Origin of the sequence: Flavobacterium sp. SH_e (assembly GCF_025717045.1) — a bacterium.
Lineage (GTDB): Bacteria > Bacteroidota > Bacteroidia > Flavobacteriales > Flavobacteriaceae > Flavobacterium.
On record NZ_JAOVZN010000003.1, the window covers coordinates 57672 to 115342 of the forward strand.

The window sequence follows — 57671 nt, forward strand, 5'->3', positions numbered from 1 at the left end:
AGTTCTGCTGTTACCTTTCTGTGCCTTATCTTCGCTTCCATTAGCATTAGCATTAGCATTAGTATCTGTCTTATCGCCGCTTCGCTTGGCAAAAGCAAGAAAGCTCATTTTATCGACATGAAAGTCAATGCTCCCTATCGGATTCCCATCGCTGTTGATGTACACATGCATGCCCAGCCTTCCGTTCAACAGCACCACAGCTCCCTTCTTAACCCACTGCCCTGCCCTCATGCTTATCCAATACGAACAGTTGATAAAGGTCACAACTTCTTTAAACTCACTGCTCCCCGCTGGCTTATAGCGGTCATTAACCGCTATGCTGAAGCTCAAAACCTCTTTCTCTCCCACTTTGCGCACTATCGCATCTGCTGCAACTCTACCCGTAATTTCCATAACCTTAAAATTTAATAGTGAATAAATAATTGCCAGCTGGCCGATAGCTAATGAATTCTTAATGAAACGCTTACCCAATAGCTGCCGATCCAGCCGCTTCCCTTACTCCCGCTCCGCCCCTTCAAAAAATTGTTTTCAAAAGAAAAAACGGAAAAAAAGAAAGCAAGAGCCAAGCGCAGGCTCAAGGATGCGGAGTGCTATAAGTCCCGAAGGGCTGGCGAAGTGAAACGGAGCCAGTTATGCGCATGCAGCATACGGCTGGCGCTATCTTGGCTGCCCTTTTTAGCCGTTTCGAATGAAAACACCATTTTTCCGTTCTCTTCTTTATGGAAAAACTAAAAAGTAGCTGCACTTTAAATTCGAACTCTGCTTCTCAATCCGATAAAGAGGCAGACTGGAAACCATGGGCAAAAATTACCGACTCGCAGTTTTTCCTCAACAGCTGTTATACCGGCCTCTAAAATTTTAATGTAAATATTGAACGCTGCCCCGCATGGCGTCACCTCAAAGATTTTTTACATTCTTATCAAGAAAACATCGGCCCAGCTGATCAGCGAGGAACCTGCTTCAGAATAATTTCAATCATTCCGTAAATTCCTAATAAAGGAAAAATGCACCAGTTTGGGTGCTTTTTTTATGCCCTGAAAAATAAGGCTTTTTAAAATTTGTTATTATCTATAACATAAATATTTTTAAAATTGTTCTTATCTGTACTAATTTTGATCCGTATAAAAATGAACAGATCATGGCCAGGGCTATTGTACACATCGATATGAACACGTTTTTCGTCTCCTGCGAAAGGCTTACCAATTCTGAACTCAACGGCATACCCCTTATTATCGGGGGCGGTGACAGAGGCGTTGTGGCTTCGTGCTCCTATGAAGCCAGAAAATTCGGCGTGCGCTCCGCCATGCCGATCCATATGGCCATGAAGCTCTGCCCTCAGGCCAAAATTATGAAAGGCGATATGGAACTCTATTCCAGGCTCTCCCATGACATTACCGAAATCATCCAGGAAAAAGCGCCCGTGGTGGAAAAAGCCAGCATTGATGAATTTTATCTGGACATCACCGGCATGGATAAATTCTACGGCAGCTACAGATGGACTGATGAGCTCGCACAGCGCATTACAAAAGAGACGGGACTTCCCCTCACCTTTGCGCTTTCGGTCAATAAAACCGTATCGAAAATAGGAACCGGCGAGGGCAAGCAGAAGCAGAACCTTGAAATTCCCGAACATCTTGTCCAGTCCTTTCTGAATCCGCTCTCCATCCGAAAGATTCCGATGGTCGGCCAGAAAACCTTTGAGCTCCTTTCCCGGATCGGCATCCGCACCATCCGGACACTCTCTGAAATGCCTGCCGAATCCCTGCAGCAGATGATCGGCAAAAACGGAACCGAACTCTGGAAAAAAGCCAATGGCATTGACAACACCCCTGTGGAGCCCTACACGGAAAGAAAATCAATTTCAACCGAAGACACCTTTTCACAGGACACTATTGATGTGCTGAAAATCAACAGAATACTCCAGGGAATGGTGGAGAAACTGGCCTATCAGCTCCGTGCAGAGCAGTGGCTAACCTCAACGGTGACCGTGAAGATCAGGTACGCCAATTTTGATACAGAAACCAAACAGTGCAGGGTGCCGTACACCTCAGCGGATCATATTCTGACACAGACGGTGATAAATCTCTTTACCAAACTGTACCAGCGCCGAATGAGGCTTCGCCTCATTGGAGTCCGCTTCAGCGGACTGGTCAGGGGAACCTACCAGATTGACCTTTTCAATGATACCGAAGAAATGCTGGCACTCTATCAGGCTATGGACAGAATGAAGACCCGTTACGGATTTGATGCCGTGATGAGATGCGCAGGCGCATCTTTCAAACCCAATAATAAAGACGAAATTTTAAAACGCAAAAAATAGATCATGTACCTCAACTGCCACTCTTTTCATTCCCTGCGCTACGGCACAATTCCGCTGGATGATCTGATACGGCAGGCAGCGGATTGCGGTGCCACGGCGGCAGCTTTAACCGATATCAATACCGTAACAGGGATTTATGATTTTATAAAAGGCTGCGAAGCTTCAGGGATAAAGCCGCTTGTCGGAATAGAATTCCGCTGCAGGCATAAATTCCGCTATATAGGGCTTGCCAGAAATGCTGAAGGTCTGGCGGAAATGAACCGTTTTCTGACACAGCACAACTTTGACAAAACAGTTCTACCCCTGGCGGCCCCTAATTTTTCCGAAGTGTTCATTATCTATCCTTTGGAGAATGCTCCATTAATTTTAAGAGAGAATGAATATATAGGCATCCGTCCCGAACAGCTTCAGAAACTGATTGTATCGGAATGGAAAAACAGGCAGGAAAAAATGGTCATACTCCAGCCTGTCACTTTCAGGACCAAAAAAGAATACGAACTCCATAAAATTCTCCGCGCCATTGACCTGAATACCATTTTCTCTAAATTGAAGCCCGCCGATTACTGCAGACATTCGGAAATCATGGTAGCGGCTGAAAGGATACTGTCCTGCTACGGGCAGTATCCCGGAATTATAGCCAATACCGAGAAAATTATCAGAGAATGCAATTTTGAATTTGACTTCAAAACACCCAAAAACAAGAAATTTTACACCAACAGCCGAAAAAATGACATGTCTCTGCTGACCGCACTGGCGAAAGACGGTCTGGAATGGCGATACGGAAAAAACAATCCAGAGGCTGAATCCAGAATGCTTAGGGAGCTGGAAATAATTGACCAGCTGGAATTCAGCGGGTATTTTCTCATCACATGGGATATCATAAAATACAGCAATTCTAAGGGATTCCTCCATATCGGAAGGGGCTCGGGCGCCAACAGCATTATTGCCTACTGCCTGGGAATAACAGACATCTGCCCTTTGGAGCTTGATCTCTATTTTGAGCGCTTTCTGAATGAAAACCGCAAAAGCCCTCCCGATTTCGACATCGACTGGTCTTGGAAGGAAAGGGATGTGATCCTTGAATATATATTCGGCCGCTACGGCTATGAAAATGTGGCATTCTGCGGCACTAACGTAGAGTTCAAATACAGATCCATATTCCGTGAAGTTGGAAAAGTATACGGCCTTCCGAAAGAGGAGCTTGATGCGCTGGCTAAAAATCCGATGGCACTGCATTCCCAGAATAAGGTCGTCAAAAAAGTTCAGGAATACGGAATGCTGCTGCTAAAATATCCCAACCAGAGAAGCATGCACTCCTGCGGCATACTGATATCTGAGGAACCGATAACCAATTATTCGGTGCTGGAAATGCCTCCAAAAGCCTTTCCGATAGTGCTCTTTGATATGCATACTGCAGAGGATATCGGGCTGGAGAAATTCGATATCCTAAGCCAGAGAGGCATCGGGCATATTGATGACACCGTGAAAATAATCGAGCAGAACAGAGGCATTCGCATCAATATCCGCGACACCAGAATCTCAAAAAACGAACAGTCCGCAAACGTCTATCTTGCCCAGGGCAGGACAATCGGATGCTTTTACATTGAAAGCCCGGCTATGCGCGGACTGCTTCGCCGTCTGAAATGCGGCGATTATAAAACACTCGTGGCGGCATCATCGATCATACGCCCTGGAGTGGCTCAGTCCGGAATGATGAAGGAATACATCTTCCGCCATAACAACCCGTCAAAATTTGAATATTTTCATCCGGTTTTTGAAAAGGAGCTTGGAGAAACCTACGGCATTATGGTGTATCAGGAAGACGTGATCAAAATTGCACTGCATTATGGCGGGCTCTCAGCTGCTGACGGAGATATCTTAAGGCGTGCCATGTCGGGCAAAGGACGCTCCAAAGCCGCGCTTCAGAAAGTAAAGGACGATTTCTTTATTTCTGCCGCCGCAAAAGGGCATCCCGAAGCGCTGAGCCAGGAAATCTACCGCCAGATCGAATCCTTTGCAGGCTATTCCTTCTGCAAGGCGCACTCAGCATCCTATGCGGTGGAAAGCTACCAGAGCCTATACCTCAAGGTGCACTACCCCATTGAATTTATGGTTGCGGTAATCAATAATCAGGGAGGGTTTTACAGAACTGAAATCTACGTGCATGAAGCCAGAATGGCCGGTGCTGCTATCCATACCCCCTGCGTGAACAGAAGCGGATATGAAACCGCTCTTTACGGCAGCGATATCTATCTGGGCTTTATGCACCTGCAGGGCCTGGATTCCAAACTCTCGCAGTTCATCGCTTTTGAGCGCGAGAGAAACGGCGTCTATAAATCACTCGAAGATTTCATAAACAGGGTTCCCATGGGCATTGAGAATGTAAAGGTGCTTATTTTCATAGGCGCATTCCGCTTTACGGGAAAGACCAAAAATCAGCTGCTGGTTCAGGTAAGCCTACTGATGAATAATTTCAAGCCTGAAAACCGCGGGCTTATGCTGATAAATGAACCAGTTAAGGAATTTAAGCTGCCCGTTCTGGAGCGCTCGGTATTTGAGGATGCTTTTGATGAAATTGAGCTTTTGAATTTCCCGGTATCCTGCACTGTTTTTGATCTGCTCAAGACCAGACACCGCGGGGATGTCATGGTGCGCGACCTTCTGAAATACCATAAAAAGCAGGTCCGCATGCTGGCTTACCTGATCTCGACCAAACAGGTGCCGACCAAAAGGGGCAATATGTATTTCGGGACATGGATCGATAATGAGGGAGCCTATTTTGATACGGCGCATTTCCCTGACAGCCTTATAAATAATCCATTTCAGGGAGGAGGCTGCTACCTGCTACTGGGAACCGTGGAAATTGACTATCATTTCCCGACGATCACCATTTCCAGAATGGCAAAAATGCCCTTCATTCCTGATCCCAGATATTCGGACTCGGATAAAAGGTATACCACACAGCACAATATCAAACAGGATGTCAGCAGCACACACAGGCAGCCGTATCCGCAGGAAAATGAAATTAATCTGCCTCGCCACAGAATGAAATTTTGATTTTTCGTGGGTAAGCCCTGATCAAACATAAAACGCCTAACAATTTTCAGCAGTAATCCTTTGCTTGTTTCAGGGTTTTAAACAGGTATTATTTATACGACCTTTACTACAAATCAAAAAATTAAACATCATTTAAAATTTTCAAATCTGCCATTAAATGGTTCGAATTCTGTACCGTCAAGGTCCCATTACAGGACTTCTTATTGGTTGGGAAGAAAGAAAAAAAGCCGTTAGTATTTTTTCTGAAAGTAAAGATAATTTGTCGTTGTACCTTCATCTCGCAATCGTATCTGAGAGTTATTAAATTCAAAAAGCTTCCAGTTAAAATTTAATTTAAAAAGCACTCCTGTACTAAAACTTATCTTTATTTCTGTAACTCCGCTTTGTACTGAACTTTCCCACTGTCCCGTTTCCGAAACTCCATTTTTGGTGGCAACTACAGATTGATCGGTTTTAAATACAAATGTATAATCACTGTAATTTGAAGTCTTAACAGTACCGTCATAAAAATAAGGAATTTCCCAAGAATCTTTTGTGATGGTTGTAGAAAAATCTAGTGTCACAAGGTTATTTTCTGGGCAATAATCTATGGCATATTTAATAGCGTTTTCGAAATCCTGATTATTTGAAATCGTTTTTATCTGATTATTGTAATCAGTAATTGTGATAGGATATTTTAAAGATATGTACTGGCTTTCATTTAAATTTTTAATGAAATTAAAAAAGGCCTGGTCACTTACTATCGATTGAGAACTGCCTGCTTGATTCGCGCTGTTATAGATGTTAATTGTTATCGGATAATTGATATTCAGACCGTTGATTTTAGATAAAAGATCCGGATAAAGATTCCAGTAATCGATTAAAGAATCAAAATCTGCCTGATTTGGAATTAGTTTTTCGATGTAATTGTAGTATACCATCGTTACAGGAAAATCTATTTTTACAATATCATCATCATAATTGCTTGCGTTGATATTATCCAAAACTTTCTGATAATCGGCTGTGGTATTTACTGCAATCTGTTCATTATTTACTGTAACAGTATATGGGAGTTTTATGGTGCAGTAGCTCGATCCGTCGATCATATTATCTTGTACAGTTCTAACCATAGCGACTCTTTGCAGATAAGTAGTGAGCGGAGAAACAGTAGTAATTGTCCCCTGCGAATTATTGTTTTGTTCGTCTATTTCACTTTGACAAGAAAACAATAACAACAGGAAAACTGCAATTGATAAATATTTTTTCAAAAGGAACATATTTATGTTTTTACAAAGGTAAATAAATTTTAAAAGAAACTATTTTTTAATGAACCAACATCAAAAGGTTCATAATTTTCATCTATACTAAATTATCAAAAACCAATAGCATTTTATTACTCAATAAAACAATCATCTTTACTTTTACCCTACTTAAATTAAAAACAAATATTTTTGCGCTTTACAAACTGAAACTCTAAATGCCAGATAAAAACCAATCTAATACCTGCGATGAAATCATTTTTTCGTCTTTCTTCAAAAGTCATGTAAAAGCACTTCGGAATTTTCTTTTTTACAAATTTGGAAACGCAGAACAAGCAGAAGATGTAACTCAGGAAGCATTTGTAAAGCTTTGGCAGAATTGTGCTTCTGTACCTTTAGAAAAAGCAAAATCATACCTTTATACGATTGCAAACAACAGCAGTCTTAATCAAATTGCACACCAAAAAGTAGTTTTGAAATATGAAAAAAACTTCAGCGGTTTAGACAAAACAAACGAAAATCCAGAATATCTCTTGGAGGAAAAACAATTTCAAGCCAAACTTTTAAAAGCAATCGAAAACTTAAACGAAAAACAGCGCACCGCCTTTTTGATGCACAGAATTGACGGAAAAAAATACAGCGAAATCGCCATAGAGCTCAACATTAGCATAAAGGCTGTGGAAAAACGCATTCATTTGGCTCTGTTAAGCTTACGTAAAGAAATTGATTTATAAAAAGTAGGGTAAATTTAGTTCTAACTGTTTTAATTAAATAATACGATAAAATGAAAAAAAATCGCTTATTAGCAAAATGGCTCAACGACGATTTGTCTCCGGATGAATTAGCTGAATTTGAGGCAAGCCCTGATTTTGAAAAATACCAAAAGATAAAAAATTATACCGCTCATCTTGAAACAGGTGATTTGGATGAAAATGCTATGCTGTCTACTATTTTAAGCCAGAAAAAAACATCAACAAAAGTAGTTCCGCTTTACAAAAAATGGGCATTTAAAGCTGCCGCCATATTTGTGCTGGCTCTCGGAATTAGTTTTGCGATAAAAGTTTTTGTCCCTCAAACCGAAACTGCCGATTTTGGAAAAAAGACTGCTTTTTCATTACCCGATAATTCTGAAGTGGTTTTAAATTCAGGTTCTGAAATACATTATAAAAAGTGGAATTGGGACAAAAACAGACATCTCGAATTAAAAGGAGAAGCTTATTTTAAAGTCGCAAAAGGCAGAAAGTTTGAAGTCCAAACGAATCTTGGAAAAGTAACCGTTTTAGGAACGCAATTTAACGTTAAAGCCAGAAAAAACAGGTTCGACGTTGTGTGTTATGAAGGTCGTGTCAAAGTAAATTATAACAACATTCAAGTTTTATTAACTCACGGTCAGAGCGTTCGTTTTGAAAATGGAAAACAGATTCAAAGAACTGTAAATGCATTGCAACCGGAATGGATGAACGATCAGATTTGTTTTTATAAAGAAAATATCAGAAGCCTTCTTGATGAAGTTGAAAGACAATATAATATTAAGATTGAACTAAATACAAAAGATACTATCTCCCTGTTTACAGGAAAATTACCTGCAAAAAATCTAAATACAGCTTTGCAGATTATTAGTACAACGTATCATTTGGAGGCTAAAAAAGTATCTGACAACGAAATAATTTTTGACGAAAAATAAATGTTCCGCCCCAAACAATTTCATTTTTTGTTTTTTCTCTTTTTTCTTGCCCTGAATCTTTTTGCTCAGGACAAAGGAAAAATGATGCCCATTAAAAAAATAATAACTGATATTGAAGAACAGCATGGCGTAAGTTTTAATTATACCGAAGATAATATTGAAGGTCTCCAATTAAATCCTCCTCAAAAATCACTTTCATTAGAACAAAAACTAGAATATTTAAGAAAAAGAACCCATTTATCTTTTGAAAACATAGGAAACAAGTTCATCAATATCTATAAAAAGAACAATGAAAGTCCTATAATTTGCGGCTATGTTTTTTCCAGCATCGATAAAAAACCTATTGAGAATGCGAATGTTAGTTTAAATAATAAAACTCACATTACAACTGATTCCGAAGGTTATTTTGAATTCAGTAAAGAAGATAAAAACACTTTTATAATTAGTCATGTTGGTTTTGCCTCAAAGAGAATTACGGCAGGAAATCCAGACGCTAAAAATTGTCTTCAAATTGTATTAGAACCTGAAATTACAGAATTGCACGAAATTAAAACCAATGCCATTTTAGCTTCTGGTATTTCTAAAAACACCGATGGATCTCTTGAAATTAAGCCCAAAAAATTTGGAATTCTTCCCGGTCTTATTGAACCCGATGCGTTACAGACTATGCAGCAGATTCCGGGCGTAAACAGTCTCGATGAAAGTGTCTCAAGTATTAATGTTCGCGGTGGCACGCACGATCAGAATTTATTTTTGTGGAATGGAATTCGAATGTTTCAAACGGGACATTTTTTTGGTTTAATATCTGTTTTTAATCCAAATCTTGGGCATACCATTTCCATCTATAAAAACGGAAGTTCTGCTTTTTACGGAGAAAGTGTTTCAAGTGTAGTCGCCATTTCTTCTACTCCAGAAAAAGCAGAAAAAAATTCATTCAGCGCAGGAATCAACATGATTAATGCTGATGTTTATGGAAAGTATAATCTTTCTAAAAAAAGTTATATAGAAATTTCGGCACGCAAATCGATTACTGATTTTGTAGAAACTCCTACTTATAAAGAATATTTCAATAAAGTATTTCAAAACACTACCATAACAGATTTTTCGCAGAACCAAAATCTTAATTATAAAAGCGATAAAAAATTTGGTTTTTATGATGCTACCATAAAATATGCTCAAAAAATAGGAATTAAAGATCAAATAGTACTGGATTTAATAACCATAAAAGATAACTTGGAAGTTACTAAAAGTGCTGTTTCATACAATATAAATAAAGCACAAAACAATATTTTACGCCAGCAGAATTATGGCGGAAATTTGTCTTGGAAAAGAAACTGGAATAGCTTCAACACCACCAAAATTAATGTTTACAATTCTTCCTATGAACTTCTAGCCGATCAGAAGTCAATTTACGAAAACCAGACCGTTATTCAGGAAAATACCGTAAACAACAATGGCGTGAATCTAGAAAACAATCATATTTTAAACTCTAAATTTAGTTTCAGCGACGGCTATCAATTTAATGAAATTGGTATTACTAATTTAGAGCAGGTAACTAATCCTGATTTTTATCGTAAAGTAAAAGACGTATTAAGAACGCACGCTTTAATTTTAGAAGGAAAATATAACGATACCATTTCTCGAGTATATTTTAAGGGCGGAATACGGCTTAATTATATTGAAAAATTTAAAAAATATATTGCGGAACCAAGACTTCAATTGGGTTACGGAATAAGCAAAAGCCTTAATTTAGAATTGCTTGGCGAACTCAAAAGCCAAAACTCCCAGCAGATTATTGATCTGCAGAAAGATTATTTCGGCATAGAAAAAAGACGCTGGATTATTTCGAATAACAGCACAATTCCAATTCAAAGGAGCAGACAGTTATCTTTAAACTTGTTTTATAAAAAAAACGACTGGCTTTTGGACATCGAAAACTTTTATAAAAAAGTAACCGGAATAACTACTTCAAGTCAAGGTTTTCAGAATCAGCTGGAATTTGTCCGAACAACAGGAGGTTATGAAATCTGGGGAGCAGAAATGCTGGTTCAGAAAAAGATAAACCACTTTCTTACGTGGTTAAGCTACACTTACAATGAGAACAATTATCATTTTACTAATTATGAATATCCTCGTTTTCCAAACAACTTTGAGCTGACACATACTTTGTCGTGGGCGGCAATTTATGAGAAAAACAATTTCAAGATTGCTTTAGGAACAAAATGGACTTCTGGAAGACCAAAAACATCTCCAAATTTATCTCAAATTGATCTTTCTGATCCTGTACTGGTTTACAATAAACCAAACGACAGTAATCTGAATATGTTTTCTCAGGTTAATCTTTCCTCAACTTATAAGTGGGAAACCGCAGACGGAATTCAATACAAAATAGGAATCTCAATCCTAAATATTCTTAACAGAAGAAATGAAATCAGCGAATATTACAGAATTAATTCTTTAACCAATTCTATAGAAGAAGTCGATACTTTTTCATTGCAAAGAACTCCAAATATGAGTTTTAGAGTTTCATTTTAATATCATTTCCACAAGAGTTTTAAAGCTCTCATTCTACATTTTTATTTTTTTTCAAAAAATTACAATTCTTTGGTAGGGTAATCTTTACTAAGGCTGTTTCACTATAGAATCATCATTTGATTTGAGACAGTTTTAAGTATGAATACACAAGAAAATTTATCATCTAAAAAACGGCAGATCAGGTTTGCATCAAAATGCAAATCTGGAATAGTGCCCATTATGGATGCTCTTTACATTATAAACGGAAAATGGAGAATTCCAATAATCCTGACGTTTATGGAAAAGCTATTTTAAAAAAAGCGCTGAATGATTATCACATCAAAAAAAACTAAAAACAAAATATGAAAAGAAAAAAAACAGCAATTGTAACCGCGGTATTACTAATAATGCTTTCTGCCGGCGTCTACTTTTATTATGGAATCATCTTTAAAGAAGCCCGTAACATAGCATCAGAAGCTCCGGATTTTAGTTTAACGGCAAAAAAACTACTGGAAGATTATAACGCAGATCCTAAAAAAGCAGATTCAGTATACCTCAATAAAACTATTGAAATAACGGGTAAAGTAACCAAAGAAACCAACTCAACAATTATACTTGAAAATACTGTTTTCTGTCTGTTTAAAGAAAAATTAAAAAATAAAATGATCAACAATAAAATGACGATTAAAGGCAAATGCATTGGTTATGACGAACTATTTATGGAAGTCAAAATAGACCAATGCACTGTCAAATAAACCAAACAAATAATAATTAATTTATGAAGAAAATTCTAGTTCCGTTCTGCCTGTTTTTAGTTACGCTGGCTTACTCACAGGATGATTTACTGAAAAGTCTTGATTCTACTCAGGTAGAAGAAAGTTACTCTACAGCAACTTTTAAAGCTTTACAGCTTGTAACGTTGCAGACCACAAAAATGCCTGCTAAAAAAGAGTTTTATTTTGTGGTTTCGCATCGTTTTGGCACTGTAAAAGATGGTTTTGACAGTTTTTTTGGACTTGACAATGCAACCACAAAACTTGGGGGAATTTATGGTGTTACAGATTGGTTAGCTGTCAGCCTTTCGAGACATACTTTAAATAAAATGTATGAAACTGGATTAAAGTACAGATTAGCAAGACAAAATGATAATTTTCCGCTGGATATTGTTGGGTATAGTGTTGCGGATATCAATACTTTTTTAGAAAAAGACCAATATCCTGGTTTAGAATTTAAGCATCGCATGACGTATGTGCAGCAACTTTTAATATCTAGAAAAGTAAGTGAAAAATTCTCTATTGAATTAGTACCGTCTTTTTCACACAAAAACCTTTACAATCCTGATATTGAAAGAGATAATCAGTTTTCTTTTGGCGGTGGCGGGCGCTATAAAATCACAAAAAGATTATCTGTCAATTTAGAATACATGCACAATTTTGATAAACCTGACTTTTATAAAAATCCATTGTCCGTAGGTCTTGATGTAGAAACTGGCGGACACGTATTTCAATTAATTTTTACCAATTCACAATCTATGAGTGAGAGCGGATACCTTACTAATGCCTCTGGAGACTGGGGCAAAGGAGATTTCTTCTTTGGCTTTAACCTTTACAGAGTATTTTAACAATTAAAACAATAAATCATGAAAAAAACAATCTTACTTACAATTTTATTGGCTGTATTTGCAAGCTGTAGTGATTCTGACACCTATGAGGATATCGAAACACCACCTACTACACCAACAAATCCAACAAATCCAACAACTGCGGTTACCTACAATAAAGATGTAAAATCTATTATTGACGCCAACTGTGTAAGCTGCCACTCAACCGGAAGGTCTGCAGCTTTTAGACCGCTGACTACTTTTGCTCAGGTAAAAGCTGCCGTAGAAAGTGCTGGTTTATTAGGGAGAATCCAGCTTCAAAGCGGCCAGCAAGGACTTATGCCTCAAGGCGGCAGAATGGCTCAGGCTAATATTGATCTAATTGTGAAATGGAACACCGATGGTCTAAAAGAAAATTAATTATTATGAAAAAATCATTCATAAATTTCTTTGCATTATTGCTCGTTATAGTTGCAAACACTAGTGGATTTGCACAAAAACTAATTACAAAAACAGGGAATATAAAATTTCAGGCATCAATTCCTTCTTACGAAGAAGTCGCAGCAGAAAGCAAATCAGTATCAGCAGTTCTGGATCAGACAACGGGAGATTTTGCAAGTTTAGTTCTTATAAAAGGTTTTCGATTTAAAGTAGCTTTAATGGAGGAGCACTTTAATGAAAATTATATGGAATCTGAAAAGTTTCCCAAAGCAACTTTCAAAGGTAAAATAGAAGATTTTGATAGTTCTAAAATTACAAGTTCTCCTAAAAATTTCATACTAAAAGGAGATCTTACTATTCATGGAAAAACAAAAGCAGTCACAGTGATTGTAAAAATTTCAAAAGCTCCAAACGGTGTCACTGCTATTGGCACATTTGAAGCAAAACCAGAAGATTTTGATATTGAAATACCAAGTCTTGTGAGAAAGAAAATTGCTGACAAAATAAAGATTAATTACAATTTTTTATTAGCTAAATAATCCTATTTAAGTATCTGATTCATTCAGATTTAAAAGAGTTTTAAACATGACTATGTTCTGGAGGCCGGTAAACATATTACCCCGGTCTCTTTTTTAAACCTTAAATTATATTAAAATGATCTGTAAAAATTATGTTGTTACCGGAGAAGATGTAAATGATTATATGGTTATGGAAGATACCGCATATATCTCATATACTGTCAGATTGTTATACCAATTTTTGTTTTGCAATGGTTTTTCCAAAGAAAAGCTTAATTATATGCATTTAGGTTTACAGGAAGGAAATCATGAATTAATCATCTATAAAAACCTAATGTTTACAGAACATTTTTTAGTTGAAATGAAGCATTGTTACTTAGCGGATAAAATCAATATTAAAAGCTGTTTTTTTAACTCGAAAAACGAGTGTTGTGCAGAAGTAATAAAAGAAGTAAAATGGTTTGACCCAATCAGTAAAGAAGTTGTTAAAACACCTAAACAAATTCTTAGACATTTTTATCCGAAAATATAAAATCCAACACATCTCCTACATGTATTTGCTTCCAAGTTTTAGAATATTATGATAAAAGCCTAATATCTAAAAAGATATCAGGCTTTACTTCAAAAAACGAATATCTAAATAAGTAATTAAAACTTAAACAAAATTCCATGCATTTAATAAAATTCGGATTTTAAAAAATAGATAAGACCACTAATAAGCAATATTAAACTTATTGCTGTTAACAAGGCCAATTGCAAGAATTTTGTTTTAGATAACTCATATTTCATTTAAATTTCATAAAAGTTAAATTTTCATTTTTAACATCATCTTTTCAATTCTGGAAAGTGAAATTTCGGGATTAGCACCAGGAGATTCAGCTACTAATGCACCTACTGCACAGGCAAAATCAATTGAATACTGAGGTTCTTTTCCACTTAACAATGAAGCTATCAAAGCCGCGAGAAATGAATCTCCAGCACCTACCGTGTCGGCAACCTTGACAGGATATCCCTCATTTTCATAAAGTCGGCCTTCCCACATTAGCAAGGCTCCGTGTTTGCCTCTCGTTACACACATTCCCGTTACTTTACTTCGTTCAGCTATAAAATTCATATTGTCCTCCAGACTTGTAAATGGCGAAGCCATAGCTGCAGTAATTTCTAATAATTCCTCATCATTAAACTTTATAAAATCCGCTGACTGCATTAGTCTTTCGAGCATTTCATATGAATAATGTGGTTTTCTTAAATTCACGTCAAAAACCTTATAGACTTTTTTTTGAAGCATTTCTTCAAGTGCCAGTCTTGAAACGTTATCTCGGCAAACTAAACTGCCGTAAATTAAAACATCGGCATTAGCAACTGAATTCCTCGCCAAATCATTCAATTCAATTTTATCCCATGCAGACGGATAACTGATTTCATAACTTGCAGATCCCCGCTCATTTAAGGTCACATTGACCAAACCAGTTGGGAAATCTTCTGAAACTACAATTGTATCCGTTCCAAGTCCCAGTTGTTTCACTTGCTCTTCTATTGCTTTCCCGTCTTCGTCATTGCCTACACAGCTTATCATAGCCACTTCGCAACCCAGCGTTTTCATACGCAAGGCTACATTCAATGGTGCTCCGCCAATCTTTTTTTCATTGGCAAAAACATCCCAAAGTACCTCTCCGTATGCCACCGCCTTAAGGTTTTTTCCGTTATTCATTCTAAAATATTTTATTATTGTTCTTATTCAGGCTGGGTTATCTGAAGATTTGAGATTGTGCTCGTTTGTCCTTCAGCAATTAAACCCCATTTGTTTTTGTCTCTTCCGTAAATGCGGTTGGTGAGCGCTGCTTTTCCGTTTATGTAAACTACGGCAACACTTCCTTCAGCAATTATTTCAACATCATATTTTACATTCGTCTGAAATGCAAATGGCAAACGCGTTACTTCCTGTAAAGCCGAATTATAACCGCTTATTTTACTATTAGCAATATCCAAAACCACTTTATAGTAACTTCCTGTATCATTGGTATGAAAAACAAATCCCGTTGTTCCGCTAGCTTTTGCTAATGTAACTTCTGCCTTTATTTTGACTTTCTTTCCAATGCTTTTAAAAGTTACCATTGCTTTTTCTGTTTCTCCAGACAAAGAATAAGTTCCATTGTTAGCTGTTGCATTAGAAGTAATTGCATCTACTTCTGCAATAGCATTCTTTTTCGAAAATAAATCCTTAACCGATTTCGGTGATTGCGTTCCTAAAGTTCCATCTGAATTCTGAGTTAATTCATGAATGACCATATTCCCCGCCCAATCTTTATTTCCTAAATCATTTTCAGGCGTTTTTCTGGCATTCCATCCAAAAACATATCTTTTATTTCCGTCAGAAGCTGTTTTTCCTGCATAAAAATATTCTCCATCAATTCGGTCATTTTCGGGTTTTACCCACGGTCCATTTATTGATGATGAAATTCTGTAATGCGTTCCTTTGTTTCCGCTCCAATTCTCAGAAAAAATTAAATACCAATTGCTTCCCATTTTGAAAATATCCGCACATTCCATCATCAGATAATTATCCTCAGGCGTTGTGGTATAAATTGGAGCTTCAACATCCCATTTTCCTGATGCAGGATCTGCGCTTGTAAAATGCAGCAAAACGGCTTTTCTTCCAGGTTCTGTCTGTGTACTTACTAACATGGAATATTTTTTCAATTCATCATTATAAAACACATGCGGATCTCTGAAATCATAATTGTAGTAGCCCGCCGGAGCTGTAATTTTAAAAGATGGAACTTTTGTCCAGTTTTTCAAATCACTGCTTGTTGCGCACAACACACTTTCTCTGGCATTGGACTGAACAAAAGCAGGATTTTCATTGTGCCCTGTATAATAGAAATAATAAAGATTGCCCACTTTGACAACTGATCCTGTGCCAATAGCAAAATCAGGTTCAAGCGTTGTACCATATGGAATGGTTTGACCTTCATAAGTAAAATGCGCCAAATCTGTACTTTGATATTCATGAATATCATGAAACCCTTTTCCGGCAGGTTTATTCTGCGCATCATGCAGAAAGTAAATATGAAATTTTCCGTTATCGAAAAAAGGCATAATATCTCCCGTATAACCCGCACTGTAATATGGATCGTTTGCGCCCATCCATTGCGCGGGCGGAACAGGAAAAACACTAGTTATTTCAGAATTTCCTCCTGAAATCGAACCTCCAATATACGTTTCATCCTGACTGCATGAAGCCAGCGAAAAGAAAATCGAAGCGATTGTGATTATATTTCTATATTTCATTTTAGTTAAATTCAAGGTGGATTATTTTGCCGCTAGATAATTGATACTGTTTTGTGTCAGCAGTTTAATGTTTGTAATAAACTCGTTTGCCTGACTTGGCACTCCGCTGCTATTGGTTTCATTGTACCAATCGTAAGCTCCCATAGAAATAACAATTACATTTTTATTTGTACTCGTGTTCGGGAATTCTGCAATTGTTACTCTTCCGTTCAGTTCATTATCCCAAGCTTCACTTGCCAGATTGGTTCCTCCTGTTTGGTTTCTCCAACCTTCTCCATTATTGTAGCCTCCCCATTCCGGTAAAAACCACCACGCTGTATGATTTAATCTGAAAGTTCCGCTTTGTAATAAATTGGCTTTTCCGGCTTCAAAAGTGGTTAAACCCTGAAAGATTGGATGACCTTCATGACCAACAAATGACATCCCCCATGAATTTCCATCTACAAATCCATTTGGAGGGAAATCACCAAAAACATTATTCGGTCCTTTTCCTGACGGAACAATTCCTAAAGCATCGACATATTGCGAAGCAAAAGAAGTCAACAACAGATTCCCTCCATTTGTTCTGAAATTTTTCAATACATTGGTAACTGAAGGATTGTAAGCCACAGAAGGTAAATTTGCAGCCGAATCAAAATGCCACCAAATCACGTCGATATCACTTAAATCGGCACCGTTTTGTATACTTTCAAAAGAAATATATTTAGCTCCTGGGAAATTATCAAACAACCAGTTTGAAGCTGTAACTTCATCCATATTTGTAATTGCTGATCTTGTAGCCGCAGTTCCTAAAAATGCAACTGTTAATCCTACAACTGGAACTCCAACATTTGCTGTATAATTAACGCTTTTCCCGTTTGATGTTATTATAAAAGTTACTGCATTTGTAAAATCAACGGTTGCTCCCGAAGCTGGTGAAATGGTAACACCCGTTGTAACTTCAATTACGGGTTTAAGCGCTGTCAAATCAGTATTTTCAGGAAGCGTCATATTAATGGTTTTGCTAATGTCGTTTACAGTCGCGGCAACACCATTAATTGTAAAACTCTTAATCGGACTTAAAACGGTTGTTGTTACCGTATAATCTTTATATAAATTGCCATTAACTACTCTGAATTTTACTGGATTTGTAAAATTCATAGCCGAATTTAATTCGGGATTTGATGTTGCCCCTTCTACAAAAACAACTTCTGGTTTTATAGCTGTTATATCTGATCCGTAAGGCATTACAACATTAATTTTTCCTGTTGCCTGATCAATGCTTCCTAAAACTCCGTTTAGTTTGAAGGAAAGTACATCTGAAGGCGAACTCACATCAAATCCGCCAGTTTCAAAACTATTTTCGCAGGCAGTAATCATAAAAATCATTGCCAATATTATAGATACTTTGGTCCAATATTTATTTAAAGCTTTTTTCATATTGCTGATTCTTTAAAGATTAATAACCTGGATTTTGTTTGTACAATCCCTGACTGAAATTAATTTGCTTCAACGGAATTGGGCAATACTCCTCTTTGTGCGCATCAAAAAAAGCATCCTGATAATAAGTACGTTTTGTTTTTTCTTTTGCATAAAAATCATTCATCACCTGATCTGTAATTCCCCAACGGACAAGGTCAAAGAATCGGCTTCCTTCCATTGCCAATTCTAAACGACGTTCCCAACGCAACGCTTTACGGGCAAAATCCTGTGTCCAGTTACAATTGCTTCCATCCACATATGTATTGATTTTGAAGTTGCTAACATAAGGCAGTCTTCCCGTACTTTGCGCTGCTCTTTCTCTGATTTCATTAATTAACGGTAAAGCTTCAAATTGTCTTCCTAATTCAATCAAAGCTTCGGCACGCATCAAAATCACATCAGCATAACGAATCTGAATTCTGTTTTTTGAATTTCCATAAAACGGGTCAATATTTACAACACAGCTGCAATTTGGGGCAACGTTTTCTTTTAATGAAGCATAATAACCATACGTTCCTGGAGAACGTACCCAAGCTTCAACATATAAAAATTCAGGATCATATTTGTAAGGCAAGCCAGGCATTGCAACGGTATGATACAATCTAGGATCAACTGTATTTGCATCTATATTTTTATAATCAAAATCTTCGTTGTTGTACGTGTCAAACTCAGGCAGACCATTTGCTCCTGTTTTAAAAGCATTCACCAAGTTTTGACTTGGTTTATGAAAATCGCAACAACCTAAACCTTGTGGCGTTGAAAGAACATCTGAAAAATTTAATCTTCCGTATAAAGTTCCGTCATTATCAGAAAACTGAATCGAGAAAATAGATTCTGGTCCGTTTTCGTAAGTTCCCGGTAAGAAGTTGTTGGCAAAGTCAGGTTCTAAAGAAGCTTTTCCAATAACTTTATCCGTTGCTGCAATTACTTCCTGCAAATGCTGCTGACTGATTCCTGTAACTTTAAATGTTTCATCCTGTGTATAAGCCTGATACAATCTAGTTTTTGCCAAATACGCATAAGCCGCTTTTTTATTAGCACGTCCAACTTCTGGTTGTGCATCCGGTAAATTTTCGGCTGCAGCCTGAAAATCTTCTGCGATTTTAGTCCAAAGTTCTTCGTTTGAAAGTGCTTTGTTTGAAATCGTTTTATAATCCTCTACCGGAACATCTTCGGTAATATAAGGCACATTTCTGAACATGATTTTCAGCATAAAATAAAAATGTCCTCTTAAAAAACGCATTTCTGCCATTCGTGTTTTCTTCAACGGATAATCTGCTTCTGAGATTTTTTCCAAAGCTTTCAACGCTTTATTGGCTCTTGAAACACCCACATAACTGATGTACCAGAAACTATCCAACTCTCCAAAATCAGGACGGATATTATTTGAAACTTCAAAAAAGTGAAAATCCTGGATATCATTTGTACCGCTTCCGCCTTTGTAGGCATCATCAGAACGAACATTTCCAAACGGCCATAAACTATACGGAGAATCGTAATGATCATTTCCTAATTGAGCGTAAGCAGCATTCATAAATCCTTCAACATTCTCAGGCGTTACAATATCTTTTTCTGACAAAACGCCACGCGGATCATTTTCTAAAAAATCAGAACAGGAAGCGAAGAAACCTATCGCTAAAAATCCTGCTATATATAATATTTTTTTCATTTTTTTAATCTTTTGTTATAAAGTAAAATTAAGACCGGCAGTAAAAGTTGTCGGCTGAGGATATCCAAAACCAGCATTTTCCGGATCAACTCCTGTGAAGCTTTTAGCATCAATAATCAACAAATTCTGTCCGCTGATGTAAAGTCTAAAACTTTCCATATTCAATTTCTTCAGTAATTCTTTAGGAAAACTATATCCAAACTGCAAAACTCTAAGTTTAAGATAATTTCCATTTTCTACGTAATAAGTTGAAAATCTAGACTCTGCATTTCTGTCAACCGTTGTCAAAGCCGGAATAGTTGAATTTGGATTGTCTAAAGACCATGCATTCAGCAGACGTGTTCCTTTGTTTGATCCCACATCATCTACGCTCCAGAAATCAGTCTGATATTTAGTATTATTGATAACATCCACGTCGCTTGCACCTTCCCAGAAAGTGGTGAAATCAAAGTTTTTATAAGACAAGTTTAAATTAATTCCGTACAGCAATCCCGGATTTGGATTTCCGATCCACGTGCGGTCTTTATCCGTAATTGTTCCGTCGCCATTTAAGTCTTTGTAACGAATTCTACCAAGTCCTTTTCCTTCCTGAATTGCAGAGTTGTCCACTTGATCCTGACTTGTAAACAATCCGTCAGTAACATATCCGTACATCGAATTAATTGGACGTCCTAAAATATTATCATCCAATCCGTCGCCTCCGTAGTTGTTTTTTACTTCATCCGGCAATTGTGTAATCCTATTTTTGTTTGCCGAAATGTTTCCGGAAATATCATATTTCAATCCAAATGAAGTTTCGTCATGATAGCCTAAAGAAAACTCCCAACCTTTGTTTTCCATAGAAGCACCGTTTACCCAACGGTTTCCTCCTTCGCCAATAACTCCTAAATAAGGCGGCAATACCAAAATATCATCTGTTTTCTTGATATAATAGTCTATCGATCCGCTTAATTTTTGTTTGAATAAACCAAAGTCCAAACCAATATTGGTTTGTGTAGTCGTTTCCCATTTCAAATCATCATTCCCAGATTGCGTTGCAATAAAACCAGAAGGAAGCAATCCGTTTCCGTTTCCTGCAATATCGTAAGCTGTTCCAAAAGAAGTTGCCCAAGTTGGACTTCCGCCCGCGTAACTTGCCAGATAAAGCGAATAAACAGCCGTATTACTGATTTCCTGATTTCCGGTTTGTCCCCAACCTGCTCTTAATTTTAAGTCAGAAAAAACAGGAGCACTATTTTTAATGAAATTTTCATTGCTGATTCTCCATCCTGCAGAAACTGCCGGAAATGTCCCGAATTGATTGTTTTTTCCAAAACGAGAAGAACCATCACGACGAATTGTAGCCGAAACCAAATAACGATTGTCAAACTCGTAATCTGCTTTTCCGAAATAAGAAAGCAAAGAATATACTGTCGAAGTTCCGCTTGTAAAAGATTCTCCCGTTCCTGCATCCGGATACATATAATCCGGCGTTTCGATCAAAAAGTCATTTTTACGTAAAGTATTCGTGTCATAAGTATCTTTGTACATCTCTGTTCCCGCCATCAAATTCAGATTGCTTTTTCCAAAATTCAGGCTGTATATTGCAGTATTGGTCCAGGTCCATTTGTCGCTGATCGACTGATCGATTGTAACAGACGTTTGATCATTTTGCAAATAACCTGATTTATAGCTTCTTTGTAACGTGCGTTTTTTATAAAAACCATAATCCATTCCGAAACTGGTTTTGATGTGCAGGTTTTTAATGATTTCCAAATCCGCGTAAGCGTTACCAAAAAGACGCAAATAATCGTAATTATTGTCTTTATTATATTCTAAGAGACGAACTGGATTTTGTCTGTCGTTCATTCCTCCAACTGGGCCTCCCCAACCTATTCCGTCTACAGTATGCACCGGAATAATTGGTAAAGCTCTAAGTGCAGGATCTAAAACACCTGGATCTGTCACTTCGCTGGTACGGTTTAAACTGAAGTTTTCTCCGATAACTAATTTGCCATCAAAATATTTATAAGAACTGTTCATTCTCGCAGAAATTCTTTCAAAATCAGTTGTTTTTACAACACCTTCATTTCCATAATAACCTAGAGAGAAAACATAATTTCCTTTGTCAGAAGCATTTGAAACAGACAAATCATAAGAATTAGCAATTCCGGTTTGAGAAATTGCGTTATACCAATCTGTATTTGAAGCCTTAAGGGTTTGCTGTGTATCTAAATATTCCGGAACCAAAACTTTATTCAATTGCGGTTTATTGTTATTTACCGACCAGTCAAACTGATAGCGCAAATTATTATTATTCGGATTTAAACCGTCGTTGATATTGGCCTGCCAAAGTGCCTGTCCAAATTGGTTTGCATTTAGGACATCTAACTTTCTTGAATAATCAGAAAAGGAAGCATAGGTGCTGAAATTGATTCTCATTTTACCTTCTTTTCCTTTTTTGGTTGTAATGATAATAACACCGTTTGAAGCTCGGGAACCGTAAATACTGGCTGAAGAAGCATCTTTCAGAACCTGAATGGTTTCAATATCATTAGGGTTTAATTCATGCATTCCGGATTTTGTCGGCATTCCATCAATTACATAAAGCGGATCTGTATTGTTCAGCGTCCCCACGCCACGAATCACCACTTTTGTATTTCCTCCACTTGGCGAACCATCAGACGATACTTTTACTCCTGCAATTCTTCCTTGTAAAGCTTTGATCGGGTTTGGCTCTGGCTGTTTCATGACTTCCTTCATGTTTACAACGGCAACCGCTCCCGTAATATCCGTTTTCTTTTGTTTTGAATATCCTGTTACAACAACTTCATTCAATTGATTGTTGTCTACTTTTAGTGTTATATTGATTGTTTTTTGCCCTTTAACAGAAATCGATTGCGGGGCATATCCTATAAAAGAAACTACAATTACAGCATCTGAAGCAACATTTGGGAAGGAAAAATTCCCGTCAAAATCAGTTACCGAACTGGTATTTGTTCCTGAAATAATTACTGTCGCTCCAGGAAGCGGCATTCCGTCATCAGACGAAATTACCGTTCCTTTAATTCCGTTCTCCTGCGCCGTCATCATCAGCATCGGAAAGAAGAAAAATAGAAAATAAATAATCTTACTTTTCATAAATTAATGGTTTTGGTTTATATTTAATTGGTTATTTATGTAGTTAGTATTTCGCTTGCGATAAGCATCCGATAATTTTCAGAACAAGGCATAGAAAGTCAGAAAGAAAAATCTTTCGAGTTTTTTCAAGCCTTCACAGTTATTTCTTCACTAAAGAAAAAGTGTTTTGCTATTCTTTTTTAATAACTTTTAAAAAAATTTAATTCTTGAATTTTAAAATTGTTTACCTCTATTTTCTCTTGTGAAGAAATAGAAAGAGCTGAAAATGGTTTGTTTAGAAAAAAGATTTCCGTCATCACTTTTTCGCCATTGTTATAAAAGATTTCGATTGAAGTTTTATCCAAAATAATTTTAAAAGCGGCGCTTTTTTGGCTTCCTTCCAAAAATGCTTTACTTAGTGGTAACGCAAACTTATCTGAAAAATCAACTTTACCAGCTTTTGAACGATCAACAAACAAATAATTTTCTTTGTTGTTTAAACCGAAACTTAAAGATTCTCCATTTGTATTTGAAAGTGTAAAAGTGTAATCTTCCTGTTTTAAGTTTTTTAGATCTAAACTAACAACTGTCTGCGTTAAATCAGCTTTTCCATTTTCAATTAAATTCAAAGTTCCTTTTCCAGTTTTGCTTTTTGTTTTAATGGTTTTAGAAACGTAATTATTGATTTCTTTTACCGGTGTGCTAACCAAATTATAATGGTTTTGTTTTTTAACCAATTTCAATTCGCGCGGAATAGTTGTACTGCTTCTCCATGTCGTTGTTGGAACCTGTTGCGCATATTCCCAGTTTGACATCCATCCGATAAATAAGCGTCTTCCGTCTGAAGTTGGAACATTATTCCAGGTCACTCCTGCATAATTATCTTTTCCATAATCTGCCCAGACTGCTTTTTCATTATTTACCCTTTCAGCAAAAGTAGTGTCCATTGTAAAAGTTTTGCCATCAAAATCTCCAACAAAATATTGAACTCCAGAACCTCCGTTTGGTCCGCCCGGATTAAGGTTTACAATTAAAATCCATTTTTTTTCTTTGGTACCTTCAACTTTTATTTCGAAGAAATCAGGACATTCCCAAACACCGCCGTGAGCACCAATATTTTTTCCAAATTCAGATGCAAATTCCCAGTTTTTCAAATTCGATGATTTGTAAAAATGAATTCGATCCTGCGCTGCCAAAGCCATAATCCATTGTTTGTGCGTTTCATCCCAAGATACTTTTGGATCTCTAAAATCTCTAATTCCAGGGTTTTTCACGACAGGATTTCCTTCCTCAAATTTCTGCCATGTAAAACCATTATCATTAGAAAAAGCAATATCCTGCTGTTCGACATCAATTTTGCCTACTTTCTCCTTCGTCATGTCATGCAAAGTATAAATGGCAACAATTGGTGCGGTTTTTCCAGTTCCTAAACCAGATGTATTGTGTGTGTCGACAACAGCACTTCCTGAAAAAATATATTTGTCTTTATCTGGGTAAAGCGCAATAGGCAGTTCTTCCCATTTAATTAAATCTTTAGAAATCGCATGTCCCCAATGCATTGGTCCCCATGTATTTCCATCAGGATAATGCTGGTAAAACAAATGATAATACCCATTGGCGAAGAACATTCCGTTAGGATCGTTCATCCAGCCTTTTTTTGGCGTAAAATGAAAATTTGGTCGATACATTTGTTCTTCCGCGGTGTTCGATATAGTTACGGCAGAAGTTTGCGCAGTTGCAGAAGACGGTTTTAATCCTACTATCGACAGTAAGGCAGCACTATAAAGAGCTAACGGCAGATGTTTCTTTGATTTCATTTTTGTGGCTATTTTTTTTAGTTAGTGTTTCGCTTAAAGCTTCTAAAGAAATTCCTTTTGTTTCCGGCATCAGAAAAATTACAAACAACAGTTGCAGCACCATCATCAATGTAAAAATAAGGAATACAACTTCTGGTCCGATTTCTGAAAATAACATCGGTATTAAAGACGGAATAATCGCTGCCAAAACCCAATGTACTGAACTTCCAAATGCCTGTCCGGATGCACGAATATGATTTGGGAATATTTCTGAAATAAAAACCCAAATGACCGCGCCCTGACCTATTGCATGCGAAGCAATAAAAAGGAAAAGAAAAATAGGAACCGATAAACCTCCCCAATTGTAATAGAAAGAAGCCGATACTAATCCGAGTGAAATTATATATCCAACAGAACCAATGTACATTAACAACTTTCTTCCTAATTTGTCAATTAATGCCACACCAATTAAGGTGAAAATAAGATTTGTAACTCCAATTCCGATACTGCTTAACAACGCTGTATTTTGTCCTAAGCCGGCTTCTTCAAAAATTCTTGGCGCATAATAAAGAAAGGCATTAATTCCAGAAAACTGATTGAAAAAGGCAATTAAAAAAGCGAGAATTAAAGGAAAACGGTATTTCTTCATGAAAATGTTTTCGTGTTTGGTAACACCGTTTTCACGGGAATCGTCCATCAAGTCTGAAATATTTGCTGACGGATCAATAGTATATAAAACTTTACGAGCTTCTTCGTCACGGTTTTTAGACAAAAGCCATCTTGGACTTTCCGGAATTGTCAAAATAAAAAGAATGTAAATCAGAGAAGGAATTGCCTGAATCCCAATCATCCATCTCCAGGCATTTTCTCCAATATCTTTTAAAAAGTAATTAGAGATAAAAGCAATTAAAATACCTAATACAATATTAAACTGATACAAAGCAACCAATCTTCCTCTTTTGTCTGCCGGAGCAATTTCTGACACATAAGCCGGAGCAGCAATAGTAGAAGCACCAACTCCTAAACCACCAACAAATCTGAAGGCAGCAAAAACAAACGGATCGTTTGCAAAAGCGGCACCAATTGCCGAAGCGAAATATAAAATCCCAATCCAGAACAACGTTTTTTTACGTCCTATTTTATTAGTAGGGATTCCTCCAAAGATTGCACCAATTACAGTTCCCCATAATGCCATTGCCATAACAACTGAACCATGAAAGGCATCTGACGAGTGCCACAGAAGCTGTAATTGTTTATCAGCTCCAGAAATAACTACGGTATCAAAACCGAAAAGAAAACCTGCCAGTGCAGCAGTAACAGACCAAATCAATATCTTATTCATTGTACATGTATTAAAAACTTGTTGCTAAGATATCTGCAAAAAAAACAACTTATTTTTAATGATGTTACAATTTATTTCTATAAATATTGATAGTTTAGCACTTTAAACCAAAAACCTTTATTTACAAGGTTTTACGCAAATTAAAAAACTTTTACGAAAACCTTGTAGTTTCGATTTTGTTACATAACCTTCAAAATTGATACTTTAAAAGAAACAATTTTAAAGACAAATTAGCTGGACGTTTTATATTCTTTAGGAGAAATTCCAAATTTATTCTTAAAAGCTGTAGAAAAATAGTTTGGAGAAGAGAAACCTAACGAGTACGCAATTTCAGAAATATTCATTTCATTTGACTTCAAAAGCTCTGCTGCTTTCTCTAATTTGACATTATTAATATGATCGCTAATATTAATTCCGATAATTGCTTTCACTTTTCTATACAGCTGAACTCTCGAAACGCCCAATTTATCCGCCAAATCTTCAACTGAAAACTTTGGATTCTCGACATTCTTTTTAATAATATCATTCATTTTGGTAATAAATGACTGTTCCTGATTTCCAAACTTAGATTCAGGTTCAACTCTGTAAATATTATTGGTGTAATAATAACGCAGTTTTTCTCTGTTGAAAAGCAAACTCGATAGAGATTGTTTTAGAATCGAAAGACTAAAAGGTTTTGTCAAATACTGGTCTACTCCACTCTGAAGCCCTTTTAAAACAGATTCTTTATTACTTTGCGCCGTTAGAATTATAATTGGAATATGAGAGGAACGAAGGTCTTTCTTTAGTTCTTTGCTAATTTCATAACCATCTTTTTCGACTAAATTAATATCACAAATAATAATATCTGGAATAATTTCCAACGCTTTTTCAATCGCATCGCTTCCATCAGAATTGTAAACTACATATTCATTGGACAGTTTTGCTTTTAGAAAATTAACCAAATCAACATTGTCTTCTATGATTAAAAGCGAATGTTTTTCAGCATCCGAAATAGTATTTGACTCTTTTAAATCAGGTTCTATGTTTAAATTATCGGTAATTAAATTCGGAATACTGGTTAGGCTTTCTACTTTCTGGATAATTTCACCAGGCTGCAAATGACTGTTTCCTTTTAATAAAGTAATCACAAATTCGCTGCCTTGTTTTGATTTCAGTTCAATCGTTCCCTGATGCAAAAGCACAAACTCTTTTGAGAGATGAAGCCCAATTCCTGAACTATTTTTATTATTATTTGAAGCCCTGAAAAATGGATCAAAAACTTTTGAAAGCTCATCGTCAGGAATTCCAATTCCGGAATCTTTAAAATGTATCTTTACCGTATTATCCTGATTTTCGACAATTGAAATACTAATTTTACCATTGTCTGGCGTAAATTTAAAAGCATTTGACAATAAATTGAAATAGACTTTATCCATTAAACCGCGATCAATAAACAATTCCAGATTTTTGTTTTTACAGCTTAACTGAAAATCAATATTTCTTCGGGTGGCTTCACCTTTAAAGTTTGCCATGACTTCATTTGTAAAATCGTAAATTTTTGTATTCGAAGCTCTCAGCGTAAATTTTTGCTCTTCAATTTTCCTGAAATCCAATAATTGATTGATCAAACGAAGCAATCTGTTTGAGTTTTTGTGAATCAGTTTTACTTCATCTATCAATGCGGTTCCTTTAATTTTCTCATTTTCGATTAAAGACTCCACGTAACTCATTATTAGAGTAATTGGCGTTTTAAATTCATGCGAAAGTCCGGTAAAGAAATTCAGTTTTGCTTCGTTGCTTTTAACTGCAATCTGAGCCATTTCCTGAATTTCATTGTTTTGGTCAATTACCGTTTGATTGATTCTTTCTAATTGTTTTTTCTTTTTTGAAATCGAAATTGTAGAATAAATGCTGTAAATCGTTAAGCTCAAAATAATTACAAGAAAAAAGCTAAGCAATCTTACCAAATTATTCTGCGAAGCATATTCTCTTTCCTGAACTTTAATAGCACCTTGCTGTGACTCGATTACCAACTGCTGCTGATCGACTTTATCCATTTGGTTTTCGATAATCTCAGCATTGTTTTTATCAATAACAATCGTATTTAAGATATTGTTTCTTGAAATCGATTCTTTGTTGTACATTTTTAATGCCAGTTTTAAAGCTTCGTTTCCTCCGGTTGGATATAAAATTGTTCCATCAAGAACGCCACTTTTTACCAACTCAATACCACCATTTACGGAGTTTAAGGCATCCACACCAATAAACTTTATCTTCTTTTCAAGTCCCAGGGTTTTAGCAGTTTCCCAGGCGCTTAAAGCCATTCTGTCGTTATGAGCGAAAATATATTCAACATTTGGATTTTGCAGAAGAATGGCCTTCAAAGGCGCTTTAACCGATTCTTTTTCCCAGTCGCCCTGAATGGTGTTTACAATCTTAAAACGCTTATTTTCGTTAATAATCTGATTAAAACCAAGTGTTCTTTCATAAGCCGGAGAAGAGCCGCTGGCACCGGTAATTTCTATAATATTGCCAGAGCCCTTGCTGTGAGAGATAATGTAGCGTCCAGCGATTCGTCCAATTTCGATATTATCTGCGCCCAGATAAGCCGTATAACTTTCTCCTTCAATTTTTCGATCTACAACAAGAACAGGAATTCCAGCTTTTATAGATTTTTCTACAACTGCCGTTAAAGGTTTTGACTGAATTGGCGATACAATAATAACATCAACTTTATTAGAAATAAAACGTTCGATATCTTCAATTTGTTTATCGACATTATTGTTGGCGTCTTTAATTGTCAAATCAACTTCTGGCCGCAACGAAGCTTCTATTTTTATAGAACTGTTCATTTGTTTGCGCCAATCGTCTGTAGTCATAGCCTGAGAAAAACCAACTTTAATTTTGTTTCCCTGCTGTTGCTTACAGGAAACTAAAATTAATGATGCTAAAAAAAGCAGCAAAATATGTTTTACAGTTTTATACATGAAATTATAGGTTTAGATAAATGAAAGTGAGTTTCGAAAATAACTTCTTAAACCAGTAGCTTGCCAAAATAATTAGGAAGGATTATTTTGTTATGACAAGTAAGAAGGACGTATACGACTGTAAAGATAAAATTAAACTTTTAAGTTTTAATAATGAAAACACATAATTTTATCATTATTCTGATCAAGAGAATTTGCAAAATAATAATACATTAGTTTGATTAATGCATTAAAAGATAAAATCAAAAATAGTAACCTATAATACATTAAAAAAAGATCAGGATTTTATATACAGTACGAAATTGGAACCGTCTTCTATTTTGTTCAATTATATAACTTTTGATTTTACACTACACCTACAAAAATTATAAAAACAAAATCAATCACTTTATTAAAAGAAAGAAAGTGGAGCTGATACCTTTTATCATTGCTTTTTTCAACCTCACTGGCCAAAACAAAAACTAAAAAACAATCTAAAAGAGAAGAAAAAACACATAACTAACTAACTAACTAACTAACTAACTAACTAACTAACTAACTAACTAAAAACTTAAAAGAGAATTTAATAATCTCCCCTCCCCTTTAAATAAAAAAAACGCTCTAGCCCTATCCCCCTCATCAGGCAAAAAACAACATTTGTAATACTGATTCCCTTTAGATTGAAAACCATTTTTTATGCATTTGCCATTGCTAAAATTGCATTTTATTTCCATAGCCCAATTTAAAACACTAAGGTTCAACCAAAGCATTTTAAGGCTTACTTAAAGGCAAAAAAAAGAGACGATCCGATGGCCGTCTCCTGTTCTATCCAATGATTAAAACTTAATCTTCTTTTTCATCCAGTTAAGCGGTTAAATCATAAAAACGCCTAACGTGCAACACTGCCAATATTATAATGTAATTCCAAATGCCATTCGGCGGAACTGCAAAAAGGCAAAAGGCATGAAAAGTTCGCGGCAAAATCACGCCAAACGAATATCAAAAAAAGCTCTAAGGAATTCTCATTTAACTTTTATCACCGCTGGCGGAGTCCATTTTCCTTTTACCACCTCCTCTTTTGGCCAGTAAGTGCGGAGATAAAGTGAAAAATCCCCCTTTTCGACTGCAGGAAGCCAGTTGTTTTGCCTGTTTGCCTCAGTTGGCGTAGACTGGACATAAATCGTGAGCGAACCGTCCGAATTGTAAGCCATTGCCTTGTTCTTTGTCCCCAATGAATATCTGTTGAGCTTGTTGATTTCAAAAAAGTGGTGCTCGTTATATAATGTAAGGGACCAAAATCCATTCACTGGCGGCAGCTGCCCTTTGGCAAAAGTAATTTTATATTTGTTCGAGCTGTTCAATCGGACGCCTTCCGAATCAAGATCCTGATAGAAATAGCGTGTTTCATTAGGGGCATTGACCAGGATATTGGATTTGGCAACCGCAGTTCGCGTAAAATAATCCGTTCCCCACGACGCTCCATTGGTTACCCCTGACCAGTGAAACGGCAATTGGATCCCCCAGTTGCGGAATTCAAACAAAGGCTTTATTACCTGATGCTCAGTCTCAACAGCTGCATCGATCATCGCCTGTTTCAGTTTTGGGTCTTTCCTGGCGGCTTCCATTACCGCTAGGATCTGCTTGTATTTCGCCTCTTCGCCTGGCAATGGCTTTGCATCTGCCAGCACAACAGGCAGGTCGTCAAAGAATGTCTGGGGGTTTACCCATACCGCTTCTTCTTTCCCTGAGCTGCCTCCGGGAAGCTTTTTGATATTGGCCCAATCTACGGTTTTCATTTTGCCGTCATAATTCGACAAGGGATACATTACGACCGATTTCAATACCTTTTGAATTGCTTTTCGGTCTTCTTTTGTGTCATCCAGAAAAACACGGGGGCCCACCAGTCCAGTATTAGTGGATGAGCGGAAAACTTTTATTATTCCCTTAGGCACCTCTCCTTTCCAGCCCGGTCCTGCCAATAAATAAAATCCCGGCTTATTGTCGTACATCTTTCCCAATTTTGCGAAACTTTCGGTGCGCAGGTCAACTATCTGGTAGACCCAAAAGCGTTTGCCAAAATCAGGCACTTGCACCACAACGGGCGATTGGTCCAAAGCAAGGCATCCAATACCGTAAACCACATCCTGGTTCGGGCAGGCTATGGCACGTTCCGTAGGTATCACATAATCGGTAAGCATGGTAAACTGATTGAGCGGAGCCATAAGCAGAGGCCCGGACAAGGCCAGCTCTTTTACATCCTTGAAAGCCATTCGGCGGTTGTACATATTTACCAGCGGCCATGCCCAAAAATAGGCATCTTTAGCCGCCAAAGCGGCATACTCTTGAGTAATTTTTACATTTTTGTCGGGCCCTGCTGGCAAGGAACGTGATGCTTGAGTTGAAGTAACACTGTCAATTCCTGTAGAATTTGATGCTTCCGCATCACTGTTTTTATTTTGGTTGCATGCCGTCAAGGCCGCAATCAAAATCACGCAGATGAGTTTCTTTTCCATAAGTTTAGCAGTTGATTATTTAACCTCTTCTATATCTCCAAGTTTCCATACCCTGTCAAAAAAGGGCTTTTCCGGGCCGTAAAGCCTGAATAATACTTCAAATTTCCCTTTAGGGTCCGTTGGGATCCAATTTGACTCCTTGCCTGCAGGGGATTTTGGGCCGAAGAAAATATCGACCGAGCCGTCAGTGTTCTTTTGGATCTCCGCTGCATTTGACGCCCTGCTTGCGCGCGATAAATTTTTGATGAGCCCATGTGTGGACCGGTCATAGGCTGTTGCCGACCAGTATTGCCTGGTGGGCACATTTGCAGGCACATGGAGAATATAGGTTTTACCGCCATCAAGCGCCTGGCCTTCCTTGTCTTTTCCCGCAATAAGATATATCTGCGCTGTCCCCAGACGTTTTATGCCTACATAACCGATCGAATAGGTCAATGCACGGGCATCAACAGGATAAATATCCGATTCTGCATATCCGGAAGACCCCGCCTTAACGAGTTCCGGCATTGCGGGAACAGCCCACTTTGCATCAGGATTTATCGGAGGGAAGCCTTTATCTAGCATTGCTTCCAAATATTCATGCGCGCCTTTTGCCGCCGCATTCAGAATCTCAGTTGTACGTGTATCAGGATTATATGGTTTCCCCTTTTCAATGCCAATGCTTTTTAGTTTATCAATCATTGCCTTATCGCGCACCAGCATAGGCTGGCTTTGCACAATACGGTTTAGAGAGGTAAAAAATTGGCTATTATAGGGTATAACAGAATTATAGACGATATCTTTCACATCTGTATATTTTGTTTCACCGGGGTTTTTAGCCTCAGAAAGAGGATATAGCTTCAGCTGTCTGCCGTAGCTGACGGCTTTCTGTACATCGGCATCACTGTGGCTGGGCAGGTTGGAGCGGAACAATCCATAACCCTCATAGGTATCGGCTTTCAGTACGATGTATCCCTTAGGAATATTTTCCTTATAGTCAGGCGGCAGTATCAGATACCTGCCGCCTGCGCCTTTGTCTGCTCCGTAAGGACCTGCATCTTCAAGGGGCATCTGCCAGATATTGTCAATATTAGCAGCAAATGATCCATTTTTTGCTGCAGGAACATCTATCACTATTGGCCCGGCGTCTTTTGTATTGAAAAAAAACATAAAATAAATCGCATCAGGATTTGGCGTTAGCGTTTGATTATGCCAGTCTACGGGTTTTGACCAAAATATGACCTCGTTTTGTTTTCCTTTGGTGCTGCTCAGCATTGCCTGAAGCATAAGGTCATAATTAACGGCTGGCATTCCCCATATGAATGCTTCAATTGCGCGCTGGTAAATAATCTGCTCCCTGATGCTGGCAGGCTTGAATTCTGCAGAAACGGCATCCTCAATATTGGCTTTTTCAAGAGAATTTGTTGATGGTGTTTGATTGCATGCCATCAATAGCAGCATAGATGAAAAAACAAAGAGACTTTTTTTCATGATATATCATATTTTGCAGTTATAAATCTTCTTCTTTAGTTATCCAGCCTTTATAAGAAAAAAGACCGCTATTAAATAGTGCCATTAAACAAAAAATGCCTCTAATGTGGCAATTAAAATACTTAACTGTATGAATTCTTTGAGCACACAAACTATAGCATTAGATATCAGATAATTATATAAAAATAATTAAAATTCTTACAACTTTTATTTTCATTCACTTTTTTTCAATGTTAAATCGAAAAAAACTGCAGAATATGATATCAAAATTGGCTTTCTTCTTTATGTCTGTTTTGCTCAATTTAACCCACTTTAACTTATAAAAATTAGTGGTTTGTAAATCTGATATGGTTAACTCAACAGGACATAAACCTTCTGTAAAGCCCTGCAAACTCTCCTATTAAAAAAATTAGTAGATTTATTTTAACTATAATTTAAGAATATGGTAAGTGTAATTAGATTTATATTTTTTACAAGACTCGGAAGGAAAGTTTCATTTTTTCCTGTTCTCGTCCTCATTTTTCAATTGTAGTGCCAATACTAAAAACAGCGACTAAAAAGTAAAAATTATGTACTTTAGCAGTATAGCAAAAAACTGCTGATTTATGAATTGGATCACAAGAGAAAGACCAAAAATAGACCGTATTGCATGTCCATGGCTTATCAGAAAGTTTGTAGACCCAAAAGCAGAATTCATTTATGTGCCATTTGAACAGGTGCTTGAAAAGGCGGCGGAGTTTAATGCCATTGCTTTTGACATCCCTAATGTAGAATACACCCATTATCAGGATCAGTGCACCTTTGATTACATTATTAAAAAACACAAGATCGATGATCCGGCCGTTTTGATAATTGCATCAATTGTGCGTGGTGCCGATACTGACCGACATGATATTGCTGTAGAATCTGCAGGGCTCTGGGCTATTTCAGCAGGACTATCCCACAATATCACTGATGACCATAAACTGCTTGAGACAGGGATGGTACTCTATGATGCCCTTTACAGCTGGGCCACTCATTTATATAAACAGAAACACCTGCAGAACAGTCCTTTTGAAAACCTGCTCCATGAGGTTTACAGCAAATTTCTGAGAGACAAAAAAACCGCAGGAAAAACACCGCTCTGGGTAAAAGATCTAAAACATCTGATTCAGGATCAGATTGATGCCCAGTTCACCTTTGACCTGAAGAAAATATCAGGAGAGCTCGACTTGAACCCATCCTACCTTTCAAGGGAATTTTCTAAATATTTCGAGGACTTGAATTTTGGGGATTACGTACGAAAACAAAGAATTGAAAAAGCCATAAATCTTATAGAAAGCACCTCTTATACCCTGACTGAAATTGCGTATATGACAGGTTTTTCGGACCAGAGTCATTTCAACAGGATATTCAAAGCACAGACTGGAAAAAATCCGTCCTCTTACCGCAAAAAAATCCAAAAAAAGTAATCAATATACAAAATGTAAAAACCGTTCTATTTTTAGAAATACTGTCATGGTAATTTTGTTTCTATAACTTAAAACAAAACCATGTCAATTAAATACACATTACTTTTTATTGCACTCCTCAGTTGCATAACAGCCTCATCTCAAACCGCATATCCGAAAATTACGGGCTACTTTGGAATTATGCACCCTATAGTTACCTTTAATAGTGATGAAACTGCCGTAAACTTCAGAGATTACTATGCCGTAGGTTTTCCAACTGGCATTAATATCTGGAAAAGTGAAAAAATTGGTTTTTCCTTTGAGGTTGTCCCAAATATCAAAGATGATAATGGAACGGACAAAGTAACTAATTTACTTTTTCATCCCGGAGTCCTTGTGGCTTTGGGAAATGGATACACGTTTGCCGGCCGAGCCGCTTTTGAATCATCAGGCAGATATGGTTTTACTCCTGTTCTGAACAAAACAATAATTAAAAGCAAAAACTGCAGCTACTTTGTTGCAGTGCCGCTGCCTGTACGTTTTGGAAATGATCATCCGGCTTCTTTTACAGTAGGATTTCAATTGGGAATTGCATTTTAAATACCCGAGAAATCATGAACGAAAAACCAAAATATACGTTAAGAGAACTTACACTTTATTTTTTGAAACTGGGCACAATTGGCTTTGGCGGACCTGTTGCTTTAGTTGGTTACATGCATAAGGATCTGGTAGAAAACAGAAAATGGATTTCTGAGGATGAATACCGCGAAGGCCTTGCACTGGCGCAGCTTGCTCCCGGTCCTCTTGCTGCCCAGCTTGGCATTTATCTGGGTTTTGTGCATTACCGCTTTCTTGGAGCTACCTTGATCGGTTTTGCATTTATCCTGCCTTCATTCATAATGGTAATTTTACTTGGAATCGTTTATAAATTGTATGGAGGATTATCCTGGATTCAGGCAGTATTTTACGGAGTCGGTGCGGCAGTAATTGGAATAATTGCGTTGAGCTCCTATAAACTTACCATTAAATCTATTGGGAAGTTTAACCTCGAATCTTTTAAATCCAAATGGATTTTATGGATGTTTTTTATTTTTGCGATCATTATCACTTATATTACTGAGCAGGAACAGGTACTGCTATTTGTAGCTGCCGGACTTTTATATATGATTATAAAAGCGCCTCCTAAATGGTGGAATTCCAAAACAGTAAATTCAAGCTTTTTTTTATTGGCAGGCTTTTGGAATTATGAAAGCGCGACACTGACAAAAATTGCCCTATTCTTTGCCAAAGCTGGCACATTTGTTTTTGGAAGCGGTCTTGCCATTGTTCCTTTTCTGCATTCAGGGGTTGTAATTGAAAATCAATGGCTGACCGAACAGCAATTTTTGGATTCAGTTGCAGTAGCAATGATTACACCCGGGCCTGTTGTAATTACAGTTGGATTTATTGGTTATCTGATCAATGGTTTTTTAGGGGCATTGGTAGCTGCACTGGCCACTTTTCTTCCCTGCTATCTCTTTACCATTGTAATGGCGCCTTACTTTAAAAAAATAGCGCAAAACAAACCGGTCAAAGCTTTTGTTGAAGGTATTACTGCTGCGGTAATAGGGGCACTTGTAGGATCAGTGATTGTAATTGCCAAAAGAAGTGTAATCGATATTCCAACAGCATTAATAGCAATTGCCAGTATTTTTGCTTTACTTTATATAAAGAAAATTCAGGAGCCGTATATAATTTTGGTGGCAGCAATTGCAGGCATAATCATTAAATTGACTATAATATGAACAGAAAAGACTTTCTAAAATCCGGAACATTATTTGGAGCAGCAGCTTTTGTACTTCCAACTTCAAATGCCTTTGCGGCAAATTTAGCAGATAATACTATTGATAAATTAGTAGATTCTAATGGAAATTATATTCAGCAGACATTGCCTTATAACGAGAATTTCCTGGAGCCCTATATGGATGCAGAAACACTTCATCTGCATTATACTTTTCATCATGGCGGCGCAGTAAAAGGAGCCAATAAAGATCTTCAGATGATAAAAAAAGCCCTGGACGAAAACAATCTGGAAACGGTTGATTTCTGGACTAAAAAACTATCCTACCATTTCTCATCCCACATCCTGCATTCTATTTTTTGGACCAATCTTACCAATAAGCCCAATGTGCCTTCAGGCAATCTTCTTAAAAGGATCGAGAAAAGTTTTGGCAGTTTTGATAAATTAAAAGTCCTCATCGCAGCCACTTCAAAAAATGTCGACGGAAACGGATGGGGAATATTAGCCTATCAGCCTTACAGTGACAGTCTTGTGGTGCTTCAATGCGAAAATCATGAAAAACTTACCCAATGGGGCGCCGTTCCTATTTTAGTAATTGATGTCTGGGAACACGCATATTATTTAAAATATAAAAATAAACGTACCGATTTTGTCGATGCGCTATTCAATATTATAAACTGGGACAATGTCGCACAAAGACTTAATGACGCAGAAAAGTTAACGCTATAAAGTTTCTGTATTTAAGATTTGAAATTTCCATATCACTACTTTGAAAGACTACCGGATTTTCCGAACCGTTAGTCTTGACGTTCCGACAATTGCGATAAGATTTTCTGTCTAGGCAAGCAGAAATTTGCTGCTGCTTTTTTGAAAACTGCCCCATTCCATTTCAAATACTTTTTGGAGCAGGTCCTTCAGCCCCTGAAAGCTGCTTGGTTTTACAGCATAGAAATCAGCGCCAAGCTTATAGCAGAGCTCGATATTATCGGGGCTTTTGCTGGTGGAGAGCATAATGATCCTTACTTCCTTCAAAGCATCTTCCCTACTTCTGATTTTCTCCAGGCAGTCAAAGCCGTTTTTGATAGGCATATTGATATCCAGAAAAATCATGTCGGGCAGGCGCTCTGCAGTCTTATCGAGCATATTGAGCAGTTCCTGCCCGTCGCAGGCGGCCTTGACAGCTGCCGGCAGCTCTAAATCCTGCACAGCGTCAAAAAAAAGCAGCCTGTCATCTTCATCATCTTCTGCCAGATAGATAATTTTCTCCCAATTTCGCTTTTGTGACATAACTTTTAAATTTATAGTGCGGCCATGAAATAGCTCCAAAAACCGCAACGGTTAGCAAAAAAAACTTAGGTCTTAAAATTGAAAATAGAATTACACTTTTTTTGGTGGTGACTGTAAAGATAATTCTTTTTTTTCTTTGAAAGAAAAAGCTTTAAAAAAAGATCATTCTTGTGGCCCAAAATGCCCGTTTGGAAAAATCCAGACATTCTTCAGCGCCAGCCTGAAAATCTAAAAGAAAACTAACTAATTAACTTTTTAATACTTTATCCATTTAAATAAACTTACTGTCTGATTAACGATATGCCATCTGGCCAAAATAATACTAAAAATAAAAAGATGACTGCTAGATTATGCAAGAACTTGTAATACTGCATTAAATAAAATTAGAACCCTTTCCATGAAACAGTTGCAAATTAACTGACTCGCAGCCAGATTTATTGCCGCTCTGCCGAGCCTTTAAAATTGATTTATCTCTGATCCAACTCAACTAAAGAAATATTATGAAAGGTGCGAGCTTATTTTAAAATGTTTTAAAGATTTGCCCTTATGTTTGCGCAATGCCCTAAAACAGCTTGCCCGGGAACCAAATCCGCAGATAAGCGACATTTTTTCAATAGATAGATTCTTGAATACGGGGTCATTTATATTTTCCAGCAAGTATTGAATTCTTTTTAAATTTACATAATCATTAAAATTTAACCCAAACTCTGCATTAATCAGATAAGAAATTTTATGCCCGGTAATTCCTGTTTCTTCCGACAGCTGGGCCAGGCAGAAATCTTTATTCAAAAAAAGTCTTTTGGAATTCGTGATAAATTCTATTCTTACCAAGCATTCTTCTTTTTCTACCTTTGTTAGTTTGCGAAACATATTCCCCATATGCTTATTTTTTTAAAATTATTTCAATCTAATACTGCCAGTTAGACAGATTCTACATTGGCAGATACCATCTAAATCCTAATCCAAATTCAAAATTAGAAGAATTTCCAAGATAACCATCAGAGGCTGTAAGCCATAAAACCTCAGGTTATATATATGCATTCCGCCAGACGCTCCAAGATCGCCCCATCCTTTATCACCGTAAACCAGCATTATAATGTTAGGTTTCTTTTTGGACTATGCTTGTGTGTTGAAAATTCACAGCAGCAATAAACTAGTTAAAACTATTGATAAGGCATTTTGTTTCATAGTTACAATATTTACATCGCACTAAATTAACATATCAACACCGCAAATAACTTAAAATCAAACCGTTTGATGTTGCAAATTATAATCTGCACCCAGATTTTGCAAAAATGAAGCACTTGCAAGCGGCATATTGATGGAAATTATTTTGGACTTACTAATTTTATGCCACAAAATACTAAGGCAATTTTAAGCCTATTTCAGCATTTTAAACTTTAGAGCTCGTTCTTGCAAAGAATGGAAAAATAGTATAACAGCATAAAATTATAATACAAATATTTTGCTTGCCCCTCTCGTTTTCTTCTAAGGATCTCAAAGAAACCTTTAAAATTAACGCTCCACTCTAGCTAACTTACCTATAGCCGGCCAAAACAACAATTAAAAACAATCTTGAAGAAAAAAAAACACAAACATAACTAACTAACTAACTAACTAACTAACTAACTAACTAACTAACTTTTAAACAGCCTGTCCTTCTAAACAGATTCCCTAACCCAATCAATTTTACCGTCACCGGTCAAAATCATAATCAGAAACATCTTTAGAAAGAAGAAAAGAAAGAAAGAAAGAAGAAAGAAGAAAGAAAGAAGAAAGAAGAAAGAAAGAAGAAAGAAAGAAAGAAAGAAAGAAAGAAAGAAAGAAAGAAAGAAAGAAAGCCCTCATTTCTGAGAGCTTTCAAGTTTTAGTAAAATACTGTTTTTATAAAGAACTGGCTTTTATCCTTATGATCTTACCATCCTTCATAACCACTAAATCGCTGTTATTCTTCTTTTTAAACTCAATTAATTTTTCAGAAACCTTATCCATTGCCTCTATGATCTTTTTCTGAGTCGGTGTCGTTGTTGTTTTATGTTCTCCCATCATCTGTTATTTTTGAGTCTATCTAACTTGATTTTATTTATAATCTCAATTGGATTGCCTAATGTCTTTTGTGCTATCAATTCAGCTTTTACGGCTGTATTGTCAAAAATCAATGCCTCATTGACTATTGGCAGATATATATCGAATAAATTATTTATTCCGTTTTTATACCTGCGTCTAATAACATCGGTTTCAATGTTATGCCCTCCTTCCTGAACTCTTGTCCTCACCCTCTCGATAGCCAGGTCGACACTATCCAGCCAAAAAAATAAAAGCACTACTTTATAGCCTTTTTCCTGAGCCGCAATTACTTTCTGTTTATAGCTTTTTGTCGCTAAGGTAGTTTCGAAAGCAAAGACCTCATTATTGGCTAATAATTCCTTTATTCTGTGAAGCATTATCCTTCCCGATTCAAAGGCGGCCTTTTCAGGCTGGAAAGGAGAAAGACCTTTGGCAATTTCGTCCGCATTTACAAACTCTTTGCATTGTAATATCTCAGGAAGAATTGTAAATGAAGCTGTAGTTTTACCCGCACCATTACAGCCAGCTATTATATAGAGATTTTTATCCATTATTACAAAGATAAGAATTTCAGCCCAATTCCCTGCCTAATGGTTTTAAAAAGAGTGCCGCAGAAACAGAACTGAACCGATTTGTTCAGTTATAAATTACCCATGCTGCCAAACAGGGGCTATAGGCTGCCTGTACTAATCCGGATAGATATAATATCCGTTTTTCCGCATCTCCCGTCTTATTCTTCTTTTTTGCTTACGGCTTTCAATAGGCTTAAAAGCCTCTAAATGCACTTCATAGCAATCTTTAGAGGTAATGGCAACTTCTTTGGATTCTAAACCTATAAAGCCTACAACTAATGTGTCATTTTCATTAATGCTGATTTCAAATTTTCCATCCATGTCTGCATAAGTCCCCTTTCTCTCATTTTTCACGATTATAGTGGCACCTGGCAACGGACCATTTTCATCCATTACAATTCCACTCACTGTTTTAGTAATTTTAATGCCGGATTTTGAATCTTTTTGAGTCGCGCACGATGCGAAAATGCATAAAAGACAGCACGACAGCCAGAATCTAAATCTCATTTGCCACATATTTTTTCAATTAATATTATTAGATGGGTAAAACGGTATTTCTTCTGAGCCAATCCATTTTAGCAGAAGAGGAATAGCATTTTTAAAAACGAATGCCATGTTTCGCTGCCCATCCCTACTCCAATAGATGATCAATTAACGTAAAAGGTTGGGAACAGCACCGAAAATAATCAGGAGTTAACATTACAAGATTAAGGTTAAAATATTGCAGTACTATTTTCTTTGCAATATCTGAAGACAGCGAAGCGGAAGCATCATAAAAATCCAATTCCAAAAAACAAACCTGCTCCAACCAATTCCCCTCTCACCGGCCAAAACCAAAAATAAAAATAAGTCTGAGAAAAAAAAACATATAACTAACTAACCATACTTAAATCTTTGCAAGCCTTTATTTTTTAATTTTCAATTATTATTATTTTTACAAACAGATTGCACATCTGCACTATTTGCTGCTGTCCACCTGAGGCCATAAATTGATCTGTTTCCATAAAATATTAAAGAACAAATAATTCAAAGATCGCATTAGATTTTGGAGATTCTATTTAAAAAATTTGATAGAGATGTACCTTTATGTTTACGAAATGCCCTAAAACAGCTTGTTCGGCAGCCAAATCCGCAGGCAGACGAGATTTTCTCAATAGAAAGATCCTTTAGCATAGGTTCATTTAGATTTTCTATCAAATACTGAATTCTTTTTAAATTTATGTAGTCATTAAAATTGAGGCCAAACTCTGCATTGATAAGATAAGAAATCTTATGAACTGTGATTCCTGTTTCTTCTGATAGCTGGGCCAGGCATAAATCTTTATTTAAAAAAAGTTTTTTAGAATTTGTAAAAAATTCTATTGCTGCTAAACATTCTTCTTTTTCTTCCTTTCTTAATTTGTGAAATATATTACCCATACGTTTAATTTTTTTAAAATTATTTTCAATTAAATAATAAAGCACATATTTTTTACAGTGGCAGGCACCATCTAAAAACCAGATATAAATCCGGCATTAGCGGAGTTCCTGATGCATCCCTCCGATCTTTAAGCCATAAATTCAGGTTCCTACTTTAATTTAATAAAAAACAGACCAGCATTCCATTGTAGATTCTCTAAATGATCCAAAGCTAATTAATGCCTCAAGAATAAAACCGTTTTACAGCTTAAGATCTCAGCTCAACAATCTGGATCGTATGCTGGAAATGTATCCATATTTAATGAGGCTAGTATAAACCGACTGGACTAACTGTGATTCCGATGCCGCAAAGCTGCTGCTGATACAGAGGTCTGCAGCAGATGCCGCCTTTGAAGCATTTTTCTCATATATTCTCAGGATTTCGGCCAGATGGCATCCTAGTACAGCAGTGCCACTGTAAACTGAAAGCTGCGCACTGAGCTCTTGCATTAGAAAAGAAGCCTGAATAGATGCATGGGAATCAGCGCAGAGAGCTTTTAACGGGAATACTGCTGGGGTCAGCCCGCCATCAGTATCACTGATGGCATTGCAAATAGCAGCCTCACGAGCTTTAAAAACCGGAATATAGCCTCCTAACGGCACTTCTATCCGCAGATCATTATACTTTCCTTCTGCCTGATAATATAGGCCCAGCAGTTTTCTGAGCCTTACTGCGTGGGTTCTGACAATGGCATTGCTGCCGTTAAAAGAAGCCGGACATTTCAATGCATTCACAGCAATTGCATATTCCTTAATGCACCCGGCTCTTTCAAGCATTGTTTCATTTACAATGAACCTCAGAAATTCAGAAAGCACGGCAGATTTTCTGAATCCCTGAAAATGCTGCACCCTTTGGCGTTCTGAATCGATATCGCTGTGAGTAAAAAAAACGGCCGTCTGTAATTCGATCATATTTTAAGGCTATTAAACAGCAGATTTGCAGCTGCATCCAAAATTAAGCGCTTTGTGCTGAAAATTATTGAAAATGATTCCCGTTTTGGTTTCACTTTATAATCTGAAACCTTATTGTCCTAATTTTTCTCAAAAGCATTCCCTCAGCGGCCAAAACAGAATAAAAAAATATAAAAGAGAATCAATAACTGAAAGAAAGAAAGAAAGAAAGAAAGAAAGAAAGAAAGAAAGAAAGAAAGAATGTTTTTTCTGCAGAAAATGAAAAGAGACGGCTAGGCCGTCTCTTGCAATATGAAAAGCTGAATATCCGATTATTTAGGGTCTACGCTCAGCGGCGGGAGATTCACCTTCTTTTCGTTCATCATTTTTTTCACCTGTTCGATAGTCCTGTATCGTTCAATCTGCATCTCTCCGGTAAAAGTTTCGCTCTGAGGCGCTCTTGGTGGTATCTGGGCATAAGTTTTCATCAGATCGGCAATGGCCTGATTAAAAATTATAGCCGTCCATGTCTTCTCTGTCCAGCTGTTCATAAACAGATCATAGCGCTCTTGGGGATCCTGCCACAGGTTATAGATAGCCGGAACTGTCGCCACATAGGTTTCATCTCCTCTCCAGCCAAGCTGCTGTCCAGGAGCGTCACTACCTGCAATAGCGCCATTATCTCCACGGGTATTGAATACCGCTTTGAATTTTCCGATACGCACAGCTCCCGGCGATAATTCAGCCTCAGTAAAATAAAACCACCTATCGCGAAGCGGCGTTCCCTTCTTAAACAGCACATTTGACATATCATAGCTGTCAAAGACCATATCAGCTCCCGCCCTGTCCTTTTTAGGAAGCTCCACTCCGGCAAGGCTTGCAAATGTTGCCATAAGATCAAGCCCTCCGACAATATCATGGCTTTGGCTTCCCGCTTCAATCTGTCCCGGCCACCAGGCAATTGCGGGCACGCGGCTGCCGCCTTCCCTGTCTGTTCCTTTAGTGCCTCTGAAAGGGGTATATCCAGAATCGGGATGCACGTCCTGCCACGCGCCATTATCTACCGTGTAGATAACAATGGTATTTTCGGCAATGCCCAAAGAACGGATCTTATCCATAATTCGGCCCACATTGTAGTCCATCTCCACTACAGCATCCGAATATTTGCTTTTGCCCGGAGATTTGCCGACAAATTGCTTGGAAGGAAGGTTGGGCTGATGGTTTTTGGCAAAATTGATGCACATAAAAAATGGCTCTTTGCTTTTTCCGTATTCATCCAGCTGCTTTAAGTTGTTCTCCACCATCATCATATCAAGCTCAGCTATATTCTCTTCGGTCACCTTGCTTACCTCGCGGGCTTTTCCGCCTGCCTCGCCTTCAAGTATGCCTGTGGTCACTTTTTTGAAAAGTTCCAGCATCTCTGGAGACATCTCTGGATTCCAAGACTGGAAAGCATAGGTATAGGCATTCAAATGGTAAAGCACCACATTCTGCATTTTGTCAAAACCATGTGCTATAGGCATTGAATAATCTGCTTCACCTAAATGCCATTTACCTGAAAAATAGGTTTTATAATTGGCTTTTTTAAGAACTGATGCCAGCGTCCATTCCTCTTTAGGCAGTCCGCCTCCCTGTCCCTGGAAAGCAACGGTAGTCATACCGCTTCGATTGGGAATCCTCCCAGTGAGCATCGCTGCCCTTCCTGGCGTACAGCTGGGCTGTCCGTAAAAGGACCAGAACTGCATCCCTTCCTTGGCCATCCGGTCCAGATTGGGCGTGGGCATTCCGCGTCCAACCCCTCCCCCGTAAACTCCCAAATCTCCCCAGCCGGTATCGTCTGAGATGACCATTATAATATTAGGCTTCTTTTTAGTCTGAGCCTCTGCATTAAAAAATGCAAGCGCGCTTAAAGCGGCGGCTAACAATATGGCTTTCTGTCTCATAATTGCGTTTTATTGGATTAGTATCCAATAAAATTAAAAACCAATTCTCATAAATACTTCCAATTCAGTCCCTTAAATGGTTTCATCTTATAAAATGAAACATCAAACCATAAATAAACAGACCAAAATGAAGCTGTAAATTAAGAAGCTTAGGCTCGATGCATTAAAAGACAGCTTTCAAATACACAAAACACTTTAAACATCTCCGCTTTCACCGGCCAAAATCAAACTAAAAAACTCCAATAAAATAAAAACAATCTAAAACTAAATAACTAAAAATAAAAAAAGCCCTCATTTCTGAGAGCTTTCCATTGCTGCTGAAATTTTCTTTTATAAAGAGCTGGCTTTTATGCTTGCGATCCTACCCCCCCATGATCACAGCCAGACCGCTGTTATTTTCCCATTTAAACCCAATCCGTTTTCAGAGACCTTATCCATTGCCTCTATAATCTTCTTCCGGACCGGCGGCCGCTGCTGCTTTATGCTTTCCCTTCATCTGCTATTTTTGAGCCTATTGGCCCTGACTTTTGCATGGCCTGAATACATCGCAAAAAATAGCACTGGCTTGCCGCTAAAGATGCTGATCGGGAATCTGAGAGAATAAAACCATTTATAGCAAATTCCTGCGCTCCATAAGATAAGCCAAGGCTTCTTTTACAGCCTGTTCCGCATTTTTCGGATTGAAGCCTAATTCATTCCTGGATTTGGATATGTCAAAATCCTGCTGCAATCCAGAGAACATTGCAATATCTTTTGTTGTGATAACCGGCGGTTTGCCGCTTATTTTAGCTGAAAGCTCCATAAAGCCTGCGATTGCATATAGCACGAACTTAGGAACAGACCCAGGAATTTTGAGCTTCAGTTCCGGATAATTTTTTTGAGCCAATTTTGTGGTATCTGTAATGGTCATGCATTTTTCATTGGCAAGAATGTAGCGTTCGCCTGAACGCCCCTTCTGGGCAGCAAGAAGACAGCCTTCGGCTACGTCTTTTACGTCCACCCAATTTAAGGTTATTCTGGTGTCCATCGGAATTTGTCTGTTTAAAATAAGCTTAAGCACTCCGTATGAAACATTCAGGGGAAGAAAAGCCTCTCCTCCAATCATTGCGCCCGGCATTACAGACACCAGTTCAATGCCCAATTCTTTGGATAATTGAAAGGCCAGCTTTTCACCATCATTTTTAGAGTTATAGTACATATCCCTGCGATCGGGATTATAGCCATTGCTTTCTTTAGTCGGGAGATGGGTGTAATCCAGCGCGGCAATGGAACTCACATAAACAATCCTTTTTACGCCGGCTTCCGCCGCTGCTGCTATTGTGTTGCGGATTCCGGCCATGTTCACTTCATAGATTTCCTTTTTAGGATCTTTTGCCCATAATTTGAAAGCGGCCCCTACAGCATAAAATGTCTCAACACCCCGAAGAGCCTTTACGAAAGAAGCCTTATCCGTAATATCGGCCTGAACCACTTCGCAGTCCAGATCTTTAAAACAGCCTTTACTATTGATGTCGCGGACAGAAGCCCTAACCTGAAATCCTTTTTTTATCAGCAGTCTTACCAGGTTATTGCCTAAGTGCCCATTGGCGCCTGACACCAGCACTAAGTTTTTATTTGTCATGAATCTTAATTTAAATGATAGCGCAAAGTTCTGCTTTGCCCATTTAAATCCGCTTCACAAATGTTACCTAATGATCTGCTTTCGGATGCGGCTCAAACTTTTAGGATTCATCCCTAGAAAAGAAGCGATATGCTGCATTGGGACATTATGCAGAACCTCCGGACGCTCATCAATAAGCTTTAAATAGCGCTGCTCGGCAGTGAGCGCCGCCAGATCTTTAGAGCGCTTTTCATTATAGGCCAATGACTGCTGAAACACTAAAATGCTAAAGTCCCTAAAACCCGGACTTTGGCGCATCAGCAAATCAAGATCTGCCTTTGCAATCCGTAAAAGCACGCAATCTGTGATGCATTCCAAATTTTCATCTGAAATTGTCTGAGTGATAAAATTAGAATAGGATGTTATAAAACCGGGAGGGCAGTTAATGTGCGTAGTCACCTCGTCCCCCTTATTATTATAATGGAATAGACGGACAAAGCCTGATTCGACAAAATATAAATACTTGGGAATTCTTCCGGATTCTTCCAAAATACTGTTTTTGGAACACACGACCCGGTCAAAATATTGTGCGCACAAATCTCTTTCCCTGCCGGAAATTTCCACCGATTGTGCAATAAGTTGGAGAAGCTGATGATGCATAGCGCAAATTTAACAAAAATGCGGCAGGATTACGGCAGCCGCATGCATTAATGCTGCACCATATAATTCGATGCGGCGCATGACAGATAAAGAGCCGACAATTAAAACTGAACCTGCAATATATCAAAATTCACATAAATAAACACAATAAGCTCCTGTCTGCAAAATGTTTCGATAGCATTAGGTGAATTTTAAATTAAGAGCAAAAAACTCAAGCAGTCAAAATCTCCCATCCGAATAGCAACACCGCTCCGGCAACCCTACCTTTCGGCAGACAAAACCATACTAAAAACAGTCCGATTAAAAAAGGAATAAAATCAAAGACTAAATAACAAAAATTAAAAAAAGCCCTCATTGCTGAGAGCTTTCAACCCTTATTGAAATACTGTCCTGCAAGCCCAAAGCGGTTTGAGCATTAATCAATGGCCGGACCAGTTCAAGCCTTTTGAGACGGCAGCTTATAGATCAGCTTCTGGATGATGGCCAGCCAGATACTTGACAGAAGCATGGTGGAGGTAATCACTGCAAGAGTAATCTGATGCATATAATCTCCAACCAGCCCAAGAGAAGCGGCAAGCGTAAGCAGCACAAAGCTGAATTCGCCAATCTGCGACAATAGCGCGCCAGCATATATGCTGTCCCTCCAGCCGTTTCCGCTTAGCTTAAAAAGCAGGCTATTGATCAAGCTATTGATTATCAGAACGCTTATAGCTACCAAGACAATTGTGCCGGCATTGGCTGCAAAAAATCCAACATCAAGCTGCAGTCCTATGGCCAGAAAAAAAAATGCCATAAAAAAGACCCTAAAGGGAATCAGCGATTTTCCAAGCCAGCGCGTTGCCTTATCCTGCCCGATCACAATTCCAGCTGCAAAGGCTCCAAAGGCTGGCGAGAGCCCAAACCAGAAACTGACCCAGGCCATCCCAAAACATATGCAGAAGCCGATGAATACCTGCAGATCATGGTCGGCAATAAGCTCTCTTCTCATGGGAATATTAAAAATCCTCCTATTGATGGCTGACCGCAAAAAAAGCAGTATGAGCATGCCGCCTATGCTGACCTTGGCAAGCTCCAAAAAAGAGGTATTGCTGCCTGAAATGAAATTTAGCGATAAGACCATTGGCACAACCAGTATGTCCTGCATCAGCAGCACACCGCATGTTATAATCCCCAACTGGCTTTTAATCTCGCCGGTTCTCTGCAAATACTGAAATACAATAGCCGAACTGCTGAGGCTTATGATAAAAGATAATAATATAATCCTACTGGCTGGCCATCCCAACTGCATTCCCAAGACATACATGCATAAGGCGCTTAAGAGGACCTGGACCAGAGCTATTGCAAAGGGCCTGCAGAAATGCTGGCTTAAATGGTGCAGGTCTATCTCGGTTCCAATGGAAAACATCAGAAGGACAATACCGATTTCGCCCAATTCCGCCGCCACTGCCGGATCAGGAATTATATTCAGAAGTTTTGGCCCCAAAAGCACGCCCGCAGCTATATAGGCAATAAAATAGGGCTGCCTGAAGCGGCGCAGCACCAGTATCAGCAACAGCACAGCAAAGCAGAGCACGGCCAGGGCAGAAAATAAGTCCGAAAACATAATTATAGCTTTTTGCAATGATTAAAGCTGCCCTTCGGGACAGCTTTAAAATAAAAAAGGTAAAATAATCGATTAGAAATCAGGCAATTTCAATCATTCTAGGCGGCTTCTGCTTCGCCTGCTCTTTTTTGGGTATGGACAGATGAAGCAGGCCATTGACATAACGTGCACTGATCTTTTCTTCGTCCACCACATTTTTAGGCAGCTCAAAGCTTCTCTGGAAAGACTGGTAGCTGAATTCCCTGCGGGTAAAATTCTCCTGCTCGATGGTCTGCTTGTTTTCCTTTTCCGAAGAAATAGTCAGCAGGTTTCCGTCAAGGGTGATTTTGAAATCGTCTTTCTCCAGGCCTGGAGCGGCCACTTCGACTTCAAAATGCTCTGCAGTCTCTCTGATGTTTACCGATGGCAGGGTGGTGCTTGTTGTAGAAAAATTTTTGTTTTCCCAATTGAAAAGCTCGCGGCCAAAAACGTCATCAAAAAACGTATGCTGCAGGCCACGATGCTGGTTTGCATTTCTTTTGATAAGATTCATAACATTTTACTTTTAATTGTTATACAATATTTTTGAACATACACTGCCTTTGCAGTGCCAGGGACAAAAAAACCAAAATTATGCCAGAGAAAAAAAATGACATTTTTTCAGTTTCCATAAACGAAAAAATGTCAGTTTTACCCTAGCTTTACAAAGAAAGAAAGAAAGAAAGAAACACATAGCCGGCTTACGCAAAAAGGCATTATCCCTTTTGCAAAAAAATCTTTACCTTTTAGATGACCCCCATAAATTCCAAGTACCTCCCCAGAAAAAACGGAAAAAAAGAAAGCGCAGAAACAGCGGGCATGAAGGATGCAGTGGTGCTATAAGCCCAGAAGGGCGGACAAAGAAGCCGAAGTCCGTTATGCGCACCGCGCATACGCTGGCCGCTAGCTTGGCCTGCTTTTATTGCGATTGAAAACGGATAGCAGCCTAAACTAAAACTTCCCCATAAATTTAAATTGCAGCACAGCTATCAGAAAGCTCCCCCTCTATAATAAGTATCCCTGTCACCAGCCAAATGAAAAAAAAACAGTCTAAAAAAAACAGTCTAAAAAAAACAATCAATAAGCAAAAACAGCCTAAAAAGAAAACAGCCATAAACCATCTGGCATATAACAGATTATAAAATAAAAAAACAGCCTTCGGGCTGTTTTAATTTTTATGCGATACTACTATAAATCATTGATAATCTGCAAATGTTTTATGCAATAGCTAACCGCCAGCATATCTGATGCATTGCCAAAAGCACTACATCGATGCCCAAACATAAAAAAAGTCAAAATCTTGCGGCTTACAGGGCTTTACATGCTGCTTCAGCACTTCTTGCAAATCAATTTATAATTTCTTTTCATATTCTCCGATCTTTCTTTCTATGTAAAAAAACATGAAAACAAATTGGGCAATTAAAAAAATCCCGAACATGTTTTTGTTCAGGCTTCCGCCTAAAAGGAAAATAACTGAAACAAATATGGAATTGAATAACGCTATCCAAAATAGCACTATGGCTGCAAGCCTGTTAGAATACTGCCAGTTAGAAAGATTTTTCATTGATTTGCTGCTTCTATAGCCGTAAAACCTATTTATCTTTTTTGGCTGGAAGAAATAATAGACTCCTGAAATCAAAAGCAGCACTAGGCAGATTAGCATTTCTGAATTCATAATTAGCTGTATTAGAGATTAATAATAATAAGGCAGAACACATTACGAATGAAAAACTGATTATGCCCATAAAAAGCGCAATGAAAAAATGAAAGAGCATGCCTACGAAAACAATCTTTTTCTTTCTCTCTGCATCTGTTGTAAAGATACTGAAAGCAATCAATAATTCAATGACAAGAACCGACCAGTTAAGCAGCGTTGTGAGCACCGGACTGCTGAGAATCACTTCAATAAAAGGCTTGAAAAAATCAGTCACACCGAACAATGGCTGGGTAAACCAGTAGTAGAGGGCAGTTCCATTTTTCCATTCTTCTATTTTAAATTTTCCCACTGAAGCGAAAAAGTAGATGACAAATATCTGAAAAGACATTAGATAAAAAGCCGCTGCAGCTGTGGCTTTGGCGAAAAAGGAATGCACAGCGGTATCCTCTGACCAGTGCCATTTCCTTTTATCCAGCAGGCAGATCGGCATTAAAAGCAGGGCCAGTATCGCTGATACCTGGTCCCCTCCGTCCATGCAGGTTGATGTGATGCTGAAGCTGTAGGCTATAAACCAGTGCAGCACGCAGGTGAAACGCGGATAGATTCCCGAGGCTGCCAGCAGGAGACCTGCCACAGCGAAGGCAATGCCGGTCCGAAAATCACTGAAGAAAGAGAAAAAATTAAATTCATAATGCGTGAACTTATGGAAAGTCTCATTCTGATAGCCCGTAAAAAAAAGCGTGTACCTGCTGTTGGACAGCAGCGTTAAAATGAGCGATGATGCCATAATGGTCCTGCTAAGGCCCATCCAGTTTGACCACCAGTTTTTATTGACAAATGATTCAGCTGCGCTGAGTTGTTTTAAAATCATGCGTTTATTTTTTTATTTCAAGCAATACATAATCCATGGTCTGGCGTACATTCAGTTTTGAAATGTGCCACTCATATGGAAGAGGCTTCCCCTTTTCGACCAGAAACACTCCGTAAACCATCGGAGGGCTTATCTTTATGGAGAGTTTTGTAAGGGAGTCCTGCGGCACTTTTCGGGGATCGCCCTTAAACGAATACCAGTATTTGGCATTCACATTATTGAGCACGCTGCCGATTTTATGATTGATGATTCTGTTGTCGCGCTTAAACCCAAAGAACTGTTCGGTGCCTGAAGCCTTTAGCTGAAATTCCACTCTGTCCTGTGTGTAAAGATTGAAATAATCCTTTTTAACGTCTTTGGTGAAAAATGCCCAGCCTTGAGGGGCAAGGGCATTTAACGTATTTTTAAACGGCAGGTCGTAGCGCAGCGTTATCGGATTGGGCTTTACGCTCAAAACCGTAAGATATGCGATTATGCAGAAGCATACTGCCGCCAGAAAATAGAAATAGGCTATCTTTAAAAAGCTTCTTCTCATTCTAGTCCGATCGGTGTCTCAAGCCCATCAATTCCTTCAGCAACCTGCAGGGCAATAGCCTCCTCTGTAATTGGAGGAACAGGCTCTACAAGACCGAAGGTAACCTCTGAGATTGCAGCCACATAGAAAACAGCCACTGCAACCACTACCACACCCACAGCCAGAGCCCATACCCCGCAAGCCTCTACCTGCACTTTTGCAGACAATGGGGCATTTTTTGCGTTTTTCTGGTAATACTCCTTACTGATTTTTTCAACCGATAGGTTATACACCGCCAGCTTGCTGTCAATAAGCGGCTTTATGTCCCCAGCGACCTTTTTGATGCTCGCAAGAATAGTTTCAGGATCCTTTGAATAGATCTGCTTCTGGAATTTTTCAAAATATGCCGCATCTTTTGCTTTAAGATAGGCAATAGCCTCCTGCTCGGCTTTCTTGTAGTTTGCTTTCTGCTCTGCAGTAAGATCGCCCATGTCAAATGCGCTTTTCAGCGCCGGAACTGCCTCTGATAATTCACCATCCGCAAATATTAGGGATTTAAAAAGCTCTTCGCCGCTGAGCTTGGCTGCTGTCTGATCGCCCGCAGATGAAGCCGCGTCGCTGGAACAGCTGGCAAATAATAAATTCATGGCCACTAGGATAATGGCCAGCGGACTGCTGGAAAATTTTCTGATTTTTTTCATTTAAATAATTTTTTTAGGTTATTATTTGTAATAGGAATTATCCTGCGAATATATAATAATATTCAAATAAAAAAAATTAAAATATAAATAAAAACTTATAATTTACATAAATTAATTAGTATTTTTCTTAATTAATATATAAATCAAGCCATTCAGAGATTGTTTTAAGAGCCAAAGGGGAAATTGTCTGCTCGATCTGGGCATATTCGCTTGGCAGTCCTGTGGAGCATTCCTGAAACATATGGTTTAAGCCTGGCAGCTCCTTAACGGCAATATTTTTATTGCCTCCTTTGCCCAGCGCTTTACTCATGGCATCAAGATTCTCTTTTGGCGCCACCTGCAGATCCTTTGCCCCGTTTAAAGCTAGGACAGGACACTTCACCTTCTCCAGCACAGGCTCAGGATTATATCTTATAAAGCTGGCCATCCAAGGGGTCAGAATTCTTGCAACCTGCGCTTCTGTATAATCCTTCTGGGAAATCCCTTCAGGCTTAGCAGGATCGTTTTGGGAAATTTCGCTGATGTATCGGGTCATATTAGTTTTTAATTCTGCCGGATCACTATACTTTTTTACAATCTCAAAAGCTTTTTCATTCTCTGACTTTGATTTCTGAATCTCCGCCTCGCTTTTCCCTGAAGCCTTCCCTATAAGCTCCTGCTGCTTTAGAAGCAGCTGGTCTCCAGATATTGCCGGACCAGCCAGCAGGATAATAAAAGCTGTGTTTTTTGATGAGTTCGCCACTATCGGCGCAATAAGGCCTCCTTCACTGTGTCCGATAAGCCCTATCTTGTTTTTATTGACATCCTTTCTGGTTTTCAGGTACTCCACTGCCGATGCTGCATCTTGGGCAAAATCAGCAGTGACCGCCGTTTTGAATACTCCGCCTGATTTGGCGGTGCCGCGGTCATCATAGCGCAGTACGCCTATCCCTTTTCTCACAAGATAATCAGATAGCACCAGAAAAGGTTTGTGCCCCATCAGTTCTTCATCCCTGTTTTGGGGCCCGCTGCCGCTTATCAGGATTGCAACTGGAAAAACTCCTTCTTTTTTGGGAAGTGAGAGTGTCCCCGAGAGCTCGATGCCCTCTTTTGCATTTTTAAAAACAACCTCTTCCGTATAATAGGGATAGGGCGCTGAAGGCTCCTGAGGCCTTTTCCTTTCTTTGGCCCCCTGCGTCTGAGTGCGGAAGAGATCCACATTAAATTTCTGCCCTCCCTGCTGGAACACTCCTGTGATATGATCATCTTTAAGTTCTCCCCTATAGATAATTCCCATCGCCGGGGCTTCGATTAAAAGAGACGGATCGGTAAAAGTGACGCTGCCAGCCGGCAGCCCGTAAGCCCCTTGATCCGGGCTGTCCATCAATGCTGAATAGCCTGCTTCCGTTTTTGAGATATGGAATACCAGCCTCAGGGAAGAAGACTGCACTTTAAGGGTTCCGGCCCAGCTTCCGCTGATCTGTTGGGCACTGGCTGCGAAAGTGATACAGCTCAGCAGCAGCAATATTTTTTTCTTCATTTCAGATTTGGGTTATGAATTTCCTCTATTGGCAATAAAAACCAAATATAGTATTTTTCTTAAATTAACAATTAAATCATTTCCATGTATTACAAAGATTTTTCTCACGCAATTTTAATGATCACTAATCATATAATCCATATCTGCTATATGATCAAAGAAGGCTTTCATTTGATTTTGGAGATTTGCTATGATGATTGGCTCTTCCAACTTCGGACCTGTAATGTTTCCATAAAAAATGATATAGGACAAATTCATGTTTTCTTTGGCTGCCCCTAAACAATCTGTTGCAGGACATATGAATGTAACTGGCCAGAATTTTAATCTGTTCGTCCCTGCCAAGCCTTAATTTTAAATCAGCAATATCCGACGAAATATGACGCGATTTCAATTTCAATCGAGATTGAAAATCGCCATTTTCACCATTCAGCATTCTTTTTATTTTTTCCCTTTCCGCTCGGAATTTAGCATCCAGCTGATCTTTAAGCCTCTTGTCCAAACTAAACTCCCTGCTGAAAGATTCATTAAGCGACTCAATGATTTTAAGCCTTTCATTCATATTGAATCCAAAATCTTTTATTAAAAAATCAATCATATAGATTCCATAAAGCCACCTGTAATTTTCATCCAGATTCTTCTTTCGCATAAGGGCTAGAAAATCTAAAATGGCAATGCTGTCATGGTAAAATATGTTTTCTGAAAAAATAATGCATTCATCAAAATAGCGTTCAAGTTCGCGATCATACATGTCAGCCTGAATCTTTGAAACAAAGTTTTTTTCCATGCTTTCTTTAAAAGCTTCGTTAAAAAGCATGATCAGATGAATAATTTTTTCTTTGCCAGCCAAATGGAATCTCACTCTTAAGTGGTGTCCGCCTTCATTATAGCGAATAAAGAAAAACTTATCAATAATGCCTGCTTCCAGCAGATGCTCAACCAGACTTTTAATTAAGTCTACCAGGATAAGATCAGATGTAAATTCACCCAGATAAATTTTATAGTAAATCCATTGGTCCCCTAAAATAAACTTTCTCTGAATTTCCATTAGTTGATTTTATAAAGTGGGAAAATAAATTCATTGGTATGGATCCCCATATCCGATCTGACTATAGACTTGAATTCACTATATAAAAACTCTTCGATTATAAAATTATCTCTGTTTTTTAATACCCTAAGGAACAATTCAATATATAACCTATTATTAAAATTGATGTACAATTTATTATCAAAATCTTTGATGATCACTTCCTCTTTAATATGGTACTTTGCTCTCCATTTGTGAATTTCAGATATCAGCATTTCATTCTCCAAATCATACAGGTGTGCTATGTGGCATTTTTTGAAGTTCCAAAATGCTTTAGATATAACAATATTTTTATACTGCACACGAGGCAGAAAAATGAAATTTTCAGAAAGCGGCCCCCAAGAAAAGCCTATGGAAGTTCTTCCGCTTTGATTTTGGACATCACATAAAAATCGATAGGCAGAAACCATAAAAGGATTGTTATAATTATGTGCATTTGTCAATATCGGAATGATATGCTTCTTCAGTTTTTTTGAATATAGGCAAATTGTATCATTCTTAAGAGAAACCCAAATATCTTTTATAAATATCTGGCTGCCAATCGGCAGATTTGATTTGGCCAGATATGGAATTTCATATTGCCTAAATTGCGGCCGCAGCAAAATATTGCCAACTCGAGACTCAGGCAAATGGCTAATTTCCGCGAGTATAAAATTTTCATCAATTAAATCGTTTTCAGCCTTAATAATTTCATTCGATACAAAATTTGATATTTCACAATTTGAGTTGCAAAACCGAGCCAATAGATTGGCGGCGGAACTTCCTCCACAATTTGTGATCGCATATATGTTTTGAGAATCATCTTTTGCATAAATCTCCACCAGCGAAGACATGGTTGGCGGAAGATCTTCCCAGTTTAATTCGAAATTCTCCAAATCCTTATCCGATAGATAAATTATTCTCTCGTTGCAAAAGGACGCCTCAGATAGCTTATTCATAAAAAAATCATGCAGGTATTGTGATTTAACCGGTCTTTTCTGGGACCCCGCAGGAAAATAAAGCCCCTCCAGCAGCGGAGAATCGGTCTTCGTCGAAGTATTGCAGTAGCCAACACCTTTGTCAATATCCAAAACCTCTGATAAAACCACTTCCTGATCCTGATAGCGATCGTAGAATTCCTTCTTGAAAGTTTCTAAGTTTGCATTTGACTGTTTTACTGTCAATCTGTTCAATACTTCTATTCCTTTCAAAACTTCCTTTTGAACTTTAGAAGACAGCATTCTTTCTTCTAAAACTGTAGTGAGGATAGCTTGAAATAGATGTTTTTTATCATATGCTATATCAAGGCCGTCCAAAATCTCCTGTACCCTTAAATAATGCTCAACACTGCAGAATCTGTCTGAAAATGCCCTATTCACATCCTCTAATATGCTGTCTATTTCGTTTAGACTCTCATGCAGATCCTTTAATTCGATGATGCCATTGATCTTCTCTAATATGAATTTCAGCGGCTCGGTTCCAGTTGTAAAAGGTTCCAATTCACTCACTAGGAGCTGTGAATCGATAAGATCATTAATGTATCTGCGGGCTTCCTTTTTATCTATATCTTTTGATGCAAGCAATTTCACCAGATCATTAAATTTCAAACCGCCCTCACTTTCTGCTAAAACCAGATGCAGATAAAGACTATTTGCTACGGAATTTAATATATGGTTCCTCTTGCCATTTCTGTATACATATTCAACATACGTCAATCGATCTTGATATGCCCCTGAATTGATAGTGGTGTTTGTATAATACGTAAAATTTTTTCTAATCTTTTTATTCTGATTGATCAGCTGGAAAATGGAAAAAATTACGTTCATATCCAGTTGGACATGCTTTTTATAGTTTTTAAGCTTTCCCAGCTTTGGAGCACTCGCTTCATCGTCAAAATTTCCAACAGCTGTTCCTGCAAATAATCCAAACGGAGTGCATCTTGTACTCATGCGTGAAAAATATTTCAGAAAGGCAGATAGGCTTTCTTTACTTAGTTTTCTGTTCAGGCCAATCTGTTTATTTGCTTCATTCAATAGATCGCAGGATGCCAGATAAATCGATTCCGAAATTATTTCATCCTCAAGAAGCGACATTACGTCTTCTTCTTTTAATGCTGCAAAAAAATCTGAATCAAACCTTAGAAGAGGAGTCCTCAAAACAAATTTATCGCACAAATTATACTTATTCTTTTCCATGAGATTAAAATTGGAAACTATTACTTTTTTGCATTTCTGGTTTCAAGCTGAAATCTTAGGGCCTTTTATCGTATAGATAGACCACTTTGCCCAATCTGTCTTTAAAGTTATAGCTCAAATCAAAAAATTCCTTTTCTTCGCCTTCAAAAAAGACTTTATCGATTAGGATTGAAAATTTACCTGCAAGGAAATGTTCCAGCGCTAGGTCAAAATCCTCTTTTACCCCTATACAGTTTCCTATAATAGAGATATTTTTAACCATAGCTGATTTCATTATATCCTCAAAAGAATCCCTCGCATGGAATTTATTATCCAAAAATTCCGGAAACTGATTATAAAAGCCGCAGGTGACATACCTGCCGTCATAATTCATTAATTTTATGGCTCTGCCAAGATGGATATCGAACAGAGGATCAATAACTGCATCAAAAAGTCCATTTTTATTGACAAAATCAGAAATTTCATCAGCCTCAAGATAACTGTCAGCATTATGATCAACCACAAAAACTTTTTTTACTCCATAATCATAAAGTATTTTATTATTCCTAAAATTTGAAGTCATCGCATACACCTCTACAGGAAAATTTCTTAAAGCATTAATGACGGCCAAAGATGTATTTGATTTAGCAGCTGTAACTAAAACTTTTATATTGGGCCTAACCACTTTTCGAATCATCGAATATGCGGTAAATGCGGCGATGACAAAAGCTGAAGCAATTTCATCAGTTAGCGCATCAGGAATTTTAATAAGCTTATTTTCATTAAAGTCATCAATTCTTCTTGATGCATGGTTCGAAGGAAGACCGCCGATGTACCCCTTAGCATAAGATGGATATGCCGCATTTGCAACAACACGATCTCCAATCTTAAGAGTTTTAACA

General features: G+C 37.9%; 46 protein-coding genes (2 of these 46 cut by a window edge). 14 read left to right on the forward strand and 32 right to left on the reverse strand.

Annotated features, from left to right (window positions below):
* Nucleotides 1-471, reverse strand: the 5' portion of a protein-coding gene (locus tag OD917_RS05405; RefSeq protein ID WP_263522532.1) for a single-stranded DNA-binding protein. Its footprint begins 42 nt before the window's first position; 471 of the gene's 513 nt are visible here — the first part of the coding sequence; the start codon lies at nucleotides 469-471; its stop codon lies beyond the left edge, outside the window.
* A gap of 667 nt (nucleotides 472-1138) precedes the next feature.
* On the opposite strand from OD917_RS05405, the gene dinB reads away from it, so the two are divergent.
* A complete protein-coding gene (gene dinB / locus OD917_RS05410; protein ID WP_263522533.1) occupies nucleotides 1139-2320 on the forward strand; it encodes a DNA polymerase IV in 1182 nt (393 codons plus the stop codon).
* Nucleotides 2321-2323: 3 nt separating this feature from the next.
* Nucleotides 2324-5377, forward strand: a complete 3054-nt coding sequence (locus OD917_RS05415) for a DNA polymerase III subunit alpha (RefSeq protein ID WP_263522534.1) — start codon at nucleotides 2324-2326, stop codon at nucleotides 5375-5377.
* Nucleotides 5378-5607: 230 nt separating this feature from the next.
* On the opposite strand, the gene OD917_RS05420 is transcribed toward OD917_RS05415, so the two are convergent.
* The gene (locus tag OD917_RS05420) at nucleotides 5608-6633 is read right to left on the reverse strand and encodes a hypothetical protein (RefSeq protein WP_263522535.1); all 1026 of its coding nucleotides are present in this window, start codon (nucleotides 6631-6633) and stop codon (nucleotides 5608-5610) included.
* Nucleotides 6634-6833: 200 nt separating this feature from the next.
* Here OD917_RS05420 and OD917_RS05425 point away from each other — a divergent pair, with 200 nt between their 5' ends.
* The 8 genes from OD917_RS05425 to OD917_RS05460 all read left to right on the forward strand — a co-directional run bounded on the left by OD917_RS05425 (nucleotide 6834) and on the right by OD917_RS05460 (nucleotide 13904).
* A complete protein-coding gene (locus tag OD917_RS05425) occupies nucleotides 6834-7349 on the forward strand; it encodes an RNA polymerase sigma factor (RefSeq protein WP_263522536.1) in 516 nt (171 codons plus the stop codon).
* A 50-nt stretch (nucleotides 7350-7399) separates the two neighbouring features.
* Nucleotides 7400-8299 (forward strand): FecR family protein, encoded by a 900-nt coding sequence (locus OD917_RS05430; RefSeq protein WP_263522537.1) that lies wholly within the window; start codon nucleotides 7400-7402, stop codon nucleotides 8297-8299.
* 27 nt (nucleotides 8300-8326) lie between these two features.
* Entirely contained in the window at nucleotides 8327-10834 is a 2508-nt protein-coding gene (locus tag OD917_RS05435; protein WP_263522538.1) for a TonB-dependent receptor, read from the forward strand.
* Between the two features lie 341 nt (nucleotides 10835-11175).
* Entirely contained in the window at nucleotides 11176-11568 is a 393-nt protein-coding gene (locus tag OD917_RS05440) for an OB-fold putative lipoprotein (protein ID WP_263522540.1), read from the forward strand.
* Nucleotides 11569-11591: 23 nt separating this feature from the next.
* Nucleotides 11592-12434, forward strand: a complete 843-nt coding sequence (locus OD917_RS05445) for a DUF5777 family beta-barrel protein (protein WP_263522541.1) — start codon at nucleotides 11592-11594, stop codon at nucleotides 12432-12434.
* 18 nt (nucleotides 12435-12452) lie between these two features.
* On the forward strand, nucleotides 12453-12833 hold the full coding sequence (locus OD917_RS05450; protein ID WP_263522542.1) for a cytochrome c: 381 nt from the start codon (nucleotides 12453-12455) through the stop codon (nucleotides 12831-12833).
* Nucleotides 12834-12838: 5 nt separating this feature from the next.
* The gene (locus OD917_RS05455; protein WP_263522543.1) at nucleotides 12839-13393 is read left to right on the forward strand and encodes a YceI family protein; all 555 of its coding nucleotides are present in this window, start codon (nucleotides 12839-12841) and stop codon (nucleotides 13391-13393) included.
* A gap of 115 nt (nucleotides 13394-13508) precedes the next feature.
* Nucleotides 13509-13904: a hypothetical protein gene (locus OD917_RS05460; protein WP_111290846.1), complete on the forward strand. Its 396-nt coding sequence runs from the start codon at nucleotides 13509-13511 to the stop codon at nucleotides 13902-13904.
* Nucleotides 13905-14177: 273 nt separating this feature from the next.
* On the opposite strand, the gene OD917_RS05465 is transcribed toward OD917_RS05460, so the two are convergent.
* From OD917_RS05465 to OD917_RS05510, 10 genes are all read right to left on the reverse strand, one after another.
* Nucleotides 14178-15083 (reverse strand): carbohydrate kinase family protein, encoded by a 906-nt coding sequence (locus OD917_RS05465; protein ID WP_263522544.1) that lies wholly within the window; start codon nucleotides 15081-15083, stop codon nucleotides 14178-14180.
* A gap of 23 nt (nucleotides 15084-15106) precedes the next feature.
* Nucleotides 15107-16663 (reverse strand): glycoside hydrolase family 32 protein, encoded by a 1557-nt coding sequence (locus OD917_RS05470; protein WP_263522545.1) that lies wholly within the window; start codon nucleotides 16661-16663, stop codon nucleotides 15107-15109.
* A gap of 21 nt (nucleotides 16664-16684) precedes the next feature.
* Entirely contained in the window at nucleotides 16685-18082 is a 1398-nt protein-coding gene (locus OD917_RS05475; RefSeq protein ID WP_263522546.1) for a DUF4960 domain-containing protein, read from the reverse strand.
* A 19-nt stretch (nucleotides 18083-18101) separates the two neighbouring features.
* Complete coding sequence (locus OD917_RS05480) at nucleotides 18102-19793, reverse strand: RagB/SusD family nutrient uptake outer membrane protein (RefSeq protein WP_263522547.1); 1692 nt, start codon at nucleotides 19791-19793, stop codon at nucleotides 18102-18104.
* A 15-nt stretch (nucleotides 19794-19808) separates the two neighbouring features.
* Nucleotides 19809-22913, reverse strand: a complete 3105-nt coding sequence (locus OD917_RS05485) for a SusC/RagA family TonB-linked outer membrane protein (RefSeq protein ID WP_263522548.1) — start codon at nucleotides 22911-22913, stop codon at nucleotides 19809-19811.
* 179 nt (nucleotides 22914-23092) lie between these two features.
* Nucleotides 23093-24709: a glycoside hydrolase family 32 protein gene (locus OD917_RS05490; protein WP_263522549.1), complete on the reverse strand. Its 1617-nt coding sequence runs from the start codon at nucleotides 24707-24709 to the stop codon at nucleotides 23093-23095.
* The gene (locus OD917_RS05495; RefSeq protein ID WP_263522550.1) at nucleotides 24672-26030 is read right to left on the reverse strand and encodes a sugar porter family MFS transporter; all 1359 of its coding nucleotides are present in this window, start codon (nucleotides 26028-26030) and stop codon (nucleotides 24672-24674) included. Before OD917_RS05495 ends, OD917_RS05490 begins: the two co-directional genes overlap by 38 nt.
* A gap of 230 nt (nucleotides 26031-26260) precedes the next feature.
* Nucleotides 26261-28999 carry a substrate-binding domain-containing protein gene (locus OD917_RS05500; RefSeq protein WP_263522551.1) on the reverse strand — a complete coding sequence of 913 codons (2739 nt, stop codon included), beginning with the start codon at nucleotides 28997-28999 and terminating at the stop codon, nucleotides 26261-26263.
* 1001 nt (nucleotides 29000-30000) lie between these two features.
* The gene (locus OD917_RS05505) at nucleotides 30001-31491 is read right to left on the reverse strand and encodes a DUF1254 domain-containing protein (protein ID WP_263522552.1); all 1491 of its coding nucleotides are present in this window, start codon (nucleotides 31489-31491) and stop codon (nucleotides 30001-30003) included.
* Nucleotides 31492-31506: 15 nt separating this feature from the next.
* The gene (locus OD917_RS05510) at nucleotides 31507-32961 is read right to left on the reverse strand and encodes a DUF1254 domain-containing protein (protein WP_263522553.1); all 1455 of its coding nucleotides are present in this window, start codon (nucleotides 32959-32961) and stop codon (nucleotides 31507-31509) included.
* A 605-nt stretch (nucleotides 32962-33566) separates the two neighbouring features.
* Here OD917_RS05510 and OD917_RS05515 point away from each other — a divergent pair.
* The 4 genes from OD917_RS05515 (at nucleotide 33567) to OD917_RS05530 (ending at nucleotide 36900) form a co-directional block, all read left to right on the forward strand.
* Nucleotides 33567-34412: a chromate resistance protein ChrB domain-containing protein gene (locus tag OD917_RS05515; protein WP_263522554.1), complete on the forward strand. Its 846-nt coding sequence runs from the start codon at nucleotides 33567-33569 to the stop codon at nucleotides 34410-34412.
* 180 nt (nucleotides 34413-34592) lie between these two features.
* Complete coding sequence (locus OD917_RS05520) at nucleotides 34593-34991, forward strand: hypothetical protein (protein WP_263522555.1); 399 nt, start codon at nucleotides 34593-34595, stop codon at nucleotides 34989-34991.
* Nucleotides 34992-35005: 14 nt separating this feature from the next.
* Nucleotides 35006-36175 (forward strand): chromate transporter, encoded by a 1170-nt coding sequence (locus OD917_RS05525; RefSeq protein ID WP_263522556.1) that lies wholly within the window; start codon nucleotides 35006-35008, stop codon nucleotides 36173-36175.
* Nucleotides 36172-36900, forward strand: a complete 729-nt coding sequence (locus OD917_RS05530; protein WP_263522557.1) for a superoxide dismutase — start codon at nucleotides 36172-36174, stop codon at nucleotides 36898-36900. Before OD917_RS05525 ends, OD917_RS05530 begins: the two co-directional genes overlap by 4 nt.
* A 108-nt stretch (nucleotides 36901-37008) precedes the next feature.
* On the opposite strand, the gene OD917_RS05535 is transcribed toward OD917_RS05530, so the two are convergent.
* The 20 genes from OD917_RS05535 to OD917_RS05625 all read right to left on the reverse strand — a co-directional run.
* Nucleotides 37009-37458, reverse strand: a complete 450-nt coding sequence (locus OD917_RS05535) for a response regulator (RefSeq protein ID WP_263522558.1) — start codon at nucleotides 37456-37458, stop codon at nucleotides 37009-37011.
* Between the two features lie 498 nt (nucleotides 37459-37956).
* Complete coding sequence (locus tag OD917_RS05540) at nucleotides 37957-38247, reverse strand: helix-turn-helix domain-containing protein (protein WP_263522559.1); 291 nt, start codon at nucleotides 38245-38247, stop codon at nucleotides 37957-37959.
* A 1095-nt stretch (nucleotides 38248-39342) separates the two neighbouring features.
* Nucleotides 39343-39507 (reverse strand): hypothetical protein, encoded by a 165-nt coding sequence (locus tag OD917_RS05545; RefSeq protein ID WP_162614999.1) that lies wholly within the window; start codon nucleotides 39505-39507, stop codon nucleotides 39343-39345.
* Complete coding sequence (locus OD917_RS05550; protein ID WP_204251699.1) at nucleotides 39504-40076, reverse strand: AAA family ATPase; 573 nt, start codon at nucleotides 40074-40076, stop codon at nucleotides 39504-39506. The genes OD917_RS05545 and OD917_RS05550 overlap by 4 nt, the downstream gene beginning before the upstream one ends.
* A gap of 135 nt (nucleotides 40077-40211) precedes the next feature.
* Nucleotides 40212-40505 (reverse strand): carboxypeptidase-like regulatory domain-containing protein, encoded by a 294-nt coding sequence (locus tag OD917_RS05555; protein ID WP_162615006.1) that lies wholly within the window; start codon nucleotides 40503-40505, stop codon nucleotides 40212-40214.
* Between the two features lie 630 nt (nucleotides 40506-41135).
* Nucleotides 41136-41516: a helix-turn-helix domain-containing protein gene (locus tag OD917_RS05560; RefSeq protein WP_111289909.1), complete on the reverse strand. Its 381-nt coding sequence runs from the start codon at nucleotides 41514-41516 to the stop codon at nucleotides 41136-41138.
* A gap of 255 nt (nucleotides 41517-41771) precedes the next feature.
* A complete protein-coding gene (locus OD917_RS05565) occupies nucleotides 41772-42467 on the reverse strand; it encodes a hypothetical protein (protein ID WP_263522561.1) in 696 nt (231 codons plus the stop codon).
* Between the two features lie 311 nt (nucleotides 42468-42778).
* A complete protein-coding gene (locus OD917_RS05570; protein WP_162615005.1) occupies nucleotides 42779-44389 on the reverse strand; it encodes an arylsulfatase in 1611 nt (536 codons plus the stop codon).
* Nucleotides 44390-44999: 610 nt separating this feature from the next.
* The gene (locus OD917_RS05575; protein WP_263522562.1) at nucleotides 45000-46010 is read right to left on the reverse strand and encodes an NAD-dependent epimerase/dehydratase family protein; all 1011 of its coding nucleotides are present in this window, start codon (nucleotides 46008-46010) and stop codon (nucleotides 45000-45002) included.
* A 63-nt stretch (nucleotides 46011-46073) separates the two neighbouring features.
* Complete coding sequence (locus OD917_RS05580) at nucleotides 46074-46649, reverse strand: Crp/Fnr family transcriptional regulator (protein ID WP_263522563.1); 576 nt, start codon at nucleotides 46647-46649, stop codon at nucleotides 46074-46076.
* Between the two features lie 436 nt (nucleotides 46650-47085).
* Nucleotides 47086-48252, reverse strand: coding sequence for a cation:proton antiporter (locus OD917_RS05585; protein ID WP_263522564.1), 1167 nt, complete (start codon nucleotides 48250-48252; stop codon nucleotides 47086-47088).
* 79 nt (nucleotides 48253-48331) lie between these two features.
* A complete protein-coding gene (locus tag OD917_RS05590) occupies nucleotides 48332-48784 on the reverse strand; it encodes an Hsp20/alpha crystallin family protein (protein ID WP_111289899.1) in 453 nt (150 codons plus the stop codon).
* A gap of 837 nt (nucleotides 48785-49621) precedes the next feature.
* On the reverse strand, nucleotides 49622-49945 hold the full coding sequence (locus OD917_RS22595; protein ID WP_111289895.1) for an SdpI family protein: 324 nt from the start codon (nucleotides 49943-49945) through the stop codon (nucleotides 49622-49624).
* Nucleotides 49863-50798: a sporulation-delaying protein SdpB family protein gene (locus OD917_RS05595; protein ID WP_263522565.1), complete on the reverse strand. Its 936-nt coding sequence runs from the start codon at nucleotides 50796-50798 to the stop codon at nucleotides 49863-49865. Before OD917_RS05595 ends, OD917_RS22595 begins: the two co-directional genes overlap by 83 nt.
* Before the next feature lie 4 nt (nucleotides 50799-50802).
* A complete protein-coding gene (locus OD917_RS05600) occupies nucleotides 50803-51333 on the reverse strand; it encodes an SdpA family antimicrobial peptide system protein (RefSeq protein WP_263522566.1) in 531 nt (176 codons plus the stop codon).
* Nucleotides 51330-52013, reverse strand: a complete 684-nt coding sequence (locus OD917_RS05605) for a hypothetical protein (protein ID WP_111289889.1) — start codon at nucleotides 52011-52013, stop codon at nucleotides 51330-51332. The genes OD917_RS05600 and OD917_RS05605 overlap by 4 nt, the downstream gene beginning before the upstream one ends.
* A gap of 127 nt (nucleotides 52014-52140) precedes the next feature.
* A complete protein-coding gene (locus tag OD917_RS05610; protein WP_263522567.1) occupies nucleotides 52141-53532 on the reverse strand; it encodes an alpha/beta hydrolase family protein in 1392 nt (463 codons plus the stop codon).
* Nucleotides 53533-53686: 154 nt separating this feature from the next.
* Nucleotides 53687-54577: a thiopeptide-type bacteriocin biosynthesis protein gene (locus OD917_RS05615; RefSeq protein ID WP_263522568.1), complete on the reverse strand. Its 891-nt coding sequence runs from the start codon at nucleotides 54575-54577 to the stop codon at nucleotides 53687-53689.
* Nucleotides 54577-56790, reverse strand: a complete 2214-nt coding sequence (locus OD917_RS05620) for a lantibiotic dehydratase family protein (RefSeq protein WP_263522569.1) — start codon at nucleotides 56788-56790, stop codon at nucleotides 54577-54579. The genes OD917_RS05615 and OD917_RS05620 overlap by 1 nt, the downstream gene beginning before the upstream one ends.
* Before the next feature lie 55 nt (nucleotides 56791-56845).
* On the reverse strand, nucleotides 56846-57671 hold the 3' portion of the coding sequence (locus OD917_RS05625) for a zinc-binding alcohol dehydrogenase family protein (protein ID WP_263522570.1). 311 nt of this gene lie beyond the right edge of the window; the window shows 826 of its 1137 coding nt (coding positions 312-1137); its start codon lies off the right edge, out of view; its stop codon occupies nucleotides 56846-56848.

Coding starts and splice junctions, on each gene's coding strand:
- dinB (WP_263522533.1), top strand. CDS start 1,139: ATGGCCAGGGCTATTGTACACATCGATATGAACACGTTTTTCGTCTCC.
- OD917_RS05415 (WP_263522534.1), top strand. CDS start 2,324: ATGTACCTCAACTGCCACTCTTTTCATTCCCTGCGCTACGGCACAATT.
- OD917_RS05420 (WP_263522535.1), bottom strand. CDS start 6,633: ATGTTCCTTTTGAAAAAATATTTATCAATTGCAGTTTTCCTGTTGTTA.
- OD917_RS05425 (WP_263522536.1), top strand. CDS start 6,834: ATGCCAGATAAAAACCAATCTAATACCTGCGATGAAATCATTTTTTCG.
- OD917_RS05430 (WP_263522537.1), top strand. CDS start 7,400: ATGAAAAAAAATCGCTTATTAGCAAAATGGCTCAACGACGATTTGTCT.
- OD917_RS05440 (WP_263522540.1), top strand. CDS start 11,176: ATGAAAAGAAAAAAAACAGCAATTGTAACCGCGGTATTACTAATAATG.
- OD917_RS05445 (WP_263522541.1), top strand. CDS start 11,592: ATGAAGAAAATTCTAGTTCCGTTCTGCCTGTTTTTAGTTACGCTGGCT.
- OD917_RS05450 (WP_263522542.1), top strand. CDS start 12,453: ATGAAAAAAACAATCTTACTTACAATTTTATTGGCTGTATTTGCAAGC.
- OD917_RS05455 (WP_263522543.1), top strand. CDS start 12,839: ATGAAAAAATCATTCATAAATTTCTTTGCATTATTGCTCGTTATAGTT.
- OD917_RS05460 (WP_111290846.1), top strand. CDS start 13,509: ATGATCTGTAAAAATTATGTTGTTACCGGAGAAGATGTAAATGATTAT.
- OD917_RS05465 (WP_263522544.1), bottom strand. CDS start 15,083: ATGAATAACGGAAAAAACCTTAAGGCGGTGGCATACGGAGAGGTACTT.
- OD917_RS05470 (WP_263522545.1), bottom strand. CDS start 16,663: ATGAAATATAGAAATATAATCACAATCGCTTCGATTTTCTTTTCGCTG.
- OD917_RS05475 (WP_263522546.1), bottom strand. CDS start 18,082: ATGAAAAAAGCTTTAAATAAATATTGGACCAAAGTATCTATAATATTG.
- OD917_RS05480 (WP_263522547.1), bottom strand. CDS start 19,793: ATGAAAAAAATATTATATATAGCAGGATTTTTAGCGATAGGTTTCTTC.
- OD917_RS05485 (WP_263522548.1), bottom strand. CDS start 22,913: ATGAAAAGTAAGATTATTTATTTTCTATTTTTCTTCTTTCCGATGCTG.
- OD917_RS05490 (WP_263522549.1), bottom strand. CDS start 24,709: ATGAAATCAAAGAAACATCTGCCGTTAGCTCTTTATAGTGCTGCCTTA.
- OD917_RS05495 (WP_263522550.1), bottom strand. CDS start 26,030: ATGAATAAGATATTGATTTGGTCTGTTACTGCTGCACTGGCAGGTTTT.
- OD917_RS05500 (WP_263522551.1), bottom strand. CDS start 28,999: ATGTATAAAACTGTAAAACATATTTTGCTGCTTTTTTTAGCATCATTA.
- OD917_RS05505 (WP_263522552.1), bottom strand. CDS start 31,491: ATGGAAAAGAAACTCATCTGCGTGATTTTGATTGCGGCCTTGACGGCA.
- OD917_RS05510 (WP_263522553.1), bottom strand. CDS start 32,961: ATGAAAAAAAGTCTCTTTGTTTTTTCATCTATGCTGCTATTGATGGCA.
- OD917_RS05515 (WP_263522554.1), top strand. CDS start 33,567: ATGAATTGGATCACAAGAGAAAGACCAAAAATAGACCGTATTGCATGT.
- OD917_RS05520 (WP_263522555.1), top strand. CDS start 34,593: ATGCACCCTATAGTTACCTTTAATAGTGATGAAACTGCCGTAAACTTC.
- OD917_RS05525 (WP_263522556.1), top strand. CDS start 35,006: ATGAACGAAAAACCAAAATATACGTTAAGAGAACTTACACTTTATTTT.
- OD917_RS05530 (WP_263522557.1), top strand. CDS start 36,172: ATGAACAGAAAAGACTTTCTAAAATCCGGAACATTATTTGGAGCAGCA.
- OD917_RS05535 (WP_263522558.1), bottom strand. CDS start 37,458: ATGTCACAAAAGCGAAATTGGGAGAAAATTATCTATCTGGCAGAAGAT.
- OD917_RS05545 (WP_162614999.1), bottom strand. CDS start 39,507: ATGATGGGAGAACATAAAACAACAACGACACCGACTCAGAAAAAGATC.
- OD917_RS05550 (WP_204251699.1), bottom strand. CDS start 40,076: ATGGATAAAAATCTCTATATAATAGCTGGCTGTAATGGTGCGGGTAAA.
- OD917_RS05560 (WP_111289909.1), bottom strand. CDS start 41,516: ATGGGTAATATATTTCACAAATTAAGAAAGGAAGAAAAAGAAGAATGT.
- OD917_RS05565 (WP_263522561.1), bottom strand. CDS start 42,467: ATGATCGAATTACAGACGGCCGTTTTTTTTACTCACAGCGATATCGAT.
- OD917_RS05570 (WP_162615005.1), bottom strand. CDS start 44,389: ATGAGACAGAAAGCCATATTGTTAGCCGCCGCTTTAAGCGCGCTTGCA.
- OD917_RS05575 (WP_263522562.1), bottom strand. CDS start 46,010: ATGACAAATAAAAACTTAGTGCTGGTGTCAGGCGCCAATGGGCACTTA.
- OD917_RS05580 (WP_263522563.1), bottom strand. CDS start 46,649: ATGCATCATCAGCTTCTCCAACTTATTGCACAATCGGTGGAAATTTCC.
- OD917_RS05585 (WP_263522564.1), bottom strand. CDS start 48,252: ATGTTTTCGGACTTATTTTCTGCCCTGGCCGTGCTCTGCTTTGCTGTG.
- OD917_RS05590 (WP_111289899.1), bottom strand. CDS start 48,784: ATGAATCTTATCAAAAGAAATGCAAACCAGCATCGTGGCCTGCAGCAT.
- OD917_RS22595 (WP_111289895.1), bottom strand. CDS start 49,945: ATGAATTCAGAAATGCTAATCTGCCTAGTGCTGCTTTTGATTTCAGGA.
- OD917_RS05595 (WP_263522565.1), bottom strand. CDS start 50,798: ATGATTTTAAAACAACTCAGCGCAGCTGAATCATTTGTCAATAAAAAC.
- OD917_RS05600 (WP_263522566.1), bottom strand. CDS start 51,333: ATGAGAAGAAGCTTTTTAAAGATAGCCTATTTCTATTTTCTGGCGGCA.
- OD917_RS05605 (WP_111289889.1), bottom strand. CDS start 52,013: ATGAAAAAAATCAGAAAATTTTCCAGCAGTCCGCTGGCCATTATCCTA.
- OD917_RS05610 (WP_263522567.1), bottom strand. CDS start 53,532: ATGAAGAAAAAAATATTGCTGCTGCTGAGCTGTATCACTTTCGCAGCC.
- OD917_RS05615 (WP_263522568.1), bottom strand. CDS start 54,577: ATGGAAATTCAGAGAAAGTTTATTTTAGGGGACCAATGGATTTACTAT.
- OD917_RS05620 (WP_263522569.1), bottom strand. CDS start 56,790: ATGGAAAAGAATAAGTATAATTTGTGCGATAAATTTGTTTTGAGGACT.